45 protein-coding genes (2 of these 45 cut by a window edge) are annotated in these 57,671 nt (G+C 59.2%); 6 read left to right on the top strand and 39 right to left on the bottom strand.

Features of this window, described 5'->3' with window-relative positions; all coding sequences use genetic code 11:
* The 7 genes from G1C95_RS12585 to G1C95_RS08840 all read right to left on the bottom strand — a co-directional run.
* Positions 1 to 405, bottom strand: the beginning of a protein-coding gene (locus tag G1C95_RS12585) for an ABC transporter ATP-binding protein (RefSeq protein WP_335341424.1). It extends 1,713 nt beyond the left edge of the window; only the first 405 of its 2,118 coding nucleotides appear in the window; it begins with the start codon at positions 403 to 405; its stop codon lies off the left edge, out of view.
* Between the two features lie 387 nt (positions 406 to 792).
* Positions 793 to 2,964 carry a beta-galactosidase gene (locus G1C95_RS08865; RefSeq protein WP_169172601.1) on the bottom strand — a complete coding sequence of 724 codons (2,172 nt, stop codon included), beginning with the start codon at positions 2,962 to 2,964 and terminating at the stop codon, positions 793 to 795.
* A 129-nt stretch (positions 2,965 to 3,093) separates the two neighbouring features.
* On the bottom strand, positions 3,094 to 5,274 hold the full coding sequence (locus G1C95_RS08860) for a hypothetical protein (protein WP_169172600.1): 2,181 nt from the start codon (positions 5,272 to 5,274) through the stop codon (positions 3,094 to 3,096).
* Positions 5,275 to 5,333: 59 nt separating this feature from the next.
* Positions 5,334 to 6,260, bottom strand: a complete 927-nt coding sequence (locus G1C95_RS08855; protein WP_169172599.1) for a family 43 glycosylhydrolase — start codon at positions 6,258 to 6,260, stop codon at positions 5,334 to 5,336.
* A gap of 179 nt (positions 6,261 to 6,439) precedes the next feature.
* Positions 6,440 to 7,387, bottom strand: a complete 948-nt coding sequence (locus G1C95_RS08850) for a carbohydrate ABC transporter permease (protein WP_169172598.1) — start codon at positions 7,385 to 7,387, stop codon at positions 6,440 to 6,442.
* Between the two features lie 24 nt (positions 7,388 to 7,411).
* Entirely contained in the window at positions 7,412 to 8,380 is a 969-nt protein-coding gene (locus G1C95_RS08845; protein WP_205832799.1) for an ABC transporter permease, read from the bottom strand.
* Between the two features lie 224 nt (positions 8,381 to 8,604).
* A complete protein-coding gene (locus G1C95_RS08840) occupies positions 8,605 to 10,188 on the bottom strand; it encodes a type 2 periplasmic-binding domain-containing protein (RefSeq protein WP_169172596.1) in 1,584 nt (527 codons plus the stop codon).
* A 424-nt stretch (positions 10,189 to 10,612) separates the two neighbouring features.
* On the opposite strand from G1C95_RS08840, the gene G1C95_RS08835 reads away from it, so the two are divergent.
* Positions 10,613 to 11,656 carry a LacI family DNA-binding transcriptional regulator gene (locus G1C95_RS08835; protein WP_169172595.1) on the top strand — a complete coding sequence of 348 codons (1,044 nt, stop codon included), beginning with the start codon at positions 10,613 to 10,615 and terminating at the stop codon, positions 11,654 to 11,656.
* A gap of 46 nt (positions 11,657 to 11,702) precedes the next feature.
* Here the strand turns inward: G1C95_RS08835 and G1C95_RS08830 are convergent, their stop codons facing one another.
* From G1C95_RS08830 to G1C95_RS08815, 4 genes are all read right to left on the bottom strand, one after another.
* Entirely contained in the window at positions 11,703 to 12,719 is a 1,017-nt protein-coding gene (locus tag G1C95_RS08830; RefSeq protein ID WP_169172594.1) for a LacI family DNA-binding transcriptional regulator, read from the bottom strand.
* A gap of 113 nt (positions 12,720 to 12,832) precedes the next feature.
* Positions 12,833 to 13,531, bottom strand: coding sequence for a YesL family protein (locus G1C95_RS08825; protein WP_240947509.1), 699 nt, complete (start codon positions 13,529 to 13,531; stop codon positions 12,833 to 12,835).
* An 89-nt stretch (positions 13,532 to 13,620) separates the two neighbouring features.
* Entirely contained in the window at positions 13,621 to 14,571 is a 951-nt protein-coding gene (locus tag G1C95_RS08820) for a helix-turn-helix domain-containing protein (RefSeq protein WP_169172593.1), read from the bottom strand.
* Between the two features lie 202 nt (positions 14,572 to 14,773).
* Positions 14,774 to 16,984: a glycoside hydrolase family 127 protein gene (locus tag G1C95_RS08815; protein WP_169172592.1), complete on the bottom strand. Its 2,211-nt coding sequence runs from the start codon at positions 16,982 to 16,984 to the stop codon at positions 14,774 to 14,776.
* A gap of 350 nt (positions 16,985 to 17,334) precedes the next feature.
* Between G1C95_RS08815 and G1C95_RS08810 the strand changes: the two genes are divergently transcribed.
* Positions 17,335 to 18,729: an NCS2 family permease gene (locus G1C95_RS08810; RefSeq protein WP_169172591.1), complete on the top strand. Its 1,395-nt coding sequence runs from the start codon at positions 17,335 to 17,337 to the stop codon at positions 18,727 to 18,729.
* Positions 18,730 to 18,805: 76 nt separating this feature from the next.
* Here G1C95_RS08810 and G1C95_RS08805 read toward each other — a convergent pair whose 3' ends face one another.
* The 4 genes from G1C95_RS08805 to G1C95_RS08790 form a co-directional block, all read right to left on the bottom strand.
* Complete coding sequence (locus G1C95_RS08805) at positions 18,806 to 21,790, bottom strand: LamG-like jellyroll fold domain-containing protein (RefSeq protein WP_169172590.1); 2,985 nt, start codon at positions 21,788 to 21,790, stop codon at positions 18,806 to 18,808.
* Between the two features lie 91 nt (positions 21,791 to 21,881).
* Positions 21,882 to 22,724, bottom strand: coding sequence for a carbohydrate ABC transporter permease (locus G1C95_RS08800; protein WP_169172589.1), 843 nt, complete (start codon positions 22,722 to 22,724; stop codon positions 21,882 to 21,884).
* Positions 22,724 to 23,554: a carbohydrate ABC transporter permease gene (locus tag G1C95_RS08795; RefSeq protein WP_240947507.1), complete on the bottom strand. Its 831-nt coding sequence runs from the start codon at positions 23,552 to 23,554 to the stop codon at positions 22,724 to 22,726. Before G1C95_RS08795 ends, G1C95_RS08800 begins: the two co-directional genes overlap by 1 nt.
* Before the next feature lie 258 nt (positions 23,555 to 23,812).
* Positions 23,813 to 25,054 (bottom strand): ABC transporter substrate-binding protein, encoded by a 1,242-nt coding sequence (locus G1C95_RS08790; RefSeq protein ID WP_169172587.1) that lies wholly within the window; start codon positions 25,052 to 25,054, stop codon positions 23,813 to 23,815.
* Between the two features lie 329 nt (positions 25,055 to 25,383).
* Between G1C95_RS08790 and G1C95_RS08785 the strand changes: the two genes are divergently transcribed.
* Positions 25,384 to 26,970 (top strand): glycoside hydrolase family 31 protein, encoded by a 1,587-nt coding sequence (locus tag G1C95_RS08785; protein WP_169172586.1) that lies wholly within the window; start codon positions 25,384 to 25,386, stop codon positions 26,968 to 26,970.
* 51 nt (positions 26,971 to 27,021) lie between these two features.
* Entirely contained in the window at positions 27,022 to 28,080 is a 1,059-nt protein-coding gene (locus tag G1C95_RS08780; protein ID WP_169172585.1) for a LacI family DNA-binding transcriptional regulator, read from the top strand.
* Positions 28,081 to 28,359: 279 nt separating this feature from the next.
* On the opposite strand, the gene pstB is transcribed toward G1C95_RS08780, so the two are convergent.
* The 19 genes from pstB to G1C95_RS08685 all read right to left on the bottom strand — a co-directional run bounded on the left by pstB (position 28,360) and on the right by G1C95_RS08685 (position 48,928).
* The gene (pstB, locus tag G1C95_RS08775) at positions 28,360 to 29,139 is read right to left on the bottom strand and encodes a phosphate ABC transporter ATP-binding protein PstB (RefSeq protein WP_169172584.1); all 780 of its coding nucleotides are present in this window, start codon (positions 29,137 to 29,139) and stop codon (positions 28,360 to 28,362) included.
* 40 nt (positions 29,140 to 29,179) lie between these two features.
* Entirely contained in the window at positions 29,180 to 30,169 is a 990-nt protein-coding gene (gene pstA / locus G1C95_RS08770) for a phosphate ABC transporter permease PstA (protein WP_169172583.1), read from the bottom strand.
* Positions 30,169 to 31,125 carry a phosphate ABC transporter permease subunit PstC gene (gene pstC, locus G1C95_RS08765; RefSeq protein ID WP_169172582.1) on the bottom strand — a complete coding sequence of 319 codons (957 nt, stop codon included), beginning with the start codon at positions 31,123 to 31,125 and terminating at the stop codon, positions 30,169 to 30,171. The genes pstA and pstC overlap by 1 nt, the downstream gene beginning before the upstream one ends.
* Before the next feature lie 182 nt (positions 31,126 to 31,307).
* Positions 31,308 to 32,435 (bottom strand): phosphate ABC transporter substrate-binding protein PstS, encoded by a 1,128-nt coding sequence (gene pstS, locus G1C95_RS08760; protein WP_169172581.1) that lies wholly within the window; start codon positions 32,433 to 32,435, stop codon positions 31,308 to 31,310.
* Positions 32,436 to 32,626: 191 nt separating this feature from the next.
* Positions 32,627 to 33,331: a response regulator transcription factor gene (locus G1C95_RS08755; RefSeq protein ID WP_169172580.1), complete on the bottom strand. Its 705-nt coding sequence runs from the start codon at positions 33,329 to 33,331 to the stop codon at positions 32,627 to 32,629.
* A 118-nt stretch (positions 33,332 to 33,449) separates the two neighbouring features.
* Entirely contained in the window at positions 33,450 to 34,811 is a 1,362-nt protein-coding gene (locus G1C95_RS08750) for a sensor histidine kinase (RefSeq protein WP_169172701.1), read from the bottom strand.
* A gap of 293 nt (positions 34,812 to 35,104) precedes the next feature.
* Positions 35,105 to 36,409 (bottom strand): MFS transporter, encoded by a 1,305-nt coding sequence (locus tag G1C95_RS08745; protein ID WP_169172579.1) that lies wholly within the window; start codon positions 36,407 to 36,409, stop codon positions 35,105 to 35,107.
* Between the two features lie 350 nt (positions 36,410 to 36,759).
* The gene (gene mtnN, locus G1C95_RS08740; RefSeq protein ID WP_169172578.1) at positions 36,760 to 37,467 is read right to left on the bottom strand and encodes a 5'-methylthioadenosine/S-adenosylhomocysteine nucleosidase; all 708 of its coding nucleotides are present in this window, start codon (positions 37,465 to 37,467) and stop codon (positions 36,760 to 36,762) included.
* Between the two features lie 41 nt (positions 37,468 to 37,508).
* Positions 37,509 to 38,711 (bottom strand): 3-deoxy-7-phosphoheptulonate synthase, encoded by a 1,203-nt coding sequence (locus tag G1C95_RS08735; protein WP_169172577.1) that lies wholly within the window; start codon positions 38,709 to 38,711, stop codon positions 37,509 to 37,511.
* 78 nt (positions 38,712 to 38,789) lie between these two features.
* Positions 38,790 to 39,920 (bottom strand): 3-deoxy-7-phosphoheptulonate synthase, encoded by a 1,131-nt coding sequence (locus G1C95_RS08730; RefSeq protein WP_240947506.1) that lies wholly within the window; start codon positions 39,918 to 39,920, stop codon positions 38,790 to 38,792.
* A gap of 436 nt (positions 39,921 to 40,356) precedes the next feature.
* Positions 40,357 to 40,806, bottom strand: coding sequence for a MaoC/PaaZ C-terminal domain-containing protein (locus G1C95_RS08725; RefSeq protein ID WP_169172576.1), 450 nt, complete (start codon positions 40,804 to 40,806; stop codon positions 40,357 to 40,359).
* Positions 40,807 to 40,907: 101 nt separating this feature from the next.
* On the bottom strand, positions 40,908 to 42,038 hold the full coding sequence (locus G1C95_RS08720) for a CaiB/BaiF CoA transferase family protein (protein WP_169172699.1): 1,131 nt from the start codon (positions 42,036 to 42,038) through the stop codon (positions 40,908 to 40,910).
* A complete protein-coding gene (locus tag G1C95_RS08715; protein ID WP_169172575.1) occupies positions 42,038 to 43,207 on the bottom strand; it encodes a CaiB/BaiF CoA transferase family protein in 1,170 nt (389 codons plus the stop codon). The genes G1C95_RS08720 and G1C95_RS08715 overlap by 1 nt, the downstream gene beginning before the upstream one ends.
* Before the next feature lie 14 nt (positions 43,208 to 43,221).
* Positions 43,222 to 44,361: an extracellular solute-binding protein gene (locus G1C95_RS08710; protein ID WP_169172574.1), complete on the bottom strand. Its 1,140-nt coding sequence runs from the start codon at positions 44,359 to 44,361 to the stop codon at positions 43,222 to 43,224.
* A 56-nt stretch (positions 44,362 to 44,417) separates the two neighbouring features.
* Entirely contained in the window at positions 44,418 to 45,290 is an 873-nt protein-coding gene (locus G1C95_RS08705) for a dihydrodipicolinate synthase family protein (RefSeq protein WP_169172573.1), read from the bottom strand.
* A 76-nt stretch (positions 45,291 to 45,366) separates the two neighbouring features.
* Positions 45,367 to 45,696, bottom strand: coding sequence for an L-rhamnose mutarotase (locus G1C95_RS08700; protein ID WP_205832788.1), 330 nt, complete (start codon positions 45,694 to 45,696; stop codon positions 45,367 to 45,369).
* Positions 45,697 to 45,829: 133 nt separating this feature from the next.
* Complete coding sequence (locus G1C95_RS08695) at positions 45,830 to 46,711, bottom strand: amidohydrolase family protein (protein ID WP_169172572.1); 882 nt, start codon at positions 46,709 to 46,711, stop codon at positions 45,830 to 45,832.
* Between the two features lie 28 nt (positions 46,712 to 46,739).
* The gene (locus G1C95_RS08690) at positions 46,740 to 47,837 is read right to left on the bottom strand and encodes a Gfo/Idh/MocA family protein (RefSeq protein ID WP_169172571.1); all 1,098 of its coding nucleotides are present in this window, start codon (positions 47,835 to 47,837) and stop codon (positions 46,740 to 46,742) included.
* A gap of 68 nt (positions 47,838 to 47,905) precedes the next feature.
* Complete coding sequence (locus G1C95_RS08685) at positions 47,906 to 48,928, bottom strand: L-rhamnose/proton symporter RhaT (protein ID WP_169172570.1); 1,023 nt, start codon at positions 48,926 to 48,928, stop codon at positions 47,906 to 47,908.
* A gap of 259 nt (positions 48,929 to 49,187) precedes the next feature.
* Here G1C95_RS08685 and G1C95_RS08680 point away from each other — a divergent pair, with 259 nt between their 5' ends.
* Both G1C95_RS08680 and fucO read left to right on the top strand, forming a co-directional pair.
* Positions 49,188 to 50,207 (top strand): LacI family DNA-binding transcriptional regulator, encoded by a 1,020-nt coding sequence (locus tag G1C95_RS08680; protein WP_169172569.1) that lies wholly within the window; start codon positions 49,188 to 49,190, stop codon positions 50,205 to 50,207.
* Positions 50,208 to 50,312: 105 nt separating this feature from the next.
* Positions 50,313 to 51,464 (top strand): lactaldehyde reductase, encoded by a 1,152-nt coding sequence (fucO, locus tag G1C95_RS08675; RefSeq protein ID WP_169172568.1) that lies wholly within the window; start codon positions 50,313 to 50,315, stop codon positions 51,462 to 51,464.
* A 401-nt stretch (positions 51,465 to 51,865) separates the two neighbouring features.
* Here fucO and G1C95_RS08670 read toward each other — a convergent pair whose 3' ends face one another.
* The 5 genes from G1C95_RS08670 to G1C95_RS08650 form a co-directional block, all read right to left on the bottom strand.
* Entirely contained in the window at positions 51,866 to 53,212 is a 1,347-nt protein-coding gene (locus tag G1C95_RS08670; RefSeq protein WP_169172567.1) for a C1 family peptidase, read from the bottom strand.
* 114 nt (positions 53,213 to 53,326) lie between these two features.
* The gene (locus G1C95_RS08665) at positions 53,327 to 54,805 is read right to left on the bottom strand and encodes a coiled-coil domain-containing protein (RefSeq protein ID WP_169172566.1); all 1,479 of its coding nucleotides are present in this window, start codon (positions 54,803 to 54,805) and stop codon (positions 53,327 to 53,329) included.
* A gap of 249 nt (positions 54,806 to 55,054) precedes the next feature.
* Entirely contained in the window at positions 55,055 to 55,732 is a 678-nt protein-coding gene (locus G1C95_RS08660) for a pyroglutamyl-peptidase I (RefSeq protein ID WP_169172565.1), read from the bottom strand.
* Positions 55,733 to 55,917: 185 nt separating this feature from the next.
* Positions 55,918 to 56,838, bottom strand: coding sequence for an IspD/TarI family cytidylyltransferase (locus G1C95_RS08655; protein WP_417852267.1), 921 nt, complete (start codon positions 56,836 to 56,838; stop codon positions 55,918 to 55,920).
* A 184-nt stretch (positions 56,839 to 57,022) separates the two neighbouring features.
* Positions 57,023 to 57,671, bottom strand: the 3' portion of a protein-coding gene (locus G1C95_RS08650) for a purine nucleoside phosphorylase YfiH/LACC1 family protein (RefSeq protein WP_169172564.1). It continues 320 nt past the right edge of the window; 649 of the gene's 969 nt are visible here — the last part of the coding sequence; its start codon lies beyond the right edge, outside the window; the stop codon is at positions 57,023 to 57,025.

Below are 57,671 nucleotides of genomic sequence, written 5' to 3'. Positions count from 1 at the left end.
GGCGTCGGCGGTCATGCGGTTCATGATGTCGCCGTTGCGCACGTGGTTGAAGTAGGTGAAGTCGAGCGTATGCAGCTTCTCGTATTCGTCGCACACGATGCGCACAAGCGCGTCCAGACCAAATCGCTCCATGAGCACCTGATAGCCGTATCGGGCGGCGGTGCGCACCAGGGTGACGCCCACCATACCCCATGCCAGCGGTGCCAAACGCTCGGTCATGCCGGCTTCGATCACCTGATCCACGATCATGCCGGCCATAATCGGCAGCAGCATCACCAAAATTTTATCGATAATGAATAATAGCAGCGCAACGACCGCTTTCGCCCAGCTGGGCGTGCAGTATGGCACCACCCAGCGAATGTTGCCAATGCTTTTCTCCGCGCTTCTTTTCGGATCAACGTACACGACTGAAGCCTCCCCGCTTCCTTGTGTTTGCTTGATTCTTACCTATTGATTGACGGCGGTGCCTTCCGCGCTCCGCTAACGGGTACACTCCAGAACCGCTCGTTCTCTCCTCGTCGGCCTGGCCTTGTGTAACGGTATAGTTATTCTAGTGAAAACCAGGCGCGACACGCGCTGCACGGCACTTCCTATGACTTTCTTACGAAAAGTGCCGCGAGGAATGTGCAGCCGTGCCCCAAACGGCACTTTTCGTAAGATTTCCACAATAAGTGCCATCTCAAGGCCGTTTCAGGCTTGCTTGCGGTACTTTTGACGGCAACTTATACAATAAGTGCCGCGAGGAGCGTTTCAGCACGCTCCTCGCGGCACTTATTGCGGATTTTCAATCGATTAGTGCTGTTCAAGCACGGCCACTCCGTAGGCACCGAGCTGGATGGCATCGCCAGGCTGGTAGGCAGTGCCGGTGAGCACATCGGTGGCGGCCACATTGGCCTGGGCTTCGCGAGCTTCGCCGGACGGGTTAATCAGGAACACGAACACTGTGCCGTCAGCGGCGATACGACGCGTGATTTCCACGCCGGAACCGTAGTCGGCGGTCACATCGGCCGGCAGTTCGACGCCGTCGAGCGTATGGTCAAGCACCTTGTTGATGCCGTCGGCGCCGAAGAAGGTAGCCACATAGGTCACGCCGCCCATCAGCCCGGTCTGCGGATTGGCCACAGACGGGCGGAAGGTCACGGCCGGGGTGCCAGCATAGTATTCGGCCTCATAGGTGGCAAGCGTTTCGGTGCCGGCGTCGGCATGCACCACGTCGAATAGCGTGGTGGCGTTTACCATATCAGCACCGCCGTCAGCACCAGCCTCAGCACCGCCGAAGCGCACCGGCACCGGGTGAGCTGGCTCCAGTGAATCGGTTTCCTCGGCCCATACGCCGGCCAGATCGCGTAGCGGCACCGGGATTTCGCCCTGATGGATGGAATCGTTCATATCGACCAGCAGTCCCATCACACCGATCACCAAGCGGCCGCCAGCTTCGACATAACCACGCAGGTTCGCATCCACAGCTTCGTCGGTCATGTACAGGCAGGGCGCGAACACGGCGTCATAGCCGCGCAGATCATCATGCGGATTGACGATATCGACCGGCACATTGCGGCGGCGCAGCTCGGTATACCAAGCCTGCACGCGCTGCACATAGTCGAGGGCCACGGTGGGGCCGACGGAATAGGCCAGTCCCCAGCGGGAATTCCAGTCGAAAACCACGGCCACGCGACCATGTTCGACCTTCGAACCAAGGAAGCGGGCCGACACGCGCTTGAGTTCCTGCCCCAGTTCGGCGGACTCACGGAACTGGCGCGGCTTGTTCGTGCCGTCGGAGCCAATTACGGCACCATGGAACTTCTCACAGCCGGAACGGTTCTGCCGCAGCTGGAAGAACTGGATCGTATCGGCACCGTGTGCGATGGCCTGCCAGCTCATCTGACGCATCTGGCCGGGGCGCTTCTGATAGCAGTAGGCCATCCAGTTCTGGCGGGAGGGCGTCTGTTCCATGAGCATCCACGGCTCCTGGCGACCCACGGCGCGCATCAAATCGTGGCGCATCTGGATCTCCTCCGGCGTGGTGTCCATGGAGGGGTAGGAATCCCACGACACCACATCCACGCCGCCGTTGCCATTGTCGCTGTCGCCGGCGCGCCAGGTGAAGTAGTCGTAGTTTTCGAAGGTGCCCATCATATTCGTGGTCACCGGGTTAACTGCGTCGAACTGGCGGATCGCGGCTTTTTCTTCGTTGTACGAATCAACCACACATTCGCCGTAGAAACGCTTGTAGTCCAGAGAGAATGCAGGCAGGATGGCCTTGTCACCCCAGCTGGTGTGGTCGCCAAGCGCATTTGGCGGAAAGATTTCGTCAAAGCTGTGATAAGTGTGGCTCCAGAACGCAGTGTTCCATGCTTGATTCAGAGCCTCGATGCTGCCGTAACGGTTCTTCAGCCACGCGCGGAAGGCTTCGGCACAGATATCGCACCAGCAGAAGCCACCGTATTCGTTGCTGACGTGCCAGGCCACGAGATTGTCGAGATGTGCGTAGCGTTCGGCAAGTTTACCGGCGAGCGCCACCGAATACTTACGATAGGTCGGCGAATTGATGCAGGCGTTGTGGCGTTCGCGATGGCGGTTGCGACGGCCTTCAAAGTCCACGCGGTTGACGTCCGGGTGGCGCAGGCTCATCCATGCGGGCAATGCGCCGGTGGAGGTGGCCATGACGATGTTCATGCCGGCCTTGGTCACCGTTTCGACGATGCGATCGAGCTGGGAGAAGTCGTATTCATCTTCGCTGGGTTGCAACGTGGCCCATGAGAAGACGTTGAGGGTCACCTCGTTGATGCCGGCCTCATGGAAGAGCTTCATATCTTCGGCCCAGATGTTCTCGGGCCATTGCTCGGGGTTGTAGTCGCCGCCGTAGAGCATAGTGCCGGCGGAGTGCAGGCGGCCCCACACGTCTACGGTACTGTTGACGGTATTGATGTTGTTGCTTGCTTCGTTGCAGGACGGGTTGCCCATCGTTGCGTCACCTTTCCTATAAAGTTCAACGACTTTATTTATAACATAATAGATAAGACAGGTATGCGCACTTCGCGCCCGGCTGGCGAGTTGCCTCACCCGCCGGCCCACGAAAGTGCAATCAACCAATCAGCCTTGGCGGCCGGCCAGTCTAGAGCGCAATATGAAGTACAGCGCCCAGTCCTGATCATTGGCCATGGGGTCGGCGAAATGCGCCCGTTCCCCGTTCACCGAATAGGGGAACAGGAATGCTGCCGAGGCACGGCCGCCGGGGAAGAACAGTTGCAGGTTGGCATATCGGCTGGCCAGCGCACGCCGACGCAGCGTATCGGCAGCAGACTCAGCGCTATCAGCACTGCCCGCGGCAACACCAGTATTACCAGCAACAGCAACACTATCCCCCACAACAGAGCCAGCATCCAACAAGCCTCGATCAACCAGATCCGCAATCAGATCGAACACATTGCCGGTCAGTCCGCTCCAATAATGCGGCAACGTGTCACCATACTGCTTGCGTTTGCCGAACCAGAAACCATCCCAGTGGCGAATGGACACTTCACCCAGATGGGCGTCCGGCTGGCAGCCTTGGAACTGGTCAAGCACCTGCGCCTGCTGTAATGCGGCAGCGGCAAGATCCTTGTCTTCGCCCAGCAGTGCGGCCTGCGCGATAACGCTGGCGGCAGGTGCCACAATCGACTGCTCGTAGTTGACTTCATGCTTGGGGTAATGCAAGCCAAGCTGCGCTAGTGTGCGCGCATGGCGCAGGAACATGGCCTTCACATCCGCATAGTCGGCATCCCTGCCTGCGGCCTTGAGGTCACCGGTCACTGCCAGAATCGGCATTTCGATGGTATAGAAACGCCATGAATCATGCTCGTAGAAGTTGCGCACGATGGCCAATGCCATGTCAAGATCGCGACTGTCGCCGGTGAACTTATAGAGCTCGTCGAAGAACGTCGCGTACCATGGCGCATTGTACAGGCGCTTATACGAATCGTCGCGAGGCGAATCGTTATAAACGTAGCCGGTGGTCGGATCAACCAGTTCGCGCGCCACGAACGCCCGGTAGTCGGCCAGACTTTCGCTGATGCGATCGATCAATCCCTGTGCACCGCCAGCCAGCCCCTGCGGCACGGCAACGACGCCATCGCGCAGCGCACGCGCGTAGGAGGCGAGGAAGTTCGCCATACCGGCACGCTCCCTGCCGGCGTTGTAGTCGTTGATCATGCCGGATTCGCTGCTGCGGGCATAGTAATACTGCCGCTCCTCCTCATTGTCGTACGCAAGATACGCACCCTTGAGATGCGGATCAGTGCCGCGATATTGCTGGCGCTCGATGATGAAACGGGCACGGTCGGCCAGCACTTGTTCCACGGATTCGGAAACGAATACGCGCGTACGCGCCGTGTATCGTGGGGCTTCGGCATCAACATCGTTGGGATCATCAGCCTCGTCGGCGAGCGCCGTCGCCTCGATGGTGAACACGTGCTCGCCGATGCGATCCGACAGCCAGTCAGCGGTGTGCGCGGCTTCGGCATCGGGCGTGTATTCGAAGCGATAGCGACCATCAGGCTGACGAACAGCCTCCTGCCCGTTCACCGTCACCCGTGCGGCCTCGAATGCAGGGGCAATAGTCAGCGTCACCGTGCGCCCGGGGAAGGTAACAGTGTGATCCCATGTGGCGCGAATAAAACGCGGATTGAGTTGAGCGGTCTGGGCGAAGAAATCCTCACGATCCTGACAGGGGAAGATCGTCCAAGAGATGCGATGGCTTTGTCCGGCGGCGAATTCCATTGCTTCGGGGTGCAGCACGAAGCATCCGCGATCGTTGCTGTAATGAGCAAAATCGCGGCTGGTGCTGTAGTTGGCGAGCGCCCCTTCGGTCAGCACCAACCCTAAGTGCGGGGCGCGGCCGCTCATGCGCAGCGCGAGCACCCAGCTGGAGGTGCCGCCACAGAACAGATGCGTGTTGCAGTGCTGGTCGATGGAGTATTCGCCGGATTCGTCATAGTAGCGGTCTTCCAGCGGCAGGGTGATGCCGATATCGCCCACTGTGGTGAATACTGTTTTGTCGGTGGTGTTGGTCAGTGTCACGGTGGTGCGGATCAGGTCACCGTTGCGTTCCATTGTCACTTCGGAGGCAATGCCGCCGAGCGCGCTGACGGCAGCGTACGGATGATCGTCGCGCAGCCAGTTCATATTGGTGGCGTCGTCGTTAAAGCGAATAGCAACGTGGCCTAGCGGCGAGGTCATTGATGCGGTGTCTGCGTAGGCCGGAGTGGTCGGGGCATTGTATCCGAGTGTGTACATGGATGAAGCTTCCTTATGAAGATGAAGAGTTGGTTATAAAACGGTGCAGACGTGGGAATTTACAGGCCGTTATCCCAGGAATCGTGCCATGCGAGCTTGGCATTGCCGCCCTCGATTTCGATGGGCAGGGTCACCAGTTCGGAATTACCGAGATCCTTGGGGTTCCAGCGATCGCCGATATACAGGAATCGGCTGGCGTGCCACTGGTCTTCGCCGGCGGTTTCGTTGGGCAGCGGCACGATGATGTCGCACTGCGATTCATAGGTTTTGGAGCCTTCGGGGGTGAAGGGCGTCCATTCGCTCCACGGACCGTGCAGGTCGGGTGCGGTGGCGAACATGTTGTCATTGCAGTCCCAGCCGGTCAGCTGCGAGCCGAACCAGTAGTAGGTGCCGTCGCGCTTGACCACAATCGGCGACTCGTAACCGGCCCAGTAGTTGGTGCCCTTCAAGCAGACAACGTCTTCGACGATGGACAGGTAGTCGTCGGAGAGGCGGTAGATGTGGGTGCCGTGCGGGCGGTCTTCGGATAGGATGTAGCCGGTGCCGTCCTCATCCTGGAATACGCCGATATCGCGCGATTCGTAGCCGCGGTGCTGGATGGTGTTCAAGAATGTGAATCCGCCGGTCGGACTATCGCCTACGGCCACACCGATATGAGCGTAGGAGTAGTTGTTTTCGCCGTCCACATGCAGGTACATCACATACTTGCCGGTGGCGGGGCAATGCAGCACCTTCGGGCGTTCGATAATGCGCTTGGGGCCGACGATTGAGTCGTCACCTTCAACCGGCAAGACGATGCCTTCGTTGGTCCAGTCCACGAAATCGTTGGTGGAATAGCAGGCGACGCCTTGGAAGAGATTGCCGTTGAATTTGACTTCTCCGTAGGCATACCATGTGTCGCCGAAGCGCTGCACGCCAATGCCATGCAGTTGGGCGACTTCGCCCATGTTGTCGTGGAACAGGTTCACGCCGTTCATAGTGGCCATGCGAACTCCTTGGTTGCTGTGTATTGAGAATTATCGGGGACTATCGCAGGCGGCCCATCATCGCAGGCCTTACCGTTGATTAGATTATTGTTTGCGTTATCATTCCTAGAATATAAAAGGGGCCTCAGAAGCGACGAGTGGGAAGACCGCGCCGTTCCAAGACCCCTGGCATTGATCGATCAGCCCTTGACGGCGCCGATCATCACGCCCTTGTTGAAGTACTTCTGCAGGAACGGATAGAGCACCAGCAGGGGCAGAGTGGAGACGAGGATGACGCCATACTTGATCTGGTTGGCAAACTCGCGCTGCTGCAGGATGTCCATGCCGCCGGTGTTGGTCAGGTTGGACTGGTTGGCCAGCAGGATGGCGCGCAGCTGGTTCTGCAACGGCAGCTTGCCATCGTCCTGAATGTAGACCAAGCCGGTGAAGAAGTCGTTCCAGTGGCCCACGAAGTAGTACAGGGCGAGCACGGCGATGATGGCGGAGCTCAACGGCAGCACGATCTTGAAGAAGTAGCCGAAGTAGCCTAGGCCATCGATGGAGGCGGCATCATGCAGATCTTCGGGGATGGAGGTTTCGAAGAAGGAGCGTGCGATGATGAGGTTCCATACCGAAATCGCGCCCGGCAGGATGAACACCAGCCAGTTGTCGATCAGGCCGAGCGAATCGAACAGCAGGTAGTTCGGGATCAGGCCACCGGCGAAGAACATCGTGAAGGTGAACAGGAACAGCACCACGCGGCGCGGCTTGAACTCACGGCGGGACAGGCCGAAGGCTGCGGGGATGGTCACCACCATGTTCAGCGCGGTGCCGACCACGGAGTAGATGATGGTGTTCATGTAGCCGCTCCAGATGCGGTCATCCTGGAACACGCGTGCATAGCCGCCGAGGGAGAATCCGACCGGCCAGAAGGTGACCTTGCCGGTGTTCACGGCGTCCACGTTGGACACGGAGGAGATGATCACGAACCAAATCGGGTAGATGATGGCCACCACGATCAGGACGATCAGTGCCACGATGAAGATGTCGACAATCCAATCGACGACTGTTTTCTTCTGACGAACCTTGGGGTTCCATGGAATCTCATCGGCGGAGGTTTTGCCGGGGGTGAGGGTTGCGCTAGTCATGATATTGCCTTCTGTCTCGTCGCCTTAGAAGATGCTCGTGTCCGATGCCTTCTTGGAGATGTAGTTGGCAACCACCAGGAAGACGAAGTTGATAACGGTGTTGAACAAGCCGATTGCGGTACCGTAACTGAACTGGTTGCCCAGAATACCTATCTGATAGGTGTAAACCGAGATAACATTCGATTTCGGCAGGTTCATCGGGTTCTGCATCAGGAAGACCTTTTCGAAGCCGACGGACAGCACCGAACCCATGCGCAGGATGAGCATGATGCCGACGGTGGGCAGAATGGTCGGGATATCCACGTACTTAATCAGCTGCAGACGGCCGGCGCCATCGATTTTGGCGGCTTCGTACAGGGCCAGATCCACGGAGGAGAGGGCTGCGAGATAGATGATACAGTCCCAGCCCATGTGCTGCCAGACTTCGGTGATCCAGTAGATCGGGGTGAACAGATCAGCGTTGGCCAGCAGGCTTTTGTCTCCGGTGAAGCGGCCGATAATGCCGGAGCCGGGGTTGAGGAAGATGTTGATCATGGAGACGATCACCACCACTGAAATGAAGTGGGGCATGTAGGTGATGGTCTGCACGAAGCTCTTGATTTTCAGGTTGCCGATCTGGTTGATCAGCAGTGCCAGGATGATCGGGGCGATGAAGCCCATTACCAGCGTCCACAGTGAGATGCGGAAAGTGTTGCCCATCAGTTGCAGGAACTGCGGGGATTCGAAGAACTGCTTGAAGTATTTGAGGCCGACCCATTCGCCGCCCATAATGCCTTCGACCGGATCATAGTCGACGAAGGCTAGGCGCAGACCATACATCGGCACGTAGGCGAAGAGTGCCACGAAGCACAGCGCGGGGGCGATCATCACCCAGATGGGCCAGAAATGCTTGAAATGTGCCGCCAAGCGCACCGGCAGCGGGCGCAGTCGAGCGGCTTTGGTGTTGTCCACCACGCCGTTGGCGTCGATGGCACCCGCCGGGATGTTGTTCATTGCAGAGGCCTTCTTGGCCTTGCGACGGGGTTCACTTGCTGTTGCTGACATTGTTATATCCTTCCCCAAGCAACAGATCGGATGATTGTTAAGCGCGACTTTGCGCGTGAAGACATGCCAACGCCGGCGGGTGGGGAGTGCGGGGAGACAAAGGAGGAAACTCTCTCGCGCCCTAAGCCCGCCGGCGTTGTGCATTATTTATTGCGGAGTGACTATCTCAAGAATCACTTGGTGTACTCGTCGTACCACTTCTGCCAAATCTCGACGCCCTGATCGACGCCCAGGGACTTGACCTGCTGGACATAGGAGTCCCAGCCGTCATCGACACCGCCGTCGGACATCCACGTGGCGATCTGCGGAATCACGTAGTTCATAATCGGGGTGTTGAGGTTGGACAGGGTGGTGTTGTCATCGGCGCTCGGGGTCACATAGTCGGGGATGTAATCCTTGACCGGATCGGCGTGGGAGCGCTGCTCTTCGAGCGGATCGTTGACCTTCTTGATATCGTCGGCGTTGTCGTCGCCCTTGATGGTCACTTCGTCCGGAATCCAGCCGGCGAGACGATCGGCGAGGCCGGGGAACTGGTTGTCGTTGGTGAGCTGATCGATCTTCTTGGCGTCGAAGGTGTAGGTGTGGTTGCCGTCGTCGGTCACCGTGTCGCCGAAGGAGCCGCCGAACTGCTGGACGGAATACTTCTCGGAGTAGAGCAGGTTCGCAACCTTGTAGGCAGCTTCCTTGTTCGGAGCGGAAGCGGAAATGGCAAGCTTGTTGTTCTCGTATTCATTGGTGGACAGATCCCACACCGTGTCGTCAGCGGAGACACCGGGCGCAGACGGCACCGGAATGGACTCGTACTGGTCGGCGTAGTCACCGAAGTCGGCGAGCGACCAACCGAAAATGGCACCGGTGTTGCCGGAAACCTGCTCGGCGTAGTAGGGGTCGGCATCCTTGGTGGACCAGTCGGCGGGGATCAGGCCCTCGGAGATGAGCTTGTTGTAGTACTTGATCACGGACTTGAATTCGTCGGAGATCAGGTAGCTGGCAACCTTGCCGTTCTTGACATAGTAGCCCTGCTGGGTCGGGCCCTTGTTGAAGCCTGTGACGATGCCGGTGGAGTTCATGAGCAGCATCGGCGAGTACCAGCCGAAGCCACCGGTGTCGAGCTTGCGGATGTTGAACGGGATTTCATCGTCCTTGCCGTTGCCGTTCGGATCCTGGGTCTTGAATGCCTTGAGCACGTTTTCGAACTCATCCCAGGTGGTCGGCACGTCAAGGCCGAGCTTATCGAGCCAAGACTTGTTGATCATCAGGTGCTGGCCGGAGCCGGCGTAGGCCTTGCCACGGGAGGAGGCGATCACATACATGTGGCCTTCAGGGTCGGTGGTGAGCTTCTGGGCTTCCGGCTTTTCCTTGAAGAAGGCCTTCACATTGGACAGCTTGTCCATGTTCTGGGAGAGATCCTCGAACAGGTGCGAGTACTGCGCGGTGTCGGTCGGGGTGAATGCGCGGATGGAGACGTCGGCGATCTTCTTGGAAGCAAGCGTCGGGTTCTTCTGCTGACCCCACTGGTCGTCGGTGACTTCCTTCCATTCGATGTCGCAGTCGCAATCGGCTTCAAGATCCTTGGCCCACTGCTGGTCCGCCAGCTTGGCCTGGTTGGTGTTCTTCACCACCAGCACGGAGACGATCGGCTTGCCGTCGGCATTGACCGCGGCTTCCTTCTTGTTGCCGCAGGCGGCCATTGCGCCCAACATCGCCAGCGAAGCGGTGATGGCGGTCACCTTGATTGCCGCATTCCTAACCGTCATGGTCTTGTCCTTTCTTTGATCCCAACCATCTGTGGTTGGTATCTTTTGCTTTTGGTTCGCGACTCTCAACCTCGAAATCGCAACGGTACGAATATATCGCATCGGTGCGATTTGCGTCAAATATGCTGCCGCCATCGGCGTTTCTTGTTCTCCTGAATAGATTGAAATCCTTTATTTTCAACGGTTTTAGCCGTTTATCAACGAGGTTCCGACAACACTTGCTTCATCGCACACACCGAAACAAATACGCAACGTTGCGATTTTGTGTATACTGATTTTGCACACAGATAGACGAAGCCGTCGCACACACGCACAGACGCACCAGTCTTAAAGAAAACAGCGCACGGATCGTGCGAAACTCTCGTCTGAACAGGGGTGCTTGGCAACACAGTGCCCAACAAACCAACCTGAAGGAGCGCACGATATGGTCACCCTCAAAGACGTCGCAACCCTGGCCGGGGTCTCCCCCACCACGGCATCGGCGGCGTTGCGCGGGCTCGACGTCGTCAAACCGGAGACCACCGCCAAAGTGCGGCAGGCGGCCAGCGACCTCAACTATCGTGTCAACGCCTCCGCCAAAATGTTGCGCTCCGGACAAACCGGCATCTTCACCTTGGCTGTGCCCGAACTGACCACGCCCTTTTATGCCACACTCGCTGATTGCATGAGCGAAGAGGTGGAAAGCCACGGTTATCGGCTGATTATTCGTAAAACACGATTCAGCGCACAAACCGAACGCCGCGTACTCTCCGAACTCTCCACCACGTTTTCGGACGGTATTTTCATCATCGTCACGCAATTGTCCATCCAACAGGTCAAGGATTTGCTTGGGCAACGACCTGCCGTGCTGTTCGAGGATTTCTCCATGGATGGCTTGTTCGACTCGGTGAACACGCCCGGCGCCGACGGCATTATCACCGCCATCTCGCATCTGAAAGACTGCGGGCGCACCGCCATTGGTGTTATCGGCGGTCTGCCTGATTCTGAGCTGGCCCTTCAGCCGGGAGCGGGATTAACCGCACGGGCGCGACTGGATCGTCTGAACGCCGCCAAACGCGCTCTGCGCGCGATGGAACTCGATGATCACGCAGGATTCATGCAAGCGGATTGGTCGGTGGACGGAGGCGTTGCCGCCGCGCATAAGCTTGTTGAACAAGGCCTGCCCTATGACGGCCTGTGTTGCATGAACGACGATTTGGCGCTCGGCTTGCTGCGCGGATTCCACGAATGTGGTGTGGCCGTGCCCGATCAGGTTGCGGTTATTGGTTTCGACGGCATTCCCCAAGGCTCGTGGAGCGTGCCGACGCTGAGCACCATTGCCGTGGATTTTGATGGCGCTGCGCGATCAGCCTTGCAGCTGATGTTGCGGCATTGCAATAATCCCGACGCCCCTGCTTTCTGTCAACGGGTTACCATCGGGCATCGGTTGATTCCGCGCGAATCCACTGTTGGCGCTTATCGACAGTGAGTTGGCTCAGGCCAACTCAGGCCAACCTAAGCCAACTCAGGCGGATTCAGGCAGATTCGCGGGCGCGCAGATGGAAAGCCGCATGCTCCACATGCGGCGGCGCATTGCGCTCCTCCTGCGTACCCCTGATGCGCGCGACGAGCATATCCAGTGCTTTCACGGCCGTGTCATGGTAATCAACGCCAATGGTGCTCAGTGACGGCACGGCATACTCAGTACCGCGAATATCATCGCTGCCAAATACGGCGATATCGCCCGGAACGGAAAATCCATGATCAGCGAATCCACGAATCAAACCCTCGGCAATCAAATCGTTCATGCACAGACACACGTCGTAGTGCTTGCCTGATTCCAGCACGCTCTGTGCCACGTCGCGACCGTCTTCGGCAGCCCAATCGCAGGCAAAGCAATCGTTTTCGTCGCCTAATCGATGGCGGCGCAGGCAATCCAATACCGTGCGCGCGGAGGATACGCGTCCAGTCATATCGTCACCTTCAAACAGGTTAACATCCAATCCTATTACGGCCACATGCTGGTATCCGCGGCCGATCAGATAGGCGAAGGCGGCTTCGTATTTCTGCACATTGGTGTGCTGGATGCAGTCCAGCACCGGAGTCTCAGAGAAACTGTTGAGCAACACCGCCGGCTTGTCGCCGGTAATCGCCTTGATATCGGCATCGAAGTTGCTGTTGAGGTTCAGAATGAAGCCGTCGCACACCGGCTGGCCGATGCGACGCACCAATTCCAGTTCGGAATCCTTGCCGTAACCGGTCTGGTAGAAGCATGCCTGGAAGCCATGCTTGGGAGCCTCATAGGCGATTTCGTCAATCAGGCGCGCGTAATAGCCGTGAATCAGCTCCGGCACGATAACGGCGATGATGCCGCTGCTGCCTGTGGATAGCGCGCGGGCCTGGGCGTTGGGCACGTATCGCAACGCTTCGGCTGCCTCCAGCACCTTGGTTTTGGTGACTTCCTTAACGATGCTTTCCCCACGCAGCGCAGCGCCGGCCGTGCTTACCGATACGCCGGCTCGTGCGGCCACGTCGCGCAGCGTCACACCCATCCAAGGCTCCTTTTCTGATGATTCTGACGGTTCTAATGACTCTGGTTCTGATGGTTTTGGTTCTGACTATTCCGATAGCTCGGTGACGGTTTATTGACATCCGTATCGCAGTGTCAGCGCTGGTTCTGCTGTTCCTGCTGGTCTTTCTTGCGCTGATCCTTTTCGGTGGGTTCGAGCTCGTGCACATCCATGCCGGGCAGGCGCGCCCACGAATAAATCGCCATCATCGTAGCGAAAATCGGCACGGCCACACCGAAGGCCATCATCAGACCGGGCCAGGTGAAATAGGCCCATACGGTGATAAGGAACAGCGCCAGCACCATGAAGCTGCACAACGGGCGGGCGATCACCATGCTCAGGGAGGTGCGCAGCACCCACATCGGGTTTTCGTCGAAGTTCACGTGGATGCCCCAGCTGACGAACACGAACAGGCCGTAGATGAGGTTGAGCAGCAGCAAGACGCCGGAGACGCCGATGCCGATGGTGCCCATGTCGTTGTTCATCGTCAGCCAGTATTCCCAGATCAGGATTGCCCAGACAATGAACTGCGGATAGCCCAAGAGGTTCGCCGGGCCGATTTCGTCCTTCCATGCCCTGTGGAAGGTGAGCCATGTGCGTTTGACGGTCCAGGAGCGATCCGCAACATCCATAATCCACGAGCGGTAGGTGGCGTATGCGGCAGCGATGGAGGGGAAGAAGCCCACGACGATCAGACCCAGCAGCGTGTGCACCACGAACGCGATGTTCACCACGACGATCATCATGATCACACGGCAAATGAACTCATAGCCTACCGCAAAACGTTTCATCATACCTACCTTTGCGTTAATCCAATCTGCTTCATACTAGCAATCGCAACGCTACAATCGCTGGCGTTTCCCATGTGTGGACGCTTATACGGTTATACCGTGTTGAAGAGTTTGCCGGAGAAGCTGGCGCGGTATTGGCTGGGGGTTAGTCCAATACGGCGTTTGAACACGCGCAGGAAGTATTTGGGGTCGGAGTATCCCACTTCGTGCGCGATGTCGGCCATGGGCAGGCTGGTGGAGCTGAGCAGTTCGCGCGCCCGGTCGATGCGGCATTCGGTGACTTGTTCGACAATGCCGATGCCGAACACGCGTTTGTACAATGCGGTCAGGTAGCTGGGCGAATAGTGGAAGCGCCGGGCCACGGCCGCTACGGTGATGTCGTCAAAGGCGTTGGCGCGAATCCATGAACGCACTCCTTGCATCACGGCCAAGCCTGGCTCGTCGATGGCGTCGGCGGCCATGCCCTCGCGGAATCCTCCGGTGATGACTTTGCCGACGCCTTCGTTGAATCGAATAATGCTGCCTGTCTCTCCGGTGCGCTGCGATTGACGCAGCGATTGGCGTATTTGGGCGGAGACTTCCAGCAGCAGCGAGGTGAGCGCATAGTCACAGTAGGCGTTGGCATGCGGCCCGTGAGCTACATAGAGGTCGAGCAGCTGGTTGGCGAGCACGACCACACGATCCGGATCAGCGAGTCGAGCATGATCAGGCAAAATCAAATTATGCTCATCAGCCGGCAACGCAGCACTGTCAGCAAGGTGTCGCATCTGCGGCAACCGAAAATGCATCCAATGAAATTCCAAATCCTCCCGAATCGTCTCTGCACCAGCATGTTCCACCCCTGCAGGCCAGAGTGCCACTTCACCGGAAGCAATATCGAGCCGCTGCCCGCCAACAATCATCGGCAGCACGCCACGTCGCACAAACACCAGTTCGGTGGAGTCGAGTGTGCGGCGCATATGCCGCCACCCGGCTCCAGACACGAACCGCCCAGTAGAGCAAAATTCCACCGCCCCACTCAACAACGCAGCCCACAATCCCATACCGCCATTATCCCCCGGCACCTCGCCGTTCAGCAAAGCTGAACGAAACCCGCATCGCGCCGTTCAGCGGAGCTGAACGCAAACCCATTCACTGAGTTGCTCAGCTCCGCTGAACGCCAAATAACGCGTGCGACTTCAAGGCGCACCGAGGGAAGCGGTACACCGGGTACCGCGACTGAGGAGCAACGCAGAAGGCGCTCCGTTATTTGGCGTTCAGCCAGACGCGCATTTCGGTTTGGCCCCTATTCGCCCACGCGAAGTAAGGAATCAAAGTGGCCGTAACCGGTTCGCACTTAACGGGTCGCCATGCCGTGTACAACGGGCTGCGCGGAGCATCAAGATCGGCATCGTCGGGGGTTTCAACCGGAGCCGCTTCACGCAAAGCGGGCACGCGCAGCATGACCATGTGGCGGGTGACGGGGTCGACTTCGCCGGTGCCTTTTTCGTCCATGCCGGTGGCACCGGAGGTGAAGTCGAAGGGCACAGCCTGCACGCCTGAGCAGTCAACGCCGACGGAGGCGGTGTCGACGAACAGGGATTGCAGTTGTTCGCCGTTGTCGTGGCCTTCGGCGGCAAACACGATGGGCCCGCGCACGAAGGCGACGCGGCCGGTGTTTTCGCTGACGCGTGGGTTGGAGACGACCATGCGCACGGGCATGGGGAAGTCGAAGGCGATGGTGTCGCCGTCATGCCATTCGCCGGTGAGGTAGAGGTAGCCGTCGCGCACGTCGCGGCTGACTGCGGCAGTGGTGGTCACTGCATTAGCGGCGGCTGCGCCACCGGCCCATGCGGGCAGGCGGAAGGCGAGGGTGGCTTGAACGGCAGCGCCGGCAGTGTGGAATATGGCCTTGCCGGTGCCTTCCCAGGGCAGGTTGGCGGTGACGTCGAGCGTCACTTTGTGCCCGGCGAGCTCGCAAGCGGCGGATCCACCCATGTAGAGGTGGGTGAACAGGGTGTTGCCGTCGTCGGCGAGTGTGTAGGCGTATTCCTGCACGGATTCGACGATGCGGGCGATGTTGGGCGGGCAGCAGGCGCAGCCGAACCACTTCTGGCGCACGGTTTTGACGTGGGACCAGTTGTCGTCGCCGTAGTTGACGGCACGCGGACGCACTTCCAGGGGGTTGACGTAGAAGAAGGATTTGCCGTCCAAGGCCATGCCGGCGAGCACGGTGTTGTAGAGGGCGGTTTCCATAACGTCGGCGTATTCGCTTTTGGCTTCAATCTCGAGCATGCGGCGGGAGAAGAAGGCGAGTGCGATGGCTGCGCAGGTTTCCGAGTAGGCCAGGTCGTTGGCCAGTTCGTAGTCGGCTGCGAAGGCTTCGCCGTGGCGGGTGCCGCCGATGCCGCCGGTCAGGTACAGCTTTTTGTCGACGATGTTGCGCCACAGTTTGTGGGCGGCGTCGGTCAGTGCTTTGTCTCCGGTGATGCGGGCCACGTCGGCCAGTCCGGAATAGAAGTAGGCGGCGCGCACGGCGTGGCCGACGGCTTCATGCTGGTCTACAGCCGGCTCATGCGCCTGATAGTAGGCGTAGGGCTTGGGCTTGTTGGTGTTCGGGCGGAAGGTCTGGCCTTCGTGTTCAGCGCGGGCGCGGTCTTCGCGTTCGAAGTAGAGCGGAGATTGGCCACGCTGGCGCACGAAGTAGGCGGCCAGATCGGCGTACTTGCTCTCGCCGGTGGCTTCGGCGAGACGCACCAGCGCCATTTCGGCGATTTCGTGGCCCGGATAGCCGTCGAGTTTACCTTCTTCAGTGCCGAAGCGGGAGGCCACATAGTCGGCGAATCGTGCGGCGGCCTTAAGCAGCTTGTCTTTGCCGGTGCCCTGATAATAGGCGACGGCACCTTCGACCAGATGGCCCAGGCAGTAGAGCTCGTGATGATCCTTCAGGTTGGTGAAGTGACGATCCATGCCGTTGAGGATGTAATAGGTGTCGAGGTAGCCGTTGTCGAGCTGTGCGGCGCACACGATGTCGATGGCCTGATCGGCGGTGGCTTCGAGTTCGGCGTCGGGGTGCTGGGCGAGGCTATAGCCCACAGCTTCAATCCACTTAGAGAAGTCGGTGTCTTGGAAGACGAAGCCGTAGAACTTGTCGTCGTCGGGATGGGCCGGATCGTCGGGCAGGGCGTTGAAGCCGCGATCGGTGTAGGTGGGCGGCACGAATTGCGTGCCTTGCGTGTGCTTGGCGGCGTTTTGCGCTGCTGCGGCTTTGAAGTTGTGCATGCAGTAGCTGGGTTCGGCGCCCGGCACCTGATCATTGAGTGCGCGCCACTGGAATGGGATGACGGCGGTGCGCACCAGCTCCTGTTCGGCGTGCCAGAACGAGTCGGTGACGGTGACGTTGCGGATAGCCAGCGGCTTGCTGTGCTGCGGACCTGCGCTGACGGAAGCGTTGGTGGTGCTGGCGGAATCGGTCATGATGTGATCTCCTTTGATGGCCAACATGGTTATGTATCGGTACACATCAACGATAGGACGAATCGCACAGCTACAAGGTGGACAAATCGTTGCCAAGGTGGATTGTTTGTAGCTGCATGCTGTATGCCGTGTCGCAGACCATATCTCGCGCTGCAACAGCACCGAGCACACTGGCATACCCGCATCGAAACGATGCCGCGATATAATCGGCCACGGTTCTGACCGGGTGGGTCGCGCCTGACGCGTGCGGCACAGGCCGATCAGGGCGAATCTTAATTCGCGTCGAAGTGGGCCGTCACGTTTTACCGTGCACGGCGTCGCTTCGCGCACCCCTAAGAAAGCAGAGAAGTATGGAGAAGTTCTTCCATCTCAAGGAGAACGGTACGACGGCCTCGACCGAAATTCTGGCCGGCCTGACCACGTTCTTCGCCATGGCATACATCATCGTCGTCAACCCGCAGATTCTGTCGCAGACCGGCATGCCGTGGGGCGGCGTATTCCTGGCCACCATTATCGCGGCCATCATCGGCACCCTCGTGATGGGCCTGTTCGCCAACGTGCCGTACGCACAGGCCGCGGGCATGGGCCTCAACGCCTTCTTCACCTACACAGTGTGCTTCGGCCTCGGCTTCACCTGGCAGCAGACGCTGTGCATGGTGTTCCTGTGCGGCCTGATCAATATCATCATCACCGTCACCAAGATCCGCAAAATGATCATCATGGCCATCCCTGAGCCTTTGCAGCACGCCATCGGCGGCGGCATCGGCCTGTTCGTGGCCTACGTGGGCATGCTGAACGTCGGTCTGATCAAGTTCACCCCCGGCGACCCCAAGGCCGCTGCCGAAGGTGGCGCCGTCGCCGCAACCCCGGGTCTGGCCACCTTCAACGACAAGGTGCTGTGGGTGTTCCTCATCGGCCTGGTGCTGGCCATCGTGTTCACCGTGATGAAGATCAAGGGCGGTATGCTGCTGGCCATCGCCATCACCACTGTGATCGGCATTCCCTTCGGCGTGACCACTTGGTCGTCTTCGCAGTCCCTCGGACAGACCTTCTCCGAGCTGCCGACCACCTTTGGCGCGATTTTCTCCGCCGACGGCTTCCCGGCGCTGTTCTCCGACCCGGCCAAGCTGCCGCTGGTGTTGGTGACCATCTTCGCGTTCTCCATGTCTGACACCTTCGACACGCTGGGCACCTTCATCGGCACCGGCCGTCGCACCGGCATCTTCTCCGCCGAGGATGAGAAGGCTCTGGAGAACGGCCACGGCTTCTCCTCCAAGATGGACAAGGCTCTGTTCGCCGACTCCATCGCCACCTCGATCGGCGCCATCTGCGGTACCTCGAACACCACCACCTACGTGGAATCCTCCGCTGGCATCGCCGCAGGTGGCCGCACCGGTCTGACCTCCGTGGTTGTGGCGATCTGCTTCGCGCTGTCTGCCTTCTTTGCCCCCGTGATTTCCGCTGTACCGTCCGCCGCAACCGCTGGCGTGCTGGTGATCGTCGGCTGCATGATGGCCGCATCCCTCAAGGAAGTTCACTGGGAGGATATCGCTGAGGCCATTCCGGCGTTCTTCGCTGCCGTGTTCATGGCGTTCAGCTACTCCATCTCCTACGGCATCGCCGGTGGCTTCATCATGTGGTGCATCGTGAAGACCTGCAAGGGCAAGGCCAAGGAAGTCCACCCGATCGTGTGGATCGTGTCGGCACTGTTCATTCTCGATTTCGTGCTGATGGCCATGCTGTAAATCCTTCAGCATAGGCAAAAACGACAAAACGAATCGGGTGCCGGACTCCGTCCGACACCCGATTCGTTTACAAGGACTAGCTCCTCCTTCTATATACGCTCACTAATACGCCTGCGGACAACAGCACAACGGCGCAAACCACCGCCATCGCCACAGCCGAACCGGTGTTGACCAAGCCCGATGTTTCGGAGTCGCCGTTTGCAGCGGAAGCATCGCCACCCGTCTGTCCAGAATCACCGACACCGGGAGTCGAATCACCCTCACCGGAATCTCCGCCAGGAGTCGAATCACCCACACCGGAATCCTCTCCATCGGAACCTCCGCCAGGAGTCGAATCACCCTCACCGGAATCCTCTCCATCGGAACCATCATCCGGCTGGCTGGGAACGGAACTGGCCTCGTCGGCAATACGCACGGCCTTGCCCGACGGAACCGTCACATCACCGTTCTCACTCACCTCAACCGAGTCCGAGGACTTGACCCACACACCATCGGCGTTCAGCGATCCCAATTCGATGACCTTGCCTTCTCCCGCATTGAAGATGACCGAGCCGAAAGTATCGGAGAACACATAGACGCCGCCGTCGGTCGGATCATAGATCGCCAGCCCCACATCCTGAGTGGTGGTGGAGAACGTCACCGCGATATCTCCAACCGTCTCGGTCTGAGTGCGCTCCACATCTATCGACTGCTTCTCCGCATTGAATGCCGCCATGTTGGACGACTCGCTCTTGGCCACCAGCTGGCTGAGTGCGTTGAACCCGCCCATGAAATTCCTGAAACGCTCCGTCGATTCCGGCATATCGGGAATCACGCCCAACGTCCAAGTGGTATAGCTCTGGAAATTCTCCACCGTGGTGGAGTCTCCGTACAGGGAATATCCGGAACGGACTCCTCCGCTTTTGGTGAACTCGGTGGCCCAGGAATCGTTGAGATGCCAGAAGTTCATGAACCCTCCCGCCGCAAGCACGGAAGCGAGCGCAGCCACTTTCTCGTTATGGTTGCCTCCCGTTTCCGGCAGATAGGCGATATCAGAGATCTCCGCAGCCTGGCGCGCAAATTCCGCTTGGTTGGATGGGTTGCTGTCATAAGTGTCAGGCCCGACGAAATCAATATACGGCAATTTCGCAAACTGGGCGATCGACGCAAGCTTGCCCGCATTGGCGATCCATGTGCCACGCTTGAAGTTCATGCGCGTCGCGACCACGTAATCGGCGGTTTTCACCGCTTTGCCCAACGCATTGGCGGTTTGGAGCAAGGCAGGCAAGGCATTGCCGCTACTGCTGGTCGCATACGGATAGGAATCCGGCTCGTTGTACACCTGGAACAAGATGGACTGATGGGTGGTGTCCACCTCGGCAAGGTGATTGAACATCGCATGCACTGCGGCCTGCTCCTGCTCGTACAAATAGGAGCCCAGACGATCAAGCTCATCCGCGGTGTATTCCGGATAGGCTTTGTTCCCGAAGGGCATAAGCGGCACCCAGCGCTTGTCGTCGCTGACGGCCTGCACCACATACTCGCTCGTGGCCTTATCGAGTTTGTGCGCATAGTATTCCTCGCCGGAGAGGTAATCCGGCATCGTAGCGATATAGCCTCGATAGTTGCCGTAGATCACAGCGCCACCGCAGCCAATGGACCCGAACCAAGTCCAGTCGAGCTTCAAATCATACTTCTTGGCCCACTCAACATAGCGGTCGATAAGCGACCAGTCATATTCGCCTTCTTTGGAGGGCTGAATCTGACGCCAGGCAAGCTCGATCTGCAGGGTTTTGATACCCGTGGCGGCCGCTTTTTCGAAGACGTTCTCCAGCCAATCACGATCGAGGCCTTCCAAACGCTCATCCCATGTGGTCGGCAAATCCGCTCCTTGCGTAAGCTGATTGCCATAGGTCTGCCATTCGCCGAAAGTCTGCACTCCCATGATCGGGAAAGGCTGGCCGTCGACTTCAAGATAGCCCTTCGTGCCATTTCTGGCGACTGTGGAGACCACGATCTGATCGGACGAGGGTTTAGCCGTGACGATAACGGTCGCTTTAGCCGTAAACGTCTCGATCCCGGCAAGAGCGCCCTCGACGTCAATGGTATCGCCGACCTCCGTCGCATCCCAATCCACCGCGGCGAGATTCCATGCCACTTCCACTTGCTTGATAGATGAATCGGAGTAGACGACGGCGACGCTGGCGGGCAACGTCGGATCAGATCCCTCCTCCGCCTTGACCGTCACAGGCGACGCGCTGACCGCCGTCACCTCGACGGGGGCAAAGTACCCGTCATACAGCGCCTTGACCTGAGTTCCGTCAAGTGGCGTCTGCCAAACTTTGAACTCATCGATCTCACCTTTGAACGGCGAAGAGTACTTCTTCCAGTTGCCCATACCGATGAGAGCGCTGAATGTGCTGGACTCGCTGTGAAGCAGAGAGAAGTCCACGTTGTCGTTCGTCTGCGCGACCTGCACGCCATCCACGTATAGCGTCAGCATATCGGTGGATTGGGTGACCGCCACATGCTTCCACTCCCCCAAAGGCAGCGTGTCCGATTCGGCCTTCACCTGCTTGTTCTTCGACACATGGGAGGTGGCGGCGGTATCCGGAGTGAGGAACAGGCCGTCGGTATTGCGGGGGAATACGCTGGTATCGTCACCGCCGATGTACCAAATCGGCTGTGACACGGTGGCCGCGTCCGAGGAAACCTCGCCATCCCACTTCACCCAAGCAGATACGGTGATACCTTCCGTCACGTTTCGGTACAGGCCGTTGGGCACAGCGACTTTCGCCTCTGTGCCATCCAACTGCAACGTTCCCGAACCGTTATGGGTGGACTCATCCTGAGAGAAAACGCCCGACGACACATTACCGCTTACGGCACCGTCAAATGAGGATCCGCCGGATCCGAGATTGCTGACCACGCCATCAGACACGACGTCAAACGAGTAACTGACCAATGGGGTCGGCACCGACACCTCCGAAGCAAGCGCAGTGCCTGCGAATGGCGCCACAAGAGTGGCCATCGCGGCCAAAGCCGCGACCGCGCCTCTCCTTATGTTGGCATAGTTTCGCACAAGATTCCTTTCTCTAAATCCACTCTGCGATCACAGAGCACAACACGGGCCCGCGCCATGAAACCAATCACCGACGCGGACCCCGGCACCATCAGCCTTTGACGGAACCCGCCACCAGACCGGAGACGATCCATTTCTGGCAGAAAATGAAGAAGATGAACACCGGCACCAATGCGATGACGGTAATCGTCATGAACGCCGGCCAGTTGGTGGTGAACTGACTCATGGAATTGAACACCTGCAGAATAATGGTGCGGTTATCCGTCGAGGACAGGAACACATTGGGCTGCAGGAAGTCGTTCCATGTGGACAGCGTTTGGAATACGACCACTGTGGCAAGGATCGGCGTGCACATCGGCAGCACAATCGTGTAATAGATTCTGAACGGCCCCGCCCCATCGATGCGTGCGGCTTCGATGACTTCCATGGGGAGCTTGCGCATATACCCCACGATAAGGAAGTAGCAGAAGATGGAGTTGACGAGGTACAGCAGAATCAGTCCCTGCAATGTATTGACCAGACCGAGGCTCGCCTCGATGCGATACTGCGGAATCAACGTGGCCTGCAGGGGGATGCAGAAGGCGATCATCAGCACGGCGCCCACGCCTGCGGTGAACCAGCTTTTGCGAAGAATCATACCATAGGCGGCGAGGGAGCCGATGAACAGCTGGAAAAACACCGCCACGCCGGTCACGATAATCGAATTAAGAAAGCTTCGTGCGATCGGAAGGTTCGCAAATGCGTCGACATAGTTGTCGAAGGACCATTCCCCCGGCAGTCCGAATGGGGAGACCGCCATGTCCATCGAGCTTTTGAACGAGTTGATAATGATGTAGTACAGGGGAATCGCCATGACGATGGCAACAAGATTGACCAGTACGGTACGGACCCAAACGCCGATTTTGGCGCGGGTGGAGGGCTTCAATCCATTCATTACGCGAACCTCCTCGAAAGGGCGCTGGTAATCAGGGTCTGACCAAGCACAATGATCAGACACGATAGGGTGAAGAGCACGGCAAGCGCCGATCCGAGCCCGTACTGCGACTGCGAGATGCCATGGACGATGATGGCTTGGGTGATGGTGTTGGTCGAATAGCCAGGACCGCCCTTGGTCATGCCGAACGGCAGGTCATACACCTTCAGACCGTTGGTGATCAGAAGGAAAGTGGAGACCACAATGCCGGGAATCAGCTGAGGCAAGGTAATATGGACGAATTTCTGCAGTCCAGTGGCGCCATCGACGGCGGCCTGCTCATACAAATCGGCGGGGATGGCCTGCAGATAAGCCAGATACAATGTGGCGTGCCAGCCGACGGCGGCCCAGATCGCCACAAAAATCACGCAGACACGAGCGAGCGTGGAGTCGGAAAGCCACGGCACCGAGTCGAGCCCGAGATTCACCAGAACTGTGTTGACCGCACCGGTTTTGAGCGGGGAAAGGATAAAACTCCACACCATGCCGAGCACGATCAGGGACGGAACCCCTAGGAAGAAGAACAAGGACCGAGCGAATGACCTACCGTAGAACTTCGTGTTCAGCAAAACCGCCAACGGAATGGCCAGCACCGTGGTGATCAGGGTGGTGGCTACGGCGAATAGAACGGTGAAGCCCAACCCCACCAGAAGCGACGGATCGGTGAACACCTTGTTGTAGTTCGCCAGTCCTACGAAGTTGACATTCGGATTCAGTCCGGTGTAGTCCGTGAACGAATAATAGACCGTTTGAATCAGCGGAATCAATGTCAGGACAATGAAAACCGCCAAGATGGGGACAAGGAATCCGGTAGACGAGGCGGATTCTGCGAAACCCCGAGTTTTGAACCAAGGGGTTCCCTCGGTCGAGGAATGTCGGGATTTTGGTTCCCGAGCTTGTGATGGCATGGAATTGGCCTTTCAGGAAAAGTGATCAACCGGCGGAAGCGCGAGGGAAACCCGGAATCCGCCCCGCCGGTTTCACTGTGATTGGAATGCGCCCACGGATCATCTATCCATGGTCGACGTGCGACGCAATGGGAGATGAGGTTACTTGGCGTTGGCCTCCCATACCTCGTCCATATGAGCGATCACTTCGTCCACACTGGCCTCCCCCTGCATCAGTAGCTGGAACTGCGAGACCATCTCGGTGGCCATCACATTGCCGTTCTGGGACCAGTTGGTCCAGTAGTACTTGCCAGTGGTCACATATTCGTCGTACACGTCTTGCAGGTGCTCATCCACATTGGCGGCGTATTCGGAAGACACGGAGATCTGACCGATATTCTCTTCGGCGAGCTTGAGGCCCTCTTCCGAGTTGAGGAAGCTCAGGAACTTCTTAGCCGCCTCAAGCTTGTCTCCCTCCGATTGGGATGAAATGACGTAGGGAGAGTCCGGGCCGCCGCCGACATAGGTCTCTCCGCCCTCAATGGCGGGGAAGGGCGCCACGGCATAGTCGATTCCGGACGAATCGAGATCCGCGAAATCCCACGGACCGGAACGGAACATGGCAAGCTGACCGGTCATGAACTGCTGTTTGATCTGATCATTCGTCACACCGACCACTTCTTTGGGCATGGTGCCGGAATCGATCAGCTTCTTCCACTCCGTCAGAGTCGTCTTCCACTGTTCGGTGAATGTGCCGCCTTCGCCCATCTCAGGCCACGCGGAGGTTTCGATGCCCTGCGCCGCATAGTACCCTCCCAGCATCGGCTGGAAGGATCCGGAAACGACGGTCGGATCGTCCATATACGCGGTGATGCCGGCATCATTGAGCTTCTCACCGAGCTCGACGAATTCATCGATGGTCTCGGGCACGGAGTCGTATCCCACCTGCGACAAGAGGTCCTTGTTGTAGACGATGACGCCGACCCAGGCGGTCGGGCTCATGCCATACACCTTGCCGTCACGGGTATAGAGCTCCTTGTTGGTGTCCGGAATGGACTGCATGAAATCCTCGTCGGTGATATCACGGGCAAGACCGGCATCGAGGATCTCATTACGGGTTTCGATGGACATATGGAACACGTTGGGCAGCTGGTTGCCTGCGGCACGGGTGGTCAACGTCTGCGCGTAGTCGGAGGCCTCGCCCTGTGCGGTGCTCAGATCGACGGTAATGCCGGGATTGGCTGCCTCGAACGCCTCGATAATCGGCTTGACCTGGTTCTCATTGTTCCAAGAGAAATATGAAATGGTAGTCGTATCACCGGCACCGGCAGAGCCGCATGCGGCCAGCGGAACGATCATGGCCGCCGTCGCAACCGCCGCGATCAGGCTTTTGGAGAATTTCATTGTTTTTCCTTTCCTATTATCAACTTTGATAATTATTAATACGTATTAACGCATGTGTACAGTATGCCAGCACCTACGCATTCATGCAACCCCACCTCCCACCAACACAGACCAAAATATGGAAAAACGTTGCAAATTAAGTCATTTCAATTGTTACACGCCGAACATAACCCATACCCACAAACGATGCCACCCATGCCACAACAGCGACGACATTTCCTCGTCTTGACAAATTATTAATTCGTATTAACAATACAATCAGACATTACCGCACGTCTCGTCATCCACAGAGGGATGACGCCCATCCTCCCCATATCAAGGAGTCGTTTATGCCAGCCGTCCTCTCCCAATCAGCCGTTTCCGTTTCCAACAACGGCCCTTCGATCACCATCGACCTCCTGCCTGACGAACTCTGGTGGGGAGGCACCGTGTCAGACGGGCGATATATGCCGTTCGGAGACGCCCCGTTCGCACGAAACCTCTCGACCGCCGGAACATCGGACAATCTAATCCCCACCGCCTCCAACCAAAGCGCCCCATTGCTGGTGTCCACAAAAGGACGCTACCTCTGGTCCGAAGGCACATTCGTTTTCTCGTTCGAACACGGAACACTGCACGCAAACTGCACATCACCAGACGGACAGATCGTCATCGTCCAGACCGACGGCAATCTTCGCGAGGCATATTTGGCCGCCTCCCGCAATCACTTCCCCGCATCGCAGCGCACCCCGGCCATGGAGATGCTCACCAAGCCACAGTACAACACATGGATCGAAATGCCGTATCAGCCCACACAAGACAAGGTGCTGAACTATGCCCACACCATATTGGACACCGGCATGCCAGCGGGAACGATCATGATCGACGATAAGTGGTGCCCCGATTACGGCGACTGGACCTTTGACCGTTCGGCGTTCCCCGATCCTCAATCGATGATTGGGCACCTGCACAATCTGGGATTCCATGTGATGCTATGGCTCGTACCGTTCGTCAGCCCCGACTCGGCCACATTCCGCGATCTGGAAGCAAAGGGACTGCTGCTGCGCGACCACACAGGAGACACGGCCGTACGCCGCTGGTGGAACGGCCTCAGCGCATTGCTGGATCTCAGCAATCCCGACACCATCGCATGGCTTTCGGATTCGCTGGATTCGCTTCGCGCCCTGGGCGTAGACGGCTTCAAATTCGACGGGGCCGATTTCTACGACTTTCATGACGACGACCGCCCCCATCATGCACTCACCCCGGCAGAATACTGCGAGCGCTGGGCATCGATCGGACTGGACTATCCTTTCAATGAGTTTCGAGCCTGCTGGAGGATGGGGGGACAACCGTTGGCCCAGCGACTCAAGGACAAGCCCCCGCTGTGGACGGACGATGGCATCGGAGCGTTGGTGCCCGAGCTACTCGCGCAGTCGATGATTGGACACCCCTTCACCTGCCCAGACATGATTGGCGGCGGCGAAGTCAATGATGCGGACCACGTCGGCAACGACCAGGAGTTCTTCGTCCGATACGCGCAAATCGCCGCATTGTCGCCAATGATGCAATTCTCCGTCTCACCGTCGCGCGTACTCGACGACGACCATCTCTCCGCCGTGAACACCGCGCTGCGTATTCGCGACGAGCACATGCCCCTCATCGAGGAATTGGCACAATACGCGGCGGAAACAGGTGAGCCGATCATGAGACCAATGGCATATCATTATGACGGATTCGACAAGGTCAATGACCAGTTCCTATTAGGAGACAAGTTGATCGTCGCACCGGTAACCGAACAAGGGGTGTCAAAACGCCGAGTGGCGATTCCCCACGGCACATGGCTGTCCGATCTGGGAGAGCGCATCGTCGGACCAACCACAATCACCACTCCCGTCGACATCGAGCGCATCCCGAGATTCCGTAAAGTCGAGTAACCTTAAGAGCAGGAAGAATCCCAAGATCACAAGTCCACTGAAGGATTGCACATGACCGCCAATACCGCCTCCCGCACGCAGAACCGCCCGCCTACGAGCAAGGATGTGGCGGCGTTGGCAGGAGTGTCCCAAAGCACGGTATCCTTCGTGATCAACGGGAAATACAACGTCTCCGAATCAACGCGTCGCAAAGTCCAGGAGGCGATGCGCAAACTCAACTATCAGCCCAATGCCGGAGCACGCACGCTACGCACGAACAAAACGAATATCATCTCCTTGTTCGTCGAAATCCATGAATCCCTTGACGCCAACGAAACCACGCCTTATATCGATACCATTGTGGCTCAGGCCCGCAAACACGACTATGACGTGATTCTCTCGACCACCAACGAAGGATCCGCCGGAATCAACCGTTTGGCGGGAAAATCGATCTGTGACGCGTTCATCCTCATGGATGTGCAACCCGACGACGAGCGCATCCCCGCCGCGGCAGCTCTCAACATGCCGGTGGTGCTTATAGGCCGCCCAAACGATGCCATGGGATTGGACGTGGTCGATTTCGACACTCGAGAGGCGGCTCGAATGGCGGTACGGGAACTCGCGGAGACCGGCCACCGCCATGTCGCTATCGTCGGTGACGCGATGGTGGCCTCCCAGCAAGGCTATAAATTCGTTGAAGATTTCTATGCGGGCGCCGCCGACGAGGCAAGCCGTTCAGGCCTGGAACTTTCCATTGTGCCGCGCATCACCGGCGACTGGGCAAGTTTCGCCGCAACCGCCGATCAGCTCCTAGCCCACCGCGATGACCGACTCGGGATTATCGTCAGACAACCGCGTATGACCGAATGGGTGCTCCGCCTGTTGGATCAGCGACGCATCGTGCCTGGCAAGGATGTGTCGCTGATCGCCCACTGCGCCGATTTGGCCGCGAAATCCTTCCCCTACCCCGTCACCAACATCTCCACGTTGCCTGAACAACTATCGACTGCGGCGACCGATATCCTGTTCACACGGCTCGAAGGAGATCGCAGTCCCGCGCATACCCAACTTGTCAGGCCGGCCGAGGTCACCCGTCGCGCCACCACCGTCGACTGGAATACGCGCGACTGATTTCTATTCGGGAGATATACGGCCACTGGACTGCCGCTACGTTTCGGCTGGATCAGCCTCACGTCCAATTAAGGAGCGCCGCCATACGACGGCGCACAAGTTCCTGTCGGACTGAAGCTCGATTGCGACAGCCCACCGGGCTGCCGCTACGTTTCGGCTGATAGATCAGCCTCACGTCCAATTAAGGAGCGCCGCCAACACAGCGGCGCACAAGTTCCTGTCGAGCTGAAGCTCGATTGCGACAGCCCACCGGGCTGCCGCTACGTTTCGGCTGATAGATCAGCCGAAACGTCCAGAGATGTAGCGCTCGGCTTCTTCGTTTTGGGGGTTGTTGAACATCGTGGTGGTGTCCGCGAAGTATTCAAGGTGGCCCGGCTGGCCCACGGCCTTCAGATTGAAGAAGGCGGTGAAGTCGGCGATACGGGCGGCCTGCTGCATGTTGTGGGTCACAATCACGATGGTGTAGTCGCTCTTGAGCTCGTTGATCAGATCCTCGACGGCCAGGGTCGAAATCGGGTCAAGAGCGGAGCAGGGCTCATCCATCAGCAACACCTGCGGGTGCACGGCCACGGCGCGGGCGATGCACAGCCTCTGCTGCTGACCACCAGACAGACCGATGCCGGGGTTGTCAAGACGATCCTTGACTTCTTCCCACAGGTTAGCGCCACGCAGGGCCCACTCGACCAGATCGTCGGCGTCGGACTTGGCCAGATGCTTGTTGTTCAGACGCACACCAGCCAGCACATTCTCACGAATCGACATGGTCGGGAACGGGTTCGGGCGCTGGAACACCATGCCCACATCGCGGCGCACGGCCACAGGGTCGACGTCCTTGGCATACAGGTTCTTGCCTTCCAACAGCACCTCGCCCTCGACATGAGCGCCGGGGATGATTTCGTGCATACGGTCGAGCGTGCGCAGCACCGTGGACTTGCCACAACCGGAAGGTCCGATGAAGGCGGTGACCTTGTTCGGCTCGATGTTGATGTTCACATCCTCCACGGCAAGGAAGTCGCCGTAGTAGATGTTCTCGTGGTTGACGTCAATACGTTGTCCCATGATATGTTTCCTTATTTCTCTATCTAAAAAGCGGGTCGGCTCAGCGCTCGGTCTTCACGGCGAATACCTTCGCCACGATACGTCCGATGAGGTTGAGCAGCAGCACGATGACGATCAGCACGAGGGCGGCGGCCCAAGCGCGTTCCATCGGGATTGTGGTCACGCAGGTGGCATCGGCATTGGCCGGGCAGTTGGCGCTCAGCTTGGAGTACTCCTGGTAGACGTACACCGGCAGCGTGGTCATCTGGCCCGAGAACAGGTTCACGTTGGTGGAGGAGATGAAGCCTGCGGTCATCAGCAACGGAGCGGTTTCACCAATCACACGTGCAATAGCGAGGATGGCACCGGAGACGATGCCCGGCAATGCGGTGCGCAGCACGATCTTGGTGATGGTGCGCTGCTTGGTGACGCCCAGAGCCAGCGAGGCTTCGCGCAGATCGTTCGGCACGATCTTGAGCATTTCCTCACAGGATTTGACCACGGTCGGCAGCATCAGCAGCGACAAAGCCACAGAGCCTTCGAAACCATTGATGGTGCCCGGCCCGAAGATGATGGTGAACATCGAGAAGGCGAACAGGCCGGCCACGATGGACGGAATGCCGCTCATCACGTCCACCAGCAGCGAAATCGTGGTGGCAAGCTTGCCATGAATCGAATATTCGACCAGGTACACGGCGCACATCACACCAATCGGGATGGAGATGATCATGGCACCGGCCGTGATTTCCAGCGTACCGATGATGGCGTGCAGCACACCACCGTAACCGCCGGAGGGGGTCTGGTTGCCGCCGACCACGCCGGTCATGTTGTAGCTCAGGAAGTTCAGGTTCAGTCGCTTGATACCGTTGATGATGGTGGTCCACAGCACGGAAATCAGCGGCACACAGGCAACGACGAAGGCCAGCGCGATCAGGCCGCGCATAAAGTAATCTTTGACGTTACGACGCTGGATGGCAGAACGTGTAGGGCGGAACTTGTCGAAGTCGATCTTCGGGGCACCGTCCATAGGTGATTTCTCAACGGCACTCATCACGCACTCGCTTTCTCGGTGATCTTACGGGCGATGTAGTTGACCACGAAGGTGATCAGGAACAGGATCAAACCGGTTCCAATCAGCGTGGAAACGCCCAGATCGTTGGCTTCAGGATACTGTGCGGCGATGTTCGCAGCGATGGTCTGGTTCTGCGAGGCCTGCAGCAGCTTGATGGAGTAGTTGAGTCCAGGAGACAGAATCATCAACACAGCCATCGTCTCACCAAGCGCACGGCCGAGAGCCAGCATGGAGGCGGACACGATACCGGACTTGCCGAACGGCAGCACGGCGAGCTTAACCATCTCCCACTTGGTGGCACCGAGGGCCAGAGCGGCCTCCTCATGCAGACGCGGGGTTTGCAGGAAGATATCGCGCGACATGGAGGTGATAATCGGCAGCACCATCACGGCAAGCACCACAGCCACCGTGGCAACCGTACGCGACGGGTTGGCAGCAGGGCCTTGGAACAGCGGAATCCAACCCAGATAGGTGGCCACCCAGTTCCAGAACGGATAGATTGCAGGCACCAGCACCAGGCCGCCCCACAAACCGTAGATTACCGAGGGGATAGCGGCGAGCAAATCGACCACATAGCTCAGCGCGGTGGCGAGCTTCTTGGGAGCATAGTGCGAGATAAACAGTGCGATGCCGATGGACACGAAGAACGAAATCAGCAGGGCCAGCAGGGAGACCAGCACAGTGCCGAACAGCAGCGGCCCGACATAACCCCAGAAGCTGGAGGCCTTGCCACCGGTGAAGCTGGACACGGTTTCGCTGTTGGCGGCCTGATCGCCACCGATCAGCGGCCAGGCGCGGAAGAAGAGGAACAGGAATACAGCGGCGAGCACAACCAGGATCAGGATGCCGCAGGCGTAGGCCACGCCTTTGAACACCTTGTCGGCGGTTTTACCGCTGACTGGCTGATCAATCGTTTTGTCGTCTTGAGAACTCACGGATTCTCCTTATGGTGAGGGCTTTAGTGTCTCTCGTCACTGCCGGTTTGAACGTGGGGCCCTACCCCCGCTTGAGCCGCAGCCGTGAAAACGACTGCGGCTCAAGCGGAAACTGATGGTTCAGTTGATTAGGTTTTGGGGAAGGGTTCACACTCGCACAGAGCAGATCAGAGAGCTCAAGCTCACTTGGTTTTGATGGCCTCGATGGACTTAGAAATCTCAGCGGTCAGGGAGCTGGGCAGCGGAGCGGTGCCGGCGGCATCCTGAGCGGTCTTCTGTCCTTCGTCGGAGGTCACGTAGGTGAGCCAAGCCTTGGCGAACTCGGCCTGCTTGGTGTCCTTGTAAGCCGGGCAGACGATGTCGTAGGAGACCAGAGCGATCGGGTAGGCACCATCAACGGTGGTGTTGTGGTTGACCTTCAGCACGATGCGGTTGTCGCCGGTGGCGGACTCATCCTTCGGGGAATCCTCGATGGTCTTGGCAGCGCCTTCAGCGGAGATTTCGACGTACTTCTCACCGACCTTGACGGCCACGGTGCCGAGGTCGCCCACGGCGGAGAAGTCGGCGTAACCAATGGTGCCATCGGCCTGCTTGACGGTGGAAACCACACCAGAGGTGCCCTTGGCACCTTGGCCGACCTCGTTCGGCCAGTTTTCGGACAGATCGTAGGACCAGTCATTCGGGGCCACATCCTTGAAGTAGCTCACGAAGTTCTGGGTGGTGCCGGACTTATCGGAGCGGTGCACCACGGTGATCGGGGTGTCCGGCAGGTCAAGGTCGGGGTTCTGGGACTTAATGGCGTCGTCGTTCCACTTGGTGATCTTGCCGTCGAAGATCTTGGCGATGGTGGAGGCGTCCATGTTGACGTGCTTGCCCGCGTCGGAAACGCCCTTCAGGTTGAAGACCACGGCGATCGGGGACACATACACCGGCACATCGAAGGCGGTGCCCTCGGCACAGACCTTCTTGGACTGCTCGACTTCGTCGGAGGCGAGGGCCTTGTCGGAGCCGGCCCAAGCGGTGGCGCCGGTCAGGAAGGTGGTCACGCCAGCGCCGGAGCCGGAGGGGTTGTAGGCGATCTTGGCGTCCGGGTTGGTGCCCTGGAAGCCGGCGATCCAGGCTTCGACGGCGGCCTGCTGGGAGGAGGCGCCGGCACCCTGGAAGTCACCGGAGATGGCAGTCGTGGTGGAGCTGGAGCCGTTGGAGTTGGCGGCCGGAGCAGCAGTGTTGTCGCCGCAGGCGGCCAAGGAAGCAAGCGTTGCGATGCTGCAGACGGCAGCAAGGGAGCGGACGAGGATGTTCTTGTTCATGATGATTTCTTAATCCCTCTATCAACTGTCTCGGGCGGTTCTGGCCGCCCGTTCATTTCTTGACATATTCAAGACTATGGGCTTGTGGAGGGGTGCTGGACCGAAATCAGTAAACGGAAGATGAACACTTGTTAATATATGCGACTACGTCTCCGCTACGTAGTTTTTATCAGCCTGATGCCGCTATGGCATCAAACTGTTGGCTCGTCGATCTTATATCCCAATCCGCGCACGGTGGTCAGGTACTTCGGATGCGCCGGATCCTCTTCGATTTTGGAGCGCACGCGCTTAACATGCACGTCCAGTGTTTTGGTGTCGCCTACATAATCGGAGCCCCAGATACGATCGATCAGCTGGTGACGCGTCATCACACGACCCTTGTTCTGCATCAGGTATTCGAGCAGTTCGAATTCCTTTAAGGGGAAGAATACGGTTTCACCACGCACGGTGACCTGATGCTGGCCAACCTGCATGGCAATGTCACCACACACCAGCGGCACGTCGTCACTCAGCGCACCGGCGGCTTCGGCAACCGCCTGGTTGCGGCGCAGCACGGCACGAATGCGGGCCAGCAGTTCGCGGAATGAATAGGGTTTGGTCACATAATCGTCGGCACCGATTTCCAAGCCAACAACCTTGTCAATTTCGGCGGATTTGGCGGTAAGCATGATAATCGGCACGCGGCTTTGTTCGCGGATACGCCGGCACAGTGCGGTGCCATCGATGCCGGGCAGCATCAGGTCGAGCAGCACCAGATCGATGCCGCCTTTGGTGAACAGTTCCAGGCCTTCCTCGCCAGTGGCCGCAGCAGACACGTCATAGCCCTCGCGGGTGAGCTGGTAGACCAGCGGCTCGCGGTAGGACTCCTCGTCTTCTACGATAAGGATGCGTGTCATGGTTGCCTTTCTTGGATATGTTCCCGTTCGCTTGAGAGCAAAATTCTCCGACACCATCGTAGCCATTCTCTTCTTGTTTGCCTTCCGTTTCCTTGAAGTACGTAATTGTGTAACTGCGCTACGCCTCTGCTGGTGCGGCCGGCAGTTCGATGGTGAAGGTTGAACCTTCGCCCTCGTGCGACCACACAGCTATTGATCCGCCATTCTCCTGCACGCAGTGTTTGGTGATGGCCAACCCCAGACCGGATCCTCCGGTTTCGCGCGAACGTGCCGGATCGACACGATAGAAGCGTTCAAACACGCGATCGAGTGATTTGGCGGGGATGCCTATGCCCTGATCGACCACGCGAATCGTCACCTTGTCGCCGCTTTGCGCCACGCCCACAGCCACCGTGGTGTGTTCCGGGGAATAGTGGATGGCGTTCTCCACCAGATTCTTGACGGCGGTGACAATCGCTTCCTTATCCGCAACGATCATGGGGGCTGCGTCCGTTGGCTGAACGTCAGCAGTTTGTTGTTCGCTCTGTTCCGCCGGCTCCGTCTGTTTCCTCTGCTCCCCCGAATCTGTCGACGCCGCAGCTGCCGGGGCCGCCTGCACGCCTGATGCCTCTGATGGCACCGTTTTGCCGTTGACGCTCAGACGGATGTCAACATGCCGGGCGTCCGCCTGCACCTGGTTGGCGGCGATGGCATCGCGCGCAATATCAAGCGCGGAAATGCGCTGCGCATTCATAATGCCTTGCGCATTCTGGGCCTTCTGCAGGTCGATAAGATGGTGCACGAGTTCGATCAGACGCGCGGATTCCTTGGAGATACGACCGGAGAAATAGCGCACGGCATCCGGATCATCAGCCGCATCGGTAACGGTTTCAGCGAGCAGCGAGATAGCACCGGCCGGCGTTTTCAGCTCATGCGACACGTTGGTCACAAAGTCGCGGCGCATCGCTTCGAAACGGCGCTGCTCGGATACATCGTTGATGAAAATGGCGTACAGATCATCGTCGAGATCGCCGATGCGCACACGCAGATACAGGGTGTTCTGCGGCAGCGACTGCCCGGCTTCCACACCTCGGCCGTTGCTGGGGACGGGAGGCCTGCGCCGAATCGGCAACTGCACCTCACGTTCGCGCACACCGCCGCCATCCGACGCAACTTGGGTCAGAATGTCTTCGATTTCGCGCGAATTGAGGCGATTGCCGCCAACCAATCCAAAGGGTACTGATCCCGGACTGGCGTAACGCACCAAGCCGTTACGGTCGGTGACCAGCAATGCTTCGGGCATCACTTCAATCAGTCGGCGTTCAGTGGGGCGCACGGGCACAGTCTCACCGAACAGACTAAGTGCGTCGCCATCGTCGGCCGCGGCCTGTTCGGCGGCGGCACGACCGGCGGCTTTTCCCTTGGAGTACGCAATAACGGCGGCCCACGCCACAACCAGCGCGGCCACTATCACGATCAGCGCAATCTGCCAGATTTCCATCATGTTCTCTAGCGTAAAACGCAACACACGTAGCCAACAGCTGGAACTACGTAAGTTCAACCGTTGTTCATCTTCAGCATGGTTATCGGCTCCTGCTGAACCATGGTCAGCGGCCGAAAGCTGACAGATAGCAGTCGCAACTGCAGTAACTGCTGCAACTGCTGAGTGTCACGCAATAAAAAAACCGTGAAACACAGGCAATCCCATGTTTCACGGTAAACACTTCACGCGTTTGTGCGCTGACCAACGCTTATGGCAACGGCCACAAACAGCGGTCTAACACGCGCAACGCATCACAGCGTGTAGTCCTTGTCCTTGCTTTCCTTGATCAGGAACAGGGCGAGCAGGGCGACGGCGGCCATCACAGCCATGTACCAGCCCACACCGGCAACGCCGAACTTGGAGTTGACCAGCGCCTGGGCGATGGTCGGAGCGAACGCGCCACCGAAGATGGCGGCGAGGTTGTAGCTCAGGCCAGCGCCGGAGTAGCGCACGTGCACCGGGAACAGCTCAGGCAGGTAAGCGCCGCAGGGGCCAAACAGGCCGCCCATCAGCACGAAGCCGATGCACAGGAAGATCAGAATGTGGCTGGCGGAGTGCACGAGCAGGAACGGGGTGAAGAAGCTGAACACGAACGTGGCAGCGGTGGTGACGAACAGCACCTTCTTGCGGCCCACCTTGTCGGCGTACACGCAGGAGACCACGATGAAGATGGCGAAGAAGACCACGGAAACCATCTGCAGCAGCAAGTATTCGCTCTGCTGGAAGCCAAGGCCCTTCACACCATAAGAAAGGGACCAGGTACCAAGCACGTAGAACAGCGTGTAGGTGACGCCCATGGCCAGCGTGCCGAGCACGACTTCCTTCCAGTAAGGCAGCAGATCGCGCAGCGGGTGCTTCGAGGTGCGCTTCTCTTCGGAAGCCTGCTTGAACACCGGGGTTTCGCTCATGCGAGCACGCACGTACAGGCCGATGGCCACCAGAATCACAGAAGCGAGGAACGGGATACGCCAACCCCAGGCACCCATCTGTTCCTGACCGATATGCGTGGTAAGCAGCAGGTTCAGGCCGTAGGCGCAGAAGAAGCCGATCGGAGCGCCAAGGTTCGGGAAGGAACCGTAGAGGGCGCGCTTGGCGGCAGGAGCGTTTTCGGTGGCGACCAGTGCAGCACCGGACCATTCGCCGGCCAGGCCAACACCCTGGCAGGCGCGGCACACGCACAGGATGATGACGGAAACGCCGCCAACCTGCTCATAGCCGGGCAGGCAGCCGACGAGGAAGGTGGCGATACCCATGGTCAGCAGGGCGATAACCAGCGTCTTCTTACGGCCCATCTTGTCGCCGAAGTGGCCGAACAGCATGGAGCCGAACGGGCGGGCGAGGAAGGAGACCGCGAAGGTGGTGAATGCCATGATCTGGGCGAGCGCCGGGTTGGTGACGTTCGCGAAGAAGATCGCGCCGAAGTAGCTGGCGGCCGCGATGGAGTAGCAGTAGTTGTCGTAGAACTCGATGGCGGTGCCCACCATCGAGGCGGCGATGATTTCAGGAACCGAGTCCTTCTTCACCGGTTTGGTTGCAGCAGATACGCTTGCAGACATTGTTGTTTTCTCTTCCCAATTATGACCGCAGAATAACCCCAGTGCGGCTGTGCGCATGATAGATAAGCGCACGATAACGGCTAGGGCGCAGCGGAATTGGCAGCGGGAAGAAAACGAGAAATGGCTTGTGGCCCAGCGACTTCGTTCCCGCACATCGCTGTGCCGGAACACGAGTATGGCGCGTTGGCCCGCAAAACGGAACAGGCAGTCCATTATGCGGACTGCCTGTTATATGCCTCACAGAGGCACCCTGTTCGCGACCGACATTCGATTGAGCGGCCCACTGAACGAGTAACCGGACGAATGGATTGGGCGAACGGCTGAAGCGAACTGGGATGGGATGTCCGTCCCTACAGTCGCTTGACGATGTCTACGGCCAAACGTGCAGCGGTATCGGCGTATTCGGAAATGTCGAATTCCTTGAACACCTCGTAGTCGGTGTCGGCGTTGTCGCTCAGCGCACGAATCACCAGCGCGGGCACATCGTTGCGGGCGGCGACCTGGGCTACGGCCGCGCCTTCCATTTCCACCACGTCAGCACCGGTGTCGTGCACCACTTGGCTCACCTTGGCGGGGGTGTCCACGAAGTAGTTGCCGGAGGCGATGATGCCGATAATATGCGTGATGCCGGCGGCGGACAGCGCCTGATCGGCAATCTGCAGCAGATGGTCATCACTGTGGAATTCCTCGATGGGCTTGTCGGCGGTGCCGGGCTTCCACTGGCCCACCAGACGCATGTCGGTGTCGAGATAGCGCAGCGTGCCGCCGAGCACCACATCGTTGATATGCAGGTTGCGGTTGAGGTTGCCAGCGATACCGGAGAAAATCACGGCGTCGGGAGCAAACTCGTCGATAAGCAGCTGCGTGGTGGCGGCAGCATTCACCAGCCCCATGCCGCCGACCGTAGCCGCAACCGTCACGCGTTCACCGTTGTTAGCCGCCAACTCACCAGAAACAATGTCAAGGCTGCCTTTGCTGGTATGCGTTACCGAGTCAAGCGACTTGGCAATCAGCGCGACTTCTTCATCCAGCGCGCCAATAATGGCAATAGTCTTCATACTGCATACTCCTTAATTGCGAATTGGGATGTGGCATCCCATCAGTTCCAGCGGCGGGCGGCGACGGCTTCGGCCAGTTCACGCAGCAGAGCTTCGGTATCGGGCCATGAAATGCACTTATCGGTAATCGACTGCCCATACGTCAATTGGTTCAGGGGCGCGGCCGGCTGATTGCCACCTTCGATGAAGCTTTCCATCATGATGCCGGTAATGCCCTGCTCGCCGGCCGCAATACGTGCGGCGATATTGCGCACAACCTCAGCCTGGCGATGTTCGTCCTTGCCGGAGTTGCCGTGCGAACAGTCAACAATCAGTCCGTGTGCGGCAGCCGAGTCGGCGGGCATACGATCACGGATCATCTCGAGCGCAGTGGCCACGGAATCAGCGTCATAATTCGGCCCGGAACTGGAGCCACGCAACACCACATGGCAATCGGGGTTGCCAAGGGTTTTGACTACGGCGGCACGGCCCATATGGTCGATACCGAAGAACGTATGCTGCTGGGCGGCGGCAAAACAAGAATCCGCCGGTGCCTTAACCGAACCATCGGTGGCGTTCTTGAAACCGATCGGCATGGACAGGCCGCTGGCCAGCTGACGATGCACCTGAGACTCGGTGTTGCGCGCGCCAATCGCACCCCAACTCACCGCATCGGCGATGAACTGGGGGCTGGTGGGCTCCAAGAACTCCGTGGCAGCAGCCAGACCTGTGCCCAGCACGTCGAGCAGGGTTTTGCGAGCCAGCAGCAGGCCTTTTCGAATATTGCAGCTGCCGTCAATATCAGGGTCGTTGATCAGACCCTTCCAACCGATGGTGGTGCGCGGCTTTTCGAAATACACGCGCATGATAATCAGCAGTTGCTCGCCCAGCTCGTTCTTCAAACGGGACAGGCGACGTGCGTAGTCAAGCGCGGCCGCCGGATCATGCACCGAGCAGGGACCCACAATCACCAGCAGACGATCGTCCTGGCCATATAGGCAGGCGCGAATCTCGTCGCGCGAATAGGCGACGATCTCCTGTGCTTGTGGCGTGAGCGGCTGCTCAGCCAACACTTGGGCCGGCGTGGGCAGCACTTCAAACTCCACTACGCGACGGTTCACGATACGGCTGATTCCGACCTGATCCTCCCAGCGCGGCACATCGGTAACCACCAGTGGATTCTTGCCCTCATCCATCGCCTGACGGATGGCTCGCAAATCCTCCGGACTGTTCAGCGCGCGCGTCTGATCATCCTGCTGTTGCATAACTTGTATTCTCCTTGGGCTTTCTCTGTTTCCAAGGATACATGCAACCGCTCGGCTGGGCTCGGGGCTTGCCGCGGTTTACAGGGCGCGGCGGGCGGTGACGGCGTCGGCCAGCGTGTGCAGCAGCTCGTTGGTGCGATCCCACGGCACGCAAGCGTCAGTGACAGACTTGCCATACACCAGCTGGTCAAGCGGGGCGGGCTTCTGATTGCCGCCCACTAGGAAGCTTTCCATCATGATGCCGGTAATGCCCTGCTCGCCGGCGGCCAAGCGCGCAGCGATCTCTTCGACGACCTCGGCTTCGCGATTCTCATCCTTGCCGCAGTTGCCGTGTGCGGCGTCAATCACCAAACCGTGGTTGCTGGGACCGGAAGCCTTGGAAGCCTTCAGCGCCTCAAGCGCAGCCTTGACGGATTCGGCATCGTAGTTCGGGCCGGAGGAAGAGCCGCGCAATACCAGGTGGCAATCGGGATTGCCCTTGGTTTCGGCGGAAATCACGCGACCATCGAGATTGATGGATAGGAAATGATGCTCGAAACCGGCGGTGAAGCAGGAATCGGCGGCGGCCTTAATTGAGCCGTCGGTGGAGTTCTTGAAGCCCACCGGCATCGACAGACCGGAGGCAAGCTCGCGATGCACCTGGGATTCGGTGTTGCGCGCGCCGATCGCACCCCAGCTGATCGCGTCGCAGATGTACTGCGGGGTAATCGGATCCAGCCATTCGGTGGCGACGGGCAAACCCAGGCTCAGCACGTCGGTGAGCACCTTGCGGGCCATCCACATGCCTTTGCGAATATTGAAGCGGCCGTCGAGATCGGGATCGTTGATCAGGCCCTTCCAGCCGATGGTGGTACGCGGCTTTTCGAAATACACGCGCATCACAATAACCAGGCGATCTTCCAGTTCGCGGCGCACGGCGGCGAGCTTTTCGGCGTATTCGTGCGCAGCCTTGGGATCATGAATCGAGCAGGGGCCGACGATTACCAGCAGACGGTCGTCGCGACCGTTGAGCACGTCACGAATCTCCTGGCGCGAATGGAGCACCAGTTCGCTCATTTCATCGGTGAGCGGCTGCTCCTTGAGGAAGGCGCGCGGGGCAGGAATCGGGTCAAGCTGGCGGATATTGACATCAACCGTTTCGGGAAAGACGGCCTGCTCCCCCAAACGACGCTCGTCTTCGGAACTATCCGGACCGCGCAGTGCTGCCATGCCGACTCTCCTTTCTGTGAAAACTCTTCTACGCGCACCAATATGCGCGTATGTCGGCGGTGTGTTCTCATATCGCACACTGAAATCAACACTGTAGTTCAGCCACCGCAGAAATACGAAACGGCCGCCCGCGTGCTGGACGTGGACGGCCGTTGGTGGCGCGCAGTTCGGCTGACGAAAATCACGGTTCAGCTGTCAACCGTCACGGTTCGACTATCGGAAGTCACGGTTCGACTGCGGAATTGTTACGTAGGTATGTAACAAGTTCGCAGGCGAAACGTGCAAACCTGCAGGTAATTCGTGCCAAACCGCAGGCGAAACGTACAGACCTACAGGCAATCCGTGCGCAGTGGCAGGCGAACCATATGAAAACGCCGGACCGTGAGGAGAGGTCACAGTCCGGCGCGTCAACGTCGCAGAAGGCAATAGTGCTGGTTCAGCACGGCTTCTTCTGGCACATCAGCAGATGGTCGGCCACCATCACGGTTTCGCCACGCTGGTTGATGATGGCGAGACGTTCGGTTACCACGCCCTGATCGGCGTGCTTGGGCGAATCCTTCTTCTCATGGATGGTCACCTCGGTGTGAATGGTGTCGCCAATGAACACCGGCTTGATGAACCGCAAATGATCATAGCCATAGGAGAACGCCACCGGATTAACGAACGAGGCGGTCAGACCCACGCCCACGCTGAAGGTGAGGGTGCCATGCGCGATACGCTGCCCGAATTCGGTGGTTTTCGCGAATTCCGCGTCCATATGGTGCGGGAAGAAGTCACCGGTCTGCCCAGCGTGGATCACGAAATCCGCTTCGGTGATCGTGCGGGCACCGGTCACTCGGGTGCTGCCCAGCTCGTAATCCTCGAAATACAGTGTCTGTTCGGCCATGTTCTGTCCTTTCCTATGCGGCGGAAGGTATCCCTCCCGCCGTTCTTGTGCAGTATTAAGCAGTATGGAGTTGAATGAATAGGTATGTGCGCCACCGTTGGTCAGCGCAGGTATTCCGCGTTGTCCTGACCGATGGTCGGCGCTGCCGGGCCGCCTTGGTAGCGTTCGCCGTCGATACGAATCGGGCAGCAGGTGGTGGCGATTCCCACTCCGTTGGGTCGCGAAACCGTCTGGATCATGTCAAGAGAGCGGAACGCCTCCGTCTCCATCAAGGTATCCCAGGTGTACACATCCGCGCACCACACATCCGCCGGCTCCAGAATCCCCAGCCAATGCGCTGTGGTCTCGCCGGCCAGATGGTCGACCAGCACACGTTTGATTTCGTCGCGTTTGCGATGCCAGTCATCCGGATCCGTGTAGCCGAGCAGCGCCTCGCAGCCGATAAGCTCGCCAAGCTTGGGAATCGGAATCATGGCAAGGGCCAGATATCCGTCCGCCGTGGCGTAGACGCCGTAGGGGGCGCTGATATAGGCGTTCGCGTTATTGATGGCGCTACGCTGCGGCAGCTTGCGGCCGTCGTTGAGGTACGTGGTGAACACTTCGAACTGCATATCCAGCAGCGCCTCCAGCAGGCTCACATGCACATGCGCCCCGACGCCCGTGCGCTTGGCACGCAGCAGTCCCGCCATCACGCCCTGCACCAGCAGCTGCCCGGCGAACAGATCCGCTACGGACAATCCCATCGGCGTCGGCGGCTGGTCGGCATTGCCATTCAGCCAGCAGATGCCGGACAACGCCTGAGCAAGCAGATCCTGCCCGGGCTTGCTCGCCCACGGCCCCTGCTCGCCGTAGCCGCTCACCTCGCCATACACCAATCGTGGATTGAGGGCCTTCATAGCCTCGTATCCGATGCCGATGCGATCGGCCACGCCCGGACGGTAGTTGACGACCATCACGTCGGCCTCACGCACCAGACGTTCCAGAACCAGCCGGCTGTCAGCACTCTTCAGATCAAGCGAGATGGCTTTCTTGTTGCGGTTGATCGCATGGAACAGCGAGCTGTCGCCGTCGATCACACAGTCGGAGATATACAGCGAACGGCAGATGTCGCCACCGCCCGGACGCTCGACCTTCAGCACCTCGGCACCGAGATCGGCCAGGCGTAGCGTGGCCGACGGCGCAGAGAGGAACTGGCTGAGGTCCAATACTTTGATGCCTTCCAATGGTTTCATCACGCCTCTCCTTCCTGCGTTGCATCGGCGAGCCCGAATTCCACGATGATGCGTTCGGTGTCGGCACCCAGTCGCGGCGCGGGTTTCGACGTATCACGCTGTTCGCCGAGGAACCGTATCGGGCAACGCGTGGTCAGCAGCGACGGGTCTCCCTCACGCGCCACATCCTGAATGAAGTCAAGAGCTTGGAACGCATCGGATGCGACCAGCTGCTCCCAGGTGTACACGTCGGAGCACCACACGCCCGCCGGCTCCAGCAGCGACAGCCAGTGCTCGGTGGTCTGCGAGCACAGGGTCTGTCCGATCTCCTGCTTGATTTCGTCGCGTTTGGTGAACCATTCGCTCTCATCGGTGCGTGCGGCCACTGCCTCGGATCCGATCAGCTCGCCGATGCGGCTGACCGAGCCCATGGCGAGCGCCAGATAACCATCGGAGGTCTCGTAGATGCCGTATGGCGCGGCCAGATAGGCGTGCGCATTATGATATGCGCCACGGTGCGGGGCACGATGCCCGTCGTTGAGGTAGGTGGTGAGCACTTCGAACTGCATGTCGAGAATCGAGGCCAGCAGGCTGACCTCCACGCGTCCGCCCTCGCCGGTCGTCTCGCGTCGGATCAGGCAGGATAGGATGCCCTCTACCAGATGCACGCCGGTGTATGAATCGGCCAGTGACAATGCGAACGGCATCGGCGGCTGCCCATCATCACCGTTGAGCCAGGCAAGTCCGGACAGTGACTGCACGAGCAGATCCTGACCAGGCTTTTTCACCCACGGGCCGACCGTGCCGTATCCGGTGACTGAACCATAGACGATACGGGGGTTTAACGCTTTGACGTCCTCGTACCCTAATCCCAGCTTGTCCATCACGCCGGGACGGAACGCTTCGATTAGCACGTCCGCTTGGGCGATGAGGCGTTTGACCATGGCGAGGTCGTTCGGATCTTTGGTGTTGAATGCGACGCTTTCCTTGTTGCGGTTGATGGTATGGAAATTGACTGCGTCGCCATCGGACCACAGGCCTTCCAAGGCAAGGCGACGTGAGCCGTCGCCCACGCCCGGACGCTCGACTTTGATCACGCGTGCGCCGAGGTCGGCGAGACGCATTGCTGCGGATGGGCCGGCAAGATATTGACAGAAATCGAGGACGATCATGCCCTCTAACGGTTTCATGGTCGTGAGGCTCCTTACTGTTCACGGGAACGCGCATACAGGGCATCCAGCTGGTCGAGCACTGTTTCGGCGGCACCATCGCCACGCACGAAATCCTGGATGTATATGCCCGCGTTGTCCTGGAATGTGAGGTATCCACTGTACCGCGGCCGCACGTAGCTGGCATCAAGCGTTGCGATCGTGTCTTCGAAGAAGCCAAGCGTCGTGCGATTGCATTCTTCGTCCAGCCAGGCGGCACGATGTCCGGGCTGACCGCCGTTGTCGGTGAACAAGGTGCGCTGCACCTCGCTCGACACCGCGTAGGAGGCGAAATCGGCTGCTTCGCGGGGATGCTCGGTTTTTGCGGAAATAGCAAGGCCAGTGCCGCCCAGCACGCCGGTGACCAGCGATCCGGCATAGGTCGGCACATCGCCGGCCTTGAGCACGTGGGGGGCGTATCCGCGCCGGGAGTAGTTCACATAGCCATACACCCACGGGCAGTAGCACAACGTGTCGGATTTCGCGAGCTGTTCGTGCAGCTCGATGGTGCTCCATTCGAACACGGCCGGATCGCACAGCTGCGCCAAGGAACGCATGTCGTTGAGCACCTTCACGCCGGTGGCGCGATCGACGACGTGCTCGCTGCCTGCGCGGAACAGATCTCCGCCGGCGGTATTGCACAGGCCGATGAAGTCCATCAGCAGATACTGCGGGGTGCCGGCGAACGCCACACGTCCTTGCTGCGCCAGACTCAGCACCTCTTCAAACGTCGACGGCACCTGGTCGGCCGCCAGCAGATCAGGGCGCCATACCGACACGGGCGATGCCGCGTCGATGGCGAGCGCGCTTTGGAATCCGTCGAAGTTGTAGCTGTCGCATGATTTGCCGACCGAATTGGCGCGCTGGTCTGCCATGAAGTCGGCGTCGAGCCAATCATCCAGGGGAAGCAGCACATTGTGGGCTGCGGCGAAGCCTGCCCACGGGTGGTCGATGATGAGCAGATCGTATTCGGCCGCCAGTTGGTCGATGGGCTTGCTTTCGAATTCCGTGAGGGAGCGCTTCTCCCAGGTGATGTCGAAGCCGGGGTGCAGCTCCGCATAGCGTTGGGTGACTCCCACGATGGAGGTGTAACCGCGGCTGTGCCCCCATGTGATGCCTTTGAGTTGAACAGACATGTTGCCTCTCCTTAATGTCTGTAGGTTGGATTGGTTTGCCTTTATGCGTGCAGCGGTCAGTCGACGAGGTTGTCGGCGATCGCTTGGTCCACACGAGCGGCGGCCTCGTCGCTCAGCGGAAGGAAAGGTTTGCGCACCGCGCCCACGTCGAAGCCGCGCACGGTCATCGCGTGTTTGATTGAGGGGAATAGTCCCTCACGCATGATGACTTCCATCAGATTGTTGGCTTTAATCTGCAGATCGCGCGCGGTGTCGAGATCGCCGGATTCGAACGCCTGCATGATCTTCGTGAAGTGCGGCAGGGTGAAGTTGAAGGTCGATCCCACGAATCCGTCGCAGCCCATGGCCAGGAACGCGACCATCAGGTTTTCGAAGCCTCCGAAGATCTTGAGGTCGGGATTGATGGCGCGCAGACGATCCATCTCATACAGGTCGAGATTGGTGTGCTTGAATCCGGCGATGGATCCGCTGGCGAACATCGCACGTGTGTCCGCATTGTAGAAGTCCAGCGTGCGGTGGGTGTTCATGGGAATGTTGTAATAGTAGACGCCGTCTCCGATGGCGGATGCGATGTCGTCGTAATACGAGGCAACGGCTGCCGGCGAATATCCGAAGTAGATCGGCGGGGTCGCGGCCACGCGCTGGTAGCCCATCTCCTTGACTGCCTTGGCATACCGCACGGCCTCGTCGGTGCCGCAGGAGCCGACATGGGCGAACAGCGTGCAACGGTCCTTGTATTCGGCGAACACTTCGAACAGGTGCAGACGCTCCTCGGGGCTTAGCAGGAAGCATTCTCCGCTCGAACCTTCCACGAAGAAGCCCGCTGCCCCCTCGTCGAGATTCTGCTCCACCAACTGGCGGATAAGTTCGTCATTGATGGCACCGTTGGCATCGTATGGCACGATGGCCGCCACATACAGGCCTTCCATGTCGTGCGCTCCTTTCTCAGTCTTTTCTATATGGCAATGATTGGGCCGCGCTGCACATTGAGCGCGGCCCACCGCATCAGTCGAGGTGGTACAGCTGCTCCATATCAACCCACGGTCCGTCTTCGGTGAACGGCTTCATGCAGGGAACCACCGCGGCCCACCATTCCTGCGTGGTGGGATCGGCTGCCATCTTGGCCATATCGGCCTCGTAATCGTCGCCGACATACTCGTAGTAGGAGAACAGCAGCCCGTCGTAGTAGTAGATGGAGTAGTTCTGCAGGTTGCAGGCCTTAATCATTTCGTTCACGCCTTCGAATGGCTTGGCGTGGAAGGCCTTGTACTTGTTGTATCCCTCGGGACCGTCGGCTCGGGATACGCTTCCGAAACGTTGGATTGTGGTGCTCATCGCGGGTTAGCTCCTCTGTGTGATGGGCTCTGTGTGATGGATAGATGGTGAGTAATGGTGGATATGTATTGCGTCTGGAATGGGCCCGCGTCCGACATGACGAGACCGGACACGGGAGCGGTCTGCGGTATGACTACAGCGAGTACACGCGTTCGGCGTTGCCTGAGAAGAACGCTTCGCGCGCCTGCGGTGCCATATCGTTGGTGATGTCCAACATGGCACGCACCCACTCGTCGAGCGTGAGCGCCACATTGAGCACGGGGAAGTTGGATGCGAACATCAGCTTGTCCGACGCGAAGGAGTCGAAGGCCACGGACACCGCACGGCCAAGGGTTTGCGTGGACCATGGCTGTGCCGGGTTCAGGCCGGATACCTTGCATACCGTGTTGCTGAGCGAGCCGAGATCCGCAAGATTGCGCTTCCATGCGTCCAGATACGCCGCATCGTCGCCTTGCGGATGTTCGAGACCGGCGATATCGGCGTCGACGATGCCCATATGGTCCACAATCACCGTGGTGTCGGGGCATTGGCGGGCCAATGCTGCCAGATCGACGAGCTCGGGGTTGCGCACGCATCCTTCGAACACCAGACCGAGTTCGCCGAGCAGACGCACGTTGTCGATGAACGTTTCGCCAAGGCATGTGCCGGGCGCGGCCGACGGCACGTGCAATACCTGACGAACGCCCTTGATCTGCGGTTTGTCGGCCAGTGGACGAATATAATCCGCGAAGTGCGGGTCGCTCAGATCACCGGAGACGCAGGCACCCGCGAAAGGCGTGGATGGATCGTCGACAAGCGCCACGGCGAGCTCGTTCTCGCGAGGTCGCTCGTCGGCGGCCATATCGACCTCGACGTACACGGCCTTGTCGATCGTATACTCGTCTGCGCCGTGCTGCTCGGCCAAGTAGTCGGCGGCGGTCCAGACCCGGTTCAGCGTGGGGCCTTCGCCGTCCAGCCAAGGCAGACGGTATTCCTCGGTGTTCCAGATATGGACGTGGGTATCGACGATACGCATGTCATACGCCTTTCGCACAGTGGTTCGGTCAGATCTCGTAGTCGGCGACGACCACGCCGCCGTCGGCACTGGACTTGTAGGCGGCCTCGACCACGCACATGGTGTGGTAGGCGTCCTCGACGGAGTTCATGTACTCGTAGGAGGGGTCGTCGAGCTTCTTCATCAAGCCGCCCATCGTGCCGATGAACGCCTCGTTGAACCAGCTGCCGCGCACAGGGACGTCCTGCCATTCGCCGGTTTCGTAGGTGTAGAGCTCCACCTTGTCGGGCTCGCCGTCCGGGTAGTCGTACATCAGGCCAAGCTTGATGCGGATGGCGCCCTCGGTGCCTTCGAGCTTCAAGATCGATTCCTGGTACTTCTTGCCGTAGTCATGGTTGAAGTTGATGTGCAGGTTGACGCGCAGATCCGGGCCGTAATCCATGATGATCGCGGTGCGGGTCTGGGCGAGGTCGCGCATCTTGGGATGCTGCATGGTCTTGCAGTACACGGTCTTCGGATCACCCACGAAGCTGCGGATGTTGTCGATGTAGTGGATCGAGTGGTAGTTGATCTCGACGCGATCCTTCGGGAAGAGGAAGGGCCACAGGTTCCACGGCTGCGTGCCGACCAGACGATGGTCGACGTCGACGATCTCACCGATGACGCCGGCGGTGACCAGTTTGCGCGCGGCCAGCATGTAGGGGGCCTGGCGCAGCTGGAAGTTCACGCCGGCGGTGAGGTTCTTGCGGCGGCAGATCTCAAGGATGCGACGGGCTTCTTCGATGCTCTCGCCCATCGGCTTTTGCATGAGCACGCCTGCGCCGTCGGGCAGCTTTTCGAGAATGTCGGCGGTGGCGTTGGCGGGCACTGCGATGTCGTAGACCGCGTTGTGCTGTGCGCCGTATTCGATGATTTCCTCGAGGCTGTCGGCCACGAAGTCGGCGCCTGCGATTTCGGCGGCCTTGACGGCGGCCTCCTTGTTCATGTCATAGGTGCCGATTACCGGATAGCCGGCGAGCTTATAGGCCGGATAATGCGAGCCAGTGACGATGCCGCCGGTGGCGATGGAAACGATCGGGCGCGGATGTTCGGGCATTTCAGGCACGTAGTTGAGCTCTTCGAGAGAGGAAACGTTATCAACTGCCATGAGGGTTCCTTTCGTGGATACTTCGTTGTATGGGTTGGGATTGTCGATTGATGGGTGGTGGATGTTCGTCAGGCCATGCCGTTGGCGATGCCGACAACGAACAGCGAAACGATGATGACCGCGTTACCGATAAGCGCCACGTTCCTGGCCTTCGGATGGCCCTTCCATTCGCCATCCTTGAAGCCCCAGAGGTTGGCGATGATCAGGGCGAGGCCGTTGAACGCGACCCAGCCGACCACGGGGCCGAAGCTGCCAAGCAGCGCGGTGGCCATTGCGTAGACGCCGAGGGCGGCGAACCAGACGAAGGAGGTGAGCAGCACCTTGCCGTAGGCTTTGGCGCAGCCGGGCTTGGTGTAATCGGTGTAGGTCTTGTTCTTGATGAGCTTGTAGACGGCGTAGCCGAAGTTGGCGAGGAATCCGCCGAAGAACACGACGGGCCACTGCAGCAGATTGGCGTACATCGGCGTCACGCCGGCTTCGGTGGCAAGGTTGACCGGATAGTTCGAGAAGGAGCCGCCGATGTTGATGGCCGCGGAGCCGGCGCCGGAGGCGAGGGCCATGATGAAGCCGACCATGAACAGGGACTTCGTCTTGGACTTTGCGTCCTGCTTGTCTTCGACCTTGACGGTGTCGTTCTTCATGAAGCCGGCCTTGGACAGCACAGCGACACCGCCCAGCAGAATGGCCTGACCGACCAACAGCAGGATGAGCGAGGACATGGACGGGAATGTGCCGAGCACAAACATCGGAATCAGCGATCCCAGCAGATTGGACAGGCCAAGATTGATGCCGGTGACCAGGGAGACGCCGATGTAGTTGATGGCCAAGCTATACCAGATGGAGCTGATGCCCCAGAAGAAGCCGCAGGCTGCACCGGTAACCAGCGTGGTCATTGGGGTCGAGGCCAGATACGAGAAATAGTCGGGCACGAGAATGGCGCACCAGATATGCGGCATAAGTAGCACACCGATGATCGAGAACAGTGCCCAGAAGGCCTCCCACGAGAACGGCTGGTACTTCTTAAAGCAAATTCCGAAACTTCCTTGGAAAACAGTTGCAATCAGAAGCACGAGAAATCCGACAGCTACCATTGCTTTCTCCTTTGTAGCAGGTGATGTTATGTCCTTGCTCCTGGGCTCCAATGGGGTAATGCAGCTTCCTTGCCTCCCATATGTGAACCAGGTCACAACTAAACTTTATACTCAAGCTTGGAAATTTTCAAGCGCGTGTCGTAAATTTACTGTATGCTGGGGCGTATTGCTTGCATTCATCGGGGAACGCATCATGTGACGGTGTCATATCACGACGCGAATGGCACAATCCATATGCACGCAAGAGAGGGAAGGAAGCATGGGAAACACAGACACTCGCGCCCGCAAAGCCAAGCTGGCGGAAATAGCCGCAGAGGCAGGCGTTTCCGTCGCCACCGTGTCCAAAGTGATTAACGGACGAAGCGGCGTGGCCGAACAGACCCGAACGACCATCGAACGTCTGCTGTCAACGCATGGATACTCCAAATCCCTAGCCAGCACCAAAACCTCGCGAACCATCGAGTTCGTCATCGCCTCCCTTGAAAACAACGGCTCGTTCGAACTGGCCAAGGAGCTGGTGTATCAGGCCAGAGATTTTTCCGTGGGCATCACCGTCACCCGACTCGACGGCCCACAAGACACCGACGAATGCTTCCGCGATATCATCGACCGCAACCCCATGGGCGTTATCACACTGCTGTCCACCATGCCCCAGCGAGGCGCGGAACTCCTGAAATCACGAAACATTCCTTACGTGACCATTAATTCGTACGGGCAGATCAGCGACGACCTGCTGGGCATCGATATCGATAACTGGTGCGGTGGATTCGACGCCACACAACACCTCATCACACTGGGGCACACCCGCATCGGTGCCATCACCGGGCCTACGGACAGGCAATCCTCAACCGCACGACTGTCCGGATACGAGGCAGCGCTCGGCAAAGCCGGTCTGACCTGCGATCCGCAACTAGTGGCCGAAGGCGACTACACCTCGGAGGCCGGCTACCGGGCCGCGATACAACTCCTGGAACTCGACGAACCGCCCACCGCCATATTCTGCTTCGACGATCTCATGGCGGTCAGCCTCTACAAGGCCGCGCAGGAACGCGGCATCTCCATCCCCGACGATCTTTCCGTCATCGGCTTCGACGACACGTACCCCTCCCCCTACCTTTCCCCCGCGCTGACCACCGTGCGCCAGCCATTCGATCTCATCGCGCGCAAGGCCTTGAAAATGGTGTGCGAATCGCGCGATGACACGCTTGAGGATCGATACATCATCCTTCCCACTCACATCGTTCAGCGAGAAAGTACTTCATCGCCACGCCAGCAATGAAGATATTTTCTTAGATTATTTTTAAATTTTCTACATGCGAGGTATACTGAAGGCCATCGGTATCTACCGTATTCCATAACAGCCAGCTTCAAAGGAGAGCACACAATGGTGTATCGCATGATTTTTAATCAGACGGCGTATTTTGGTCGCGGCGCGATCAGGGAGATCCCGGGCGTGGCCAAGTCCCATGGCTTCACGAAGGCGTTCATCGTGACCGATCCGGTCCTGTTGGAGACCGGCACCGTGGGGAAGGTCACCGGCGTGCTCGACGAGGCGGGCATGCCCTACGAGGTGTTCTCGAACGTCAGGCCGAACCCGCCGGTCGAGTGCATCAAGGACGGCGTCGAGAGGTTCGCCGCCTCGGGCGCTGACTTCCTGATCGGTTTGGGCGGCGGCAGCCCGCAGGACACGTGCAAGGGCATCGGCATCATCACCGCCAACCCCGAGTTCTCCGACGTGCTCTCCCTTGAGGGCGTGGCCGACACGAAGAACCCGAGCGTGCCGATCTTCGGCGTGCCCACCACCGCAGGCACCGCCTCGGAGACGACCATCAACTACGTGGTCACCGACACGGCCAACAGGCGCAAGTTCGTGGCCGTCGACCCGCACGACATCCCGATCGTCGCGTTCGTGGACCCCGACCTGACCGACTCGATGCCGCGCGGCCTGAAGGTCGCCACCGGTTTGGACGCTTTGACCCACGCCATTGAGGGCTACATCACGCCGGGTGCCTGGAGCCTGTCCGACTGCCTGTCGATGCAGACCATCCGCATGATCGCGCGGAACCTCGCCAAGAGCGCCGACGGGGACATCCCGGCGGGCGAGCAGATGGCGTACGCCTCCTACATCACGGGCATGGCGTATTCGAACGTCGGCCTCGGTTTGGTGCACGGCATGGCCCACCCATTGGGCGGCCGTCTGGGCGTGGCGCACGGCGTGGCCAACGGCATCCTGCTTGCCCCGGTCATGGACTACAACAAGGACTACACCGGTGAGAAGTTCCGCGACATCGCCGACGCGTTCGGCGTCGAGGACGCGTACACCATGCCGCTCGAGCAGGCGCGCGACGCCGCCGTGGCCGCGGTGCGGGACCTGACGGTCAGGCTCGGCAACCCGACCAGGATCTCTGAGGTTGGCGCCACCGAGGCCGACATCGACGGCCTCGCCGAGGACGCGTTCAAGGACGTGTGCACCCCCGGCAACCCCCGCCAGGCCACCCTCGAGGACATCCACGCCATCTACGAAAGCCTCATGTAATCGAGCACCGTCATGCTGAACGGAGTCGAAACATCTCAGACGTGAGATTCCTTGACTCCCTACGCTACGCTCGGAATGGCAAGAAGGGGATGTGATGATTATTCATCACATCCCCTTCTTGTCTGTCTTTGCGAGCGGTTCAGCTGTCAGATATCACGTTTCACCTGCGGAATTGTTACGTAGGTATGTAACAAATTCGCAGACGAAACGTGCAAACCTATAGGTAAACCGTGCGGAGTGGCAGGGCAGACAGCCCACCGGGCTGTTCTCTATACGGCTTGTCCGCTTCAGGCGCACTGGCCTTTCAGGTTACTGGGTTACAAGGAGCTTCGCATGGACAGCCCACCGGGCTGTCCAAAGCTCCGCCGCCTCCGCGCTCGTTGTGTGATGCGCTTAGCGCATCACGCGAGCGCGCCCATTGGATCCCACGCGGGGAGCATGGTGGCGGGTTCTTCCAAGGCGGCCTGGTATTCGGCGGGGAGCATGGTCTTGGGGACAGCCACCTCGTAGACGTATTCGGTGAACCAGTCGTCGGACATGGTGAAGTAGCCCTTGTCGGCGATCTTCGCACCCCAGGAGTTCTCCACGCGCCAACGGCGGGTGGTGGTGCCGTCTTCGGCCACGTCCACACCGGCGAAGGCCATGGCGTGGTTCATGGCGGAATCGCCGAAGCGCACGCGAGCCTCCTTGTCGAGGTCGAAGTCGAAGTCATAGATGGAGCCATACTCGAACAGATCGGTGGCCCAAGCACCGTTCTCACGGTCCATGAACGGGTGGCAGTCGGCACCGAACCACACCGGAATACCCTGCTCAACGAGAATCTTGCGCACGCAGTCCTTCATGAACTGGTTCGGCACATTGAGGTATTCGGTTGCGTCGCCGCCAGCAACGTTGCCCAAGTGCTCGATGCCGATCTTCTTGCCCTTGGCATGCTCGGCGCGCGGATCGTCCACGAGGCACACGTAATCCTCGAGGCCGGCGGGGCCCACGTACTTCTTCCAGAATTCAACCGGCGTGATCTCGCCGTCGCGGTGGAATTCGCCGTCCTTGTCGGTCCACTCCCAGTCGAAGCTGACCGGCGGCTCACCCAGGTGGATGGTCAGGATGCGATGGCCGGCCGCAGTGGCTTCGGCGATAATCTCATCGATCTTCGCGGCATCGCCGTCGGCGGCGTACATGCGGGCCACGGCGGTGTGCAGCATATGGCGCAGCTGCGTGTTCATCTCACCGGTGTTCTTGGAAGATTCGGTTTCGGGGAACAGATCCTTGGGCACCGCACCATACTTCTTGTAGATGTTCATGGCCATGGTCCACTGGCCGCCGTCGCCCATCACATCGGCAAGCAGGTGCTGGATCAGGCGGGAGTCGGCAGGTTCGCCGGCGGCCACGAGGGCGGCCATATCCTTGAGGAAGTAGTTGACGCGCTCCAGCTTGTCGAAGTACATCGCATAGTTCTGGGAGAACTCGAATTCCTTCAGGTTCATGTTCTTCTTGGCCACAAAACGAGCCACATTCAGGGAGCTGAACAGCCAGCAGCGGCCGGAACGATCCTGATGAGTGGCTTCGCCGTTGTCCACGATGGTGGAGAAACGACGCTGCAGCAGGCGGGCGCGGTCGTAGTTGCGGGCCACCTTGTCGATGCCGGCGGCGGTCACCGCGTTCATGGCGAGACGGTTGGTGCCGTCAGCGTCGAATTCGCTTTTGAGGCTGGCCAGGGCTTCGCCGGTCAGAGGCGTCAATTCACTCATGTCTGCTCCTTCTTCGGATTGGTGCGCTTGTGGCGCGTTACATACGTACGGCACCTGGCGTCGAGCGCAGGTGCCGTAACATTCATTGTCGTTAGCAGTCTATCCGATGGCTTGTCATTCGCCTTCGCTTTGGGCTTGATGATCATCAGCCGGCTGATCGTCCTGCTGTTCAGCGGACTGGTCGCCCGACTGATCGACGGAGTCGCCCTGTTCGATCTCTTCGGTGCGCTCGTCATCCGACGAGGTCGCTTCACCCTCGCCATCACCAGCCGCCTCTGCAGCCACCGGCGCGTTCACCGGCAGAGAGTCCGCATTCGCTCCGGCAGGTGCCGCAACGCCAAATCCGGCGAAGGCTTGGGCGAACATGGAACGCAGCTCGGAAACACGCTGGGTGATGCCAGCTTCGCGCTGCTGCAATTCTTGAATGCGCTTGGACAGTCCATCAAGCTCAACCTGAGCGGCCGCACGACGCTCCTCAACCTGAGAATCGGCATCTTCAACGGCCTTCTGCACAATCGTTTCAGCCTGTTCGTCAGCTTCCTTACGCTTGCCGGCAGCATAAGAGTCCGCCTCTTCACGCACAGACTTCGCCTGCGCGATCAGCTCGTCAGCCTCCTGCTTGGCGCTGGTGCGACGCTCCTCCAAGCTGTCCAGCAATTCGCCCACCTTCTTGGTGGCTTCTTCCTGCTGGGCGGCGATATCGTTGCGAATCTGCTCGACTTCGGCGTTGACCTTGCTCATCGTGCTGGTGCGGGAAACCTCCGCTTCATCGGTGATCTCCTGCGCCTTGGCCTTGGCGGCGTCGATGATTTCCTGCGCCTTGCGCTGGGCTTCGGTGGTCATCTTGGAAACCTGTTCGCGCACATCGGCAAGCTTCTTGTTGGCTTCGGCGAGCGCCGCCTCGATCTGATCGTTGGCTTCGGACTTGAGCTTGGTGATCTCCGCGTTGGCGTTGCGGCGCTGTTCGGCAGTCTGCTGAGTGGCTTCGGCCTTCATATCGGCGATTTCGCGCTCCTGCGCGGCACGCTCGGCAGCCAGTTTCTTATTGTGCTCCTCACGCGAGTTGGTCAGTTCAAGTTCCACGCTCTGGCGCTGTTCGGCAACGTTCTTGGCGGTTGCGGCACGCAGCTGGGCGGCGTCTTCGTTGGCAGCAGTGGTGATCGATTCGGCCTGATTGTGGGCGTTCTCCAGCACGGAAGCGGCCTTGGCGTTGGCGTCGGCGGTAATGTGCTGAGCATCGATTTTGGCATTGTTGATCAGCGTTTCGGCCTGTTCCTGGGCGGCGGTTCTGGTGGAGGCGGCATCCTGCTTGGCCCGCTCCAATAGCGCGGTGCTGGTCTGTTCGGCGGAGGCGAGCATCTGCTGTGCGTTTGCGCCGAGGGAGGCGAAGGAATTGTCGGACTTCTTGCGTCGCTTTTCCTCTTCCAGCTGCGCCTGCAGTTGCAGGATGCGATCATCGTCGGCAGCGATCTGCTCACGCATGCTGACCAGCGTCTGATGCGCCTGCTTCATGCTGTCCTGAACGGAGGCAAAGGCCTCGTCCACCTTCTCTTTGTCATATCCTCGCAGCACCACCGGGAAACGATCCGCCATCGTCAATATCCTTTCGCATCCAACCAACGCCGTTTTCTCGGCGAGTACTCAAGCACTGTAGCGCATTGGCATGGTTCGACGCGTGGAACGCCGACCAATCGTTACAATGCGTGCGTACCTTGTTCTACGTATGCGCATCATCGTGCAACAATGCTCAAACTTGCGCATATGTGACGGGCTGATAGCATCGGCGACAACCGCGCCGCAATGGCACTGGGCAACAGGGGCGACCAGCGCCGATCAGCGGCGCTAATCGATGAGAATATCCGAGCTGGAGGGCTTGAGATAGTAGCGCACGGTTTCGCGCACCACGTCACGTCCGGCGGCAATCTGCTGGTCAAGCGGCAGGGTGTGCTGCGCGCTGTGCGCGGGGCCCACCATCGGGAAGCTGACGAATCCCGCCAACACATGATCCTGGGTGGATGCCCAGTTGAGCAGGTTATAGAACAGCGAATTGCAGACGAAGGTGCCCGCGTCCGAACTGAGCGAAGCGGGAACGCCATCGTCGGTGAAGTCTTTGAGAATCGCGCGCAGCGGCAGGCGCGTCCAGTAGGCGGCCGGACCGTTGGCGTCGATGGGTTCGCGCTGCGGAATCATATTGTCGGCGTCCGGCTTGGCGGTGTCCATCAGATTGGTGGCGCAACGCTCAAGCATCACGCTGTGGGCCGCGTGCTTAAGGCCTGTGGCGATGACGATATTGGGATGCGTCGCCTCAATCGCTTCGAGCAGGGTGGGCCAGGCTTTGGCGAAGCTCACGGGAATGCTGACCGCATGGATGGTTACGCTAACCTGCTCCGACGTATCGTCAGGGCCGAGCAGGTTACCCAGCCCCTGTTCGGCGAGTGCCTTGGGCACTTCGACAGCAGGATTGACGGTTACGTCATCGTAGTGGTCGAATCCGGAGATGACGACTGTGAGTTCACGCATGGTGCCCAGTCTAGCCGAAGTGCTGCTATTTGCCTGCTGGCGGGCGCAACCGTGCCGATGTGCTGGCACACCGGCAACCGAGGCAAACCGCTGTATGCAAGTTCAGCACAAATCCAACGTGGGATTGGTGCGAACCTAGCACGCACTCAGCGCAAACTCAGTGCAAACGCAAACTCAGCGCACACTCAGTGCAGCTGCGAGGCGGCTTGGGCGAGGACGGCATGCATACGGGCGCGTGCCTGTTCCTTGCGCGCCAGCATATCGTCGGCGGCAGTGCGTCCCAAAGTATCGTCCGGCGTCAGGCCGAGCAAGTCGGCTGCGATACGTTCGGCGGTTGGCAGATCCGCCAATGTGGTGATTTTCAGGTTCGATTCGGCACCGGAGACGATGGCAACCGGTTCATCAGGCAGATAGTCGACGACCACGCGCGTGTCGTCCGTGGGGTGGAAGTCGGGGTCGGCACCGGCCAGTTCGTAGGCGCGGCGGATGGTGTCGAAACGGAAGGATTGCGGCGTTTGCGCACGGAACATGTCAGGGCGATTCGGCACCGCACGCACCACCTTGCGTTCGCCGAGATCCTCGGTAAGCAGGATGGTGTCGGTGGATCCCCAGGCCACGGTGCAGGCGTTGAACTGGTCAAGCGCGTCGATGGAACCGTCGATGGCGGATTGCGCGACGAAGGGGCGCACCGCGTCATGGATGAGAATTTTGGCGTTGCCCGGAATGCCGGCGGCAGCCAACGTGTCCAGAGCGGCTGCGGTGCTGTCCACGCGTTCCGCACCACCGTCGATAACAATGCGCACCTTGGTGTAGCCGGCCTGATCAATCAGCGATTCCACATCGTCGCGCACCTTGGGGTTGACCACCACCACGATGTCGCTGACGCGAGCGCACCGCTCGAACGCTTCGATGGACCAGCACACAATAGGTTTGCCGCCCACGGAAACCAGTTGCTTGGGATTGTCGGGGTCGAAGCGCGTGCCGAATCCGGCGGCCAGCACCACTGCCACTACGGGGGCATGCTGGGGGATCTGCTGCGCACCCCTGTTGCCGCCCTCACGCATGTTGCCGCTCGCAGTATCGAAATCGTCTTCTCGCTCAGTCATAACACCTCACCGTACAAGCCATTGTTCGCCGAACCGTTGCTGCGCACCATACTACCGCGAGCAGGGTGCGGCCTTGCGATTCGTATTCGTTCGCCCAGAAACACTAGCGCTGGGAATCGCTTGGGAACGTTCGGAATTGTTCGGAATCATTCGAGGGGATGTTTCCAAGCACCCCCATCGCCGCTTACGAACGCACGATAAGGGCCAGCATGCGCCCTTCCTGCGTTTTGCCGGCGAGCGCGGCACGACGGTGCGAATACCACAGTGGGTTTTCGAGGGTGCACATGCTGCGTCGGATGGCGTCGATGCGCACGGTCAGGTCCGAGTCGCCTTCGCCGTCCGTGGCGCACAATTGGCGCAGCTCTTCGTCAGAATCCAAGTATTGGGTAGCAGCGTTGACGCGCGGACGCGATTCAACCAGGCTGTCCATCGGCACGCCGGCTTCGGCGAGCGCTTCGAGGGCCGCGTGGGCGATGTCGATGCCGGGCTTGCCGAAGCGGCTGAGGGTGAAGGTGCCGGGGAATCGAGCGTCGAATTCGTCGGCGATCTGGTCGCCCACCTCATAGCAGTCGCCGCAGATGCGCGGGCCGAGTGTGGCTACGATGTGGCCAGGTTCGGCACCTTTGGCGATCATAAGGTCGATGGTGGCACCGATGACGCCGCGCTCCAGGCCGCGGCGGCCGCAGTGGGCTGCACCGATCACGCCGGCGATGGGGTCGGCCATGAGTACGGGTAGGCAGTCGGCGGCGAACATGCCCAGAGCGATGCCGGGGCGGGCGGTGACCTGTCCGTCGGCTTCGATGGGGGTGCCGGTAGCGGAGGCGTCATAGCCG

It is taken from the genome of Bifidobacterium oedipodis, from assembly GCF_012932425.1.
Taxonomy (GTDB): domain Bacteria; phylum Actinomycetota; class Actinomycetes; order Actinomycetales; family Bifidobacteriaceae; genus Bifidobacterium; species Bifidobacterium oedipodis.
Note: the sequence above shows the minus strand (reverse complement) of the source record. Positions and strands in the feature narration are given on the sequence as shown.

Bases quoted from the DNA above. Each gene is read 5' to 3' on its own strand.
- G1C95_RS08865 (WP_169172601.1), bottom strand. From the start codon at position 2,964: ATGGGCAACCCGTCCTGCAACGAAGCAAGCAACAACATCAATACCGTC.
- G1C95_RS08860 (WP_169172600.1), bottom strand. From the start codon at position 5,274: ATGTACACACTCGGATACAATGCCCCGACCACTCCGGCCTACGCAGAC.
- G1C95_RS08855 (WP_169172599.1), bottom strand. From the start codon at position 6,260: ATGGCCACTATGAACGGCGTGAACCTGTTCCACGACAACATGGGCGAA.
- G1C95_RS08850 (WP_169172598.1), bottom strand. From the start codon at position 7,387: ATGACTAGCGCAACCCTCACCCCCGGCAAAACCTCCGCCGATGAGATT.
- G1C95_RS08845 (WP_205832799.1), bottom strand. From the start codon at position 8,380: ATGAACAACATCCCGGCGGGTGCCATCGACGCCAACGGCGTGGTGGAC.
- G1C95_RS08840 (WP_169172596.1), bottom strand. From the start codon at position 10,188: ATGACGGTTAGGAATGCGGCAATCAAGGTGACCGCCATCACCGCTTCG.
- G1C95_RS08835 (WP_169172595.1), top strand. From the start codon at position 10,613: ATGGTCACCCTCAAAGACGTCGCAACCCTGGCCGGGGTCTCCCCCACC.
- G1C95_RS08830 (WP_169172594.1), bottom strand. From the start codon at position 12,719: ATGGGTGTGACGCTGCGCGACGTGGCCGCACGAGCCGGCGTATCGGTA.
- G1C95_RS08825 (WP_240947509.1), bottom strand. From the start codon at position 13,531: ATGATGAAACGTTTTGCGGTAGGCTATGAGTTCATTTGCCGTGTGATC.
- G1C95_RS08820 (WP_169172593.1), bottom strand. From the start codon at position 14,571: ATGGGATTGTGGGCTGCGTTGTTGAGTGGGGCGGTGGAATTTTGCTCT.
- G1C95_RS08815 (WP_169172592.1), bottom strand. From the start codon at position 16,984: ATGACCGATTCCGCCAGCACCACCAACGCTTCCGTCAGCGCAGGTCCG.
- G1C95_RS08810 (WP_169172591.1), top strand. From the start codon at position 17,335: ATGGAGAAGTTCTTCCATCTCAAGGAGAACGGTACGACGGCCTCGACC.
- G1C95_RS08800 (WP_169172589.1), bottom strand. From the start codon at position 22,724: ATGAATGGATTGAAGCCCTCCACCCGCGCCAAAATCGGCGTTTGGGTC.
- G1C95_RS08790 (WP_169172587.1), bottom strand. From the start codon at position 25,054: ATGAAATTCTCCAAAAGCCTGATCGCGGCGGTTGCGACGGCGGCCATG.
- G1C95_RS08785 (WP_169172586.1), top strand. From the start codon at position 25,384: ATGCCAGCCGTCCTCTCCCAATCAGCCGTTTCCGTTTCCAACAACGGC.
- G1C95_RS08780 (WP_169172585.1), top strand. From the start codon at position 27,022: ATGACCGCCAATACCGCCTCCCGCACGCAGAACCGCCCGCCTACGAGC.
- pstB (WP_169172584.1), bottom strand. From the start codon at position 29,139: ATGGGACAACGTATTGACGTCAACCACGAGAACATCTACTACGGCGAC.
- pstA (WP_169172583.1), bottom strand. From the start codon at position 30,169: ATGAGTGCCGTTGAGAAATCACCTATGGACGGTGCCCCGAAGATCGAC.
- pstS (WP_169172581.1), bottom strand. From the start codon at position 32,435: ATGAACAAGAACATCCTCGTCCGCTCCCTTGCTGCCGTCTGCAGCATC.
- G1C95_RS08755 (WP_169172580.1), bottom strand. From the start codon at position 33,331: ATGACACGCATCCTTATCGTAGAAGACGAGGAGTCCTACCGCGAGCCG.
- G1C95_RS08750 (WP_169172701.1), bottom strand. From the start codon at position 34,811: ATGGAAATCTGGCAGATTGCGCTGATCGTGATAGTGGCCGCGCTGGTT.
- G1C95_RS08745 (WP_169172579.1), bottom strand. From the start codon at position 36,409: ATGTCTGCAAGCGTATCTGCTGCAACCAAACCGGTGAAGAAGGACTCG.
- mtnN (WP_169172578.1), bottom strand. From the start codon at position 37,467: ATGAAGACTATTGCCATTATTGGCGCGCTGGATGAAGAAGTCGCGCTG.
- G1C95_RS08735 (WP_169172577.1), bottom strand. From the start codon at position 38,711: ATGCAACAGCAGGATGATCAGACGCGCGCGCTGAACAGTCCGGAGGAT.
- G1C95_RS08730 (WP_240947506.1), bottom strand. From the start codon at position 39,920: ATGGCAGCACTGCGCGGTCCGGATAGTTCCGAAGACGAGCGTCGTTTG.
- G1C95_RS08725 (WP_169172576.1), bottom strand. From the start codon at position 40,806: ATGGCCGAACAGACACTGTATTTCGAGGATTACGAGCTGGGCAGCACC.
- G1C95_RS08720 (WP_169172699.1), bottom strand. From the start codon at position 42,038: ATGAAACCATTGGAAGGCATCAAAGTATTGGACCTCAGCCAGTTCCTC.
- G1C95_RS08715 (WP_169172575.1), bottom strand. From the start codon at position 43,207: ATGAAACCGTTAGAGGGCATGATCGTCCTCGATTTCTGTCAATATCTT.
- G1C95_RS08710 (WP_169172574.1), bottom strand. From the start codon at position 44,361: ATGTCTGTTCAACTCAAAGGCATCACATGGGGGCACAGCCGCGGTTAC.
- G1C95_RS08705 (WP_169172573.1), bottom strand. From the start codon at position 45,290: ATGGAAGGCCTGTATGTGGCGGCCATCGTGCCATACGATGCCAACGGT.
- G1C95_RS08700 (WP_205832788.1), bottom strand. From the start codon at position 45,696: ATGAGCACCACAATCCAACGTTTCGGAAGCGTATCCCGAGCCGACGGT.
- G1C95_RS08695 (WP_169172572.1), bottom strand. From the start codon at position 46,711: ATGCGTATCGTCGATACCCACGTCCATATCTGGAACACCGAGGAATAC.
- G1C95_RS08690 (WP_169172571.1), bottom strand. From the start codon at position 47,837: ATGGCAGTTGATAACGTTTCCTCTCTCGAAGAGCTCAACTACGTGCCT.
- G1C95_RS08685 (WP_169172570.1), bottom strand. From the start codon at position 48,928: ATGGTAGCTGTCGGATTTCTCGTGCTTCTGATTGCAACTGTTTTCCAA.
- G1C95_RS08680 (WP_169172569.1), top strand. From the start codon at position 49,188: ATGGGAAACACAGACACTCGCGCCCGCAAAGCCAAGCTGGCGGAAATA.
- fucO (WP_169172568.1), top strand. From the start codon at position 50,313: ATGGTGTATCGCATGATTTTTAATCAGACGGCGTATTTTGGTCGCGGC.
- G1C95_RS08670 (WP_169172567.1), bottom strand. From the start codon at position 53,212: ATGAGTGAATTGACGCCTCTGACCGGCGAAGCCCTGGCCAGCCTCAAA.
- G1C95_RS08665 (WP_169172566.1), bottom strand. From the start codon at position 54,805: ATGGCGGATCGTTTCCCGGTGGTGCTGCGAGGATATGACAAAGAGAAG.
- G1C95_RS08660 (WP_169172565.1), bottom strand. From the start codon at position 55,732: ATGCGTGAACTCACAGTCGTCATCTCCGGATTCGACCACTACGATGAC.
- G1C95_RS08655 (WP_417852267.1), bottom strand. From the start codon at position 56,838: ATGACTGAGCGAGAAGACGATTTCGATACTGCGAGCGGCAACATGCGT.